Origin of the sequence: Faecalibacterium sp. OM04-11BH (assembly GCF_003482185.1) — a bacterium.
Taxonomy (GTDB): domain Bacteria; phylum Bacillota; class Clostridia; order Oscillospirales; family Ruminococcaceae; genus Faecalibacterium; species Faecalibacterium tardum.
Map to the genome: position 1 here is coordinate 1 of NZ_QULS01000012.1, position 56,938 is coordinate 56,938.

Consider the following 56,938-nt stretch of genomic DNA (forward strand, 5'->3'; position numbering starts at 1 on the left):
GTTTTTTGTCAAGCACTTTTTTGAGAAGCTTTTGAAGTTTTTTGAACTTGGAGCGCTTTGGGTTTCTCGGTATCAGCCGGAACTTTTCAGCGTCTATTGGTTCTTTTCAAGGGCTTCCTGCTGAGCTTCCAGAAGTCATTCTTTTGTCTCAGCGCTTGGCGCCCACATATAGTACCATACCGCAACTACTTTTGCAAGCCTTTTTTACATTTTTTTCGTCTTTTTTTGCACTTTGTATACATCAGCTAGTTTTTTGCTCAGTTTCAGGGAATGTTTTGACCTTTCTTCCACCATTTCTGCGCAAAAACAGCCGCTACACAAAAAGTGCAGCGGCTGTTGCCTTGGGATTCAGTTCTTTTCTTCCTGCTTCATCTCACGCAGGGTCAGCCAGACGGCTGCTGCCAGCATCGGCAGTGCGGCGATCAGTCCAATGGGCATGGGGCCCAGTACATTATAATAAGCATCTGCCGGGGTGACCAGCACCTGCGGCAATGCTGCAATGGCATTGAACGCGCCGTGCGCAATGGCAGGCACCCAGATGCTCTCCGTTTTCTCATAGAGGATATCCAGCAGGGTGTTCAGGGCAAAGCAGACCACGCACCACACCACCAGACCCAGCAGGGGTGCGCCCAGATAGTTGGTGCCGTACTCGTAACCCACCAGCAGCATCAGCGGCCAGTGCCAGACGCCCCATACAACACCGCCCAGCAGACGGCCGTTCAGCAGACCAAACCGCTCTTTCAGGCGAGGCATCATGTAGCCGCGCCAGCCGACCTCCTCGCCCAGCGCGGGGAACATATTGATAGCCGGGGCAAGGAGCACCGCAAACAGCCCGTTTTGCAGCAGATAACTGAGGGTGGAGACCCCCAGCTGGCTGCGCAGGGTCTGCGCGTCCATCTCGCCGCCGTAGGCGGCTACCAGCCAGCTGCCGGAAAAGTCCAGCCGGGAGGGGAAAACGGCAAAATACAGCACTGCGCCCAGCAGGGTGAGCACCGCCGGGCCGAACCATGCCGCCAGCCAGAACCGTCGCTTACCCTGCACCTTCCAGCCGATGCCGGTGGGCTGGCGCAGAAATGCCTTTTGCACCAGCAGTACAGCCAGCAGCGGGCAGAACATGGTAACGATGAGCGCCAGCTGATACAGCACCGCATTATTCTGCTGCAATAGTGCCATGCAGCCGCCGACCTGGCACAGCCACGCCATGCCGAAGGCGAACAGGAAGTACAGGCCGAAGCCCTGTTTTTCTTTTGCTGTCATACGAACTTCACCGCCGTTCCATAAGCTATGACCTCTGCTGCGCCCTGCATGACACTGGCGGAGGCGTACCGCATCCCTACAATGGCATCCGCGCCAAGGCTTTCAGCGTCCTTGACCATGCGCCCGGTGGCGATCTGCCGTGCTTCGGTAAGCATATCTGCGTAGTCGGTCACCTCGCCGCCCACAAGGGTGCGGAAGCCGGCCATCATGTCGTGGCCAAGGTTGCGGCTTTGCACCGTGCTGCCCCGCACCACGCCCAGCGCCTCCAGCTTTTTGCCCGGGATCTCGTTAATAGTTACGATAAGCATCTTCTTCTCCCTTTCCGATCTCTTCGATCCGATCCAGCAGCACCTTCAGGGTGCCTACGATGCAGCCCGCCGGGATGCCGAACATCACCACCAGCAGCGGCAGCGGCGGGGCATCCTGCGGGTCGGTGTAGATTGCCCAGCCCATGATAGCCATTACAAAAGCCATCATGGTCACAAAAAGGGCGGCACCGATGCAGGCACCCCGGATGCGGCGGGTCTTTTGGTCGGTACGTTCAATGTTCACAAAAGTCACTCCCTGTTCTTCCCGTGCGGTCAGACGCGCCAGCGTCTGCTCCACATCCAGTTGTTCCAGAGGGCCGTTCTCCTGTTGAAGCAGCGTGCAGAAGCCGATTGCTTCCTCCAAGTCGGCGCGGCGGCTGCGCAGACGTTCCAGCTGCTGGCTCATGCCCTCGGCCAGCGTGCGCTGCCCTTCCAGCATCTCCCGGATCTCTGCCAGCGGCACGTCCAGCTTGCGCAGCAACTTGATGCGGCGCAGACGTTCCACATCCGCCTGCGAGTAGCTGCGGTAGCCGTTGCCCGGCTCCCGGCTGGGACTGATGAGCCCCTCTTCCTCGTAAAAGCGGATGTTCTTTTTGGTCACGCCGACGGCGGCTTCCACTTCGTTGATCTTCATGGGTCACGACCCCCTCCTTACGGGAGTATTCTACACCTTCCACAAAGGGGAAGGTCAAGCCTTTTTGCAAAAAGAGCCGCCGCACAAGGTCGTACAGCAGCTCCTTCCTTTAAAAATAGCACTTGATTTGGAAACGGTCGGCGTTGTCCTGCTTTTTCTCTACCACGATATGCTCGTGGTTGAAGTCGAAGTGCACCGGGGTGCACAGGTCGGTATTGCGGGTCAGGCGCAGCAACTCCTGCACACGCTTCTTTTCCTCCGGCACATAGAACAGGTAGCTCACGCCCTCTTTTTTGGCGCGGCCGGTGCGGCCGATGCGGTGGGTGTAGTGCTCGTTCTCGCTGGGCACATCATAGTTGATGACAGCATCCACATCCGAGACATCGATGCCACGGGCGGCCACGTCCGTAGCCACCAGAATGGCCAGCTTGCCGTCCCGGAAAGCCTGCATGATCTGGTTGCGCTCCTTCTGGGAGAGGTCGCCGTGCAGGCAGTCCACCGAGAAGCCCAGCCGTGCCAGCTGGTTTGCCAGTGTGGCGGTGTTGAACTTGGTATCGCAGAACACCATCACCCGCTTGTAGCCCTCGCCGATGATGATCTGTGCCAGATCCGACAGCTTGTTGCGGCCGGAGGTCTCCAGCATATACTGGGTGATCTTGGGCTGGCTTTCCTCCCGGGGCTGCACGGTGATCTCCTCGGCGTTGTGCTGGTACAGCCAGCCGATATCCATCACCTCGCGGCTGATGGTGGCGGAGAACATGGACAGCGCCTTGCGTGCCTTCATCATCTCGATGATGTGGCGCACATCCTTATAAAAGCCCATGTTCAACATTTCATCGGCTTCGTCCAGCACGATCTGGGTCACATGGGAGATATCAATGCTGTGGTGCTTATAGTGGTCCATCAGCCGTCCCGGGGTGGCTACCACAATCTGGCAGCCCTCGGCCAGACGCTTTGCCTGCTTTTCCATGTTGGCACCGCCATACACACAGGCCACCTGCACCTCGGGCATAAAGTAGGTGAGGTTGGTCAGTTCCTCAGCGATCTGCTGGGCAAGCTCCCGGGTGGGTGCCATAATGACGGCCTGCGGATATTTGTTTTCCGGCTGGATATGCTCCACCACCGGGATGCCGAAGGCACAGGTCTTGCCGGTGCCGGTGGGTGCCTTGGCAATAACATCATGCCCTGCCAGCATGAGGGGGATGGTCTTTTCCTGAATCTCGGTCATTTCAGCAAAGCCCATGCGTTCCACTGCCTTGTGGATGGCTTCGCTGCACTGCAACTCGCTGTAAAGCATTTGGACAACTCCGTTCTTTGTGGCGTTTTTTCTCGTTGCAACAAGTATAGCATGAAATGCCGCGCTTGTCAGCAGAGAAACAAAAAGAACCGCACCCGGGGTCACGGGTACGGTTCTCAGTGTGCAGGATCAGGCGGTCTCTTCCACGCTCTTCTTGCCGGCCTCCAGCTTCTGCTTGAAGCGGCCGCTGGCCTTGAAGCCGGGGATGGAGGTAGACTCCAGCTGGCTGGAGACCTTGGTCTTGGGGTTGGTGTAAGCCTTCGGCTTGCGGGGACGCATCTCAAAGCGGCCAAAGCCGGCGATGGTCACCTTTTCGTCAGCGCGCAGGCAGTCCGCGATCTGGTCAAACATTGCATCCATCGTGGTCTCGACCTGAGCTTCAGTAAAGCCGGTCTTACGTGCCACGGTTTCGATCATCTGGGAACGGGTCATGTATCGATATCCTCCTGGAATGTCCAAAAGTAACGTCTTTTGGCAAATTTTGCGTTGTTGAGTATAACATATTTCTCGTACTGTTTTCGATGGATTGCGCACGAAATGTATCTTATTGCACACGAACTATATTCAGTTCCGTGCACCCCGCACAAATACAGCGCCCACCGTTTCGGCAGGCGCTGTACAGAACTATTTTATGCGGGTCTCAGGGCTTATTTGCCGCGGTACAGAGTGGCGATATCCACCAGCGGGATGTTTGCCAGACTGTGCTCGCTGCGCAGGCAGTCCACCAGAGAAGCGGCTGTATCCACTGCGGTGATGCAGGGGATGCTCAGCTCCACGGCTTTACGGCGCAGGCGGACGGAATCGCGCCGGGGGTCACGACCCTTGGCGCTGGTGGAGAACACATAGTCCACCAGACCGCTCTGCAGCAGATCCACGATGTTGGGTGCCTCGCCGGAGATGTTGCGCACCTCGTTGCAGGGAACCATGTGCTTGTTGAGCCATGCACAGGTGCCGGAGGTACCGTAGAGCTTATAGCCCATATCCTTCAGCTTCCATGCAATATCCACGAACTCGGGCTTGTCGCTGTCCTTCACGGTGAAGATGCAGCAGCTGCCCGGGCCGGGGGTCTTGAAGGTATAGCCTGCACCGATCAGACCCTTGAGCAGGGCATCGTGGTAGTTGGGCGCAATACCCAGCACCTCGCCGGTAGACTTCATCTCGGGGCCGAACTGGGTATCCACGGCGTGCAGCTTTTCAAAGCTGAACACGGGCACCTTTACCGCCACATAGGGGGCGTTGGGGTGCAGACCGGTGCCGTAGCCCATATCCGTCAGCTTCTCGCCCAGGCAGCAGCGCACGGCCATATCCACCATGGGCACGCCGGTGACCTTGGAGATGTAAGGCACGGTACGGGAGGAGCGGGGGTTCACCTCGATGACATACACACGGCCATGGGAGACGGCGTACTGCACATTGACCAGACCGGTGACGTGCAACTCGCGGGCAAAGCGGCCGGTATAGTCCACCATGGTGTCGATCTCGTCCTGCGTCAGGTGCTGTGCCGGGTAGACACAGATGGAGTCGCCGGAGTGCACACCGGTGCGCTCCACCTGCTCCATGATGCCGGGGATCAGGAAGTTTTCGCCGTCGCAGATAGCGTCCACCTCGCACTCGGTGCCCATGATGTACTTATCCAGCAGCACCGGGTGATCCATGTCGACGTGCTCGGTGATAACGCCCATGTACTCGATGATATCCGCCTTGTTGTAGGCCACGATCATGTTCTGACCGCCCAGCACATAGGAGGGACGCATCAGCACCGGCAGACCGATCTCCTCGGCAGCGGCCAGCGCCTCGTCCAGATTGAACACGGTACGGCCCGGAGCGCGGGGGATGTTGCAGCGCTCCAGCAGTTCGTCAAAGCGCTCGCGGTCCTCGGCCTCGTCAATGGCGTCCGCCGGGGTGCCCAGAATGGGCAGACCGATCTCGTCCATGTGCTTGGCCAGCTTGATGGCGGTCTGTCCGCCGAACTGCACCACGCAGGCATCCGGCTTTTCGGTGGCAATGATGTTGTCCACGCTCTCCGGGTTCAGCGGGTCGAAGTACAGGCGGTCGCCGGTATCAAAGTCGGTGGAGACGGTCTCGGGGTTGTTATTGACCAGAATGGCCTCGCAGCCGTTCTTTTTCAGCGTCCATACGCAGTGCACAGAGCAGTAGTCGAACTCGATGCCCTGACCGATGCGGATGGGGCCGGAGCCAAAGACCAGTACCTTCTTCTTTTTAGGCTCACCCTTGGCAGCGGTCTCGGCTTCCTTCTCGGCGATGAAGCTTGCAGCCTCGTTGTCGCCGTCGTAGGTGGAGTAGAAGTAGGGGGTGTTGGCCGAGAACTCGGCAGCGCAGGTATCCACCATCTTGAAGCCGGCGCGGTAGTTCTCCACAGGCAGGGTATCCACCTGTGCCAGACGGCGGATGGTCTTATCTTGGAAGCCGTACTTCTTGGCAGTCTTGTACTGCTCCAGAGACAGCACACCGTTGCACTGTGCCAGACCCTTTTCCAGATCTGCCAGATGCTGCATCTTATCCAGGAACCACCAGTCGATCTTGGTGATATCGTAGATGACCTTGTGGTCGATGCCGCGCTTCAGCGCTTCGTACACGCAGAACACGCGCTCGGCGTCCTGAACGTGCATGTGCTCCACCACTTCCTCGTCGGTCAGCTCCTCAAAGGGCTTGTGGGTCAGGGTGTCCATGCCCAGCTCAATGGAGGAAACAGCCTTCATCATGGCGGCTTCAAAGCTATTGCCGATGCTCATCACCTCGCCGGTAGCCATCATCTGGGTACCCAGAGACTTGTCGGCGTAGACGAACTTATCAAACGGCCACTTCGGGTACTTGACCACGATGTAGTCCAGTGCAGGCTCGAAGCAGGCGCAGGTCTTGCCGGTAACGTCGTTGGTGATCTCGTCCAGCGTGTAGCCGATGGCGATCTTGGTCGCCACCTTGGCAATGGGGTAGCCGGTAGCCTTGGAAGCCAGTGCGGAGGAGCGGGACACACGGGGGTTGACCTCGATGACCGCGTAGTCGAAGCTGTCCGGCTTCAGGGCAAACTGGCAGTTGCAGCCGCCCTCGATGCCCAGCTCGGTAATGATATCCAGTGCGGCGGTACGCAGCATCTGGTACTCGTGGTCGGTCAGGGTCTGGGAGGGAGCCACGACCACCGAGTCACCGGTGTGGATGCCCACGGGGTCGAGGTTCTCCATGTTACATACGGTGATCACGTTGCCCTTGTGGTCGCGCATCACCTCGTACTCGATCTCTTTCCAGCCGGCGATGCACTTTTCCACCAAAATCTGATGGATGGGAGAAAGGCGCAGGCCGTTGGTGCCGATCTCGATCAGCTTTTCGCGGGTCTCGCAGATGCCGCCGCCGGTGCCGCCCATGGTAAAGGCCGGGCGCACAATGACCGGGTAGCCGATGCGGTCGGCACAGTCCAGTGCGTCCTGCAGGTTCTCCACCACCTCAGAGGGGATGATGGGCTGGTGCAGCTTTTCCATGGTCTCCTTGAACAGCTCGCGGTCCTCGGCACGGTCGATGGTCTCGGGCTTGCAGGCCAGCAGACGGATACCGGTGCGGTCCAGATAGCCGGAGCGTGCCAGCTCCATGGACAGGTTCAGACCCATCTGACCGCCGAGGTTGGGCAGCACGGAGTCCGGCTTTTCGATGTCCAGAATGCGCTCCACGACTTCCAGCGTCATGGGCTCGATATACACATGGTCGGCCACATCCGGGTCGGTCATGATGGTAGCGGGGTTGGAGTTCAGCAGAACGGTCTCGATGCCCTCTGCTTTCAGGGCGCGGCAGGCCTGCGTACCGGAGTAGTCAAACTCCGCAGCCTGACCAATGATGATAGGGCCGGAGCCAATGACCAGCACCTTTTTGATTCTGGGGTCCTTCGGCATTTCAGCGTGCCTCCTTTGCTGCTTTGACGTTGTTCAGGAAGCGGTCGAACAGGAATTCGGTGTCCTTGGGGCCGCCGTTTGCTTCCGGGTGGAACTGCACGGTAAAGCAGTTCCACTTTTTGTACTTGATGCCCTCGCAGGTGCCGTCGTTGGCGTTCACCTGTGCCACCTCGCCCATCTCGGCGGGCAGCTCCTCGCCCACGACCGCGTAGCCGTGGTTCTGGCTGGTGATAAAGGTGCGGCCGGACTCAAAGTCGGTCACAGGCTGGTTGGCACCGCGGTGGCCGTACTTCAACTTCATGGTCTTGGCACCGGCTGCCAGTGCGGACAGCTGGTGACCCAGACAGATGCCGAAGGTGGGGATGTTCAACTCAAAGATGTGCTTGAGGTTTTCGATAATCTCCACCGGCTCGGCGGGGTCGCCGGGGCCGTTGGACAGCATAATGCCGTCCGGGGCAAGGGCCTTGATCTGCTCTGCCGTTGCAAAGGCGGGCATCACGGTCACTTTGCAGCCGCGCTTGACAAGGCAGCGCACGATATTGCGCTTGCAGCCGTAGTGCATCAGCACGATATGGGTCTCGCCTTCCGGGTTGAACACCTCGGGGGCGGCGCAGGTCACGTTCTTCACGGCATCGGTCACGGCGTAGGCGCGGATCTCAGCCAGCAGTGCCTCGGTCTCGGCCTTGTTGGCCGGGTCGGCGGGGTCAAAGGTGGTCAGGATGGCGCCGTTCATCACGCCGCTCTCCCGGATGATGCGGGTCAGGTGACGGGTGTCGATGCCCTCGATGCCGATGGTATTGTTCTTTTTCAAAAAACTGTCCAGCGTCTCCTCACAGCGCCAGTTGGAGGGGGTGGTGCAGGCTTCGCGCACGATGTAGCCCTTTGCCCAGATACGGTCGGACTCCATGTCATCGTGGTTCATGCCGTAGTTGCCGATGAGGGGGTAGGTCTGGGTGATGATCTGGCCGTAGTAGCTGGGGTCTGTCAGGGTCTCCTGAAAGCCCACCATGCCGGTGGAGAACACCACCTCGCCCACGGTCACGCCCTGCGCGCCCACGGACTGTCCGGCAAAGACCATGCCGTTTGCCAAAAGAAGATATGCGTTCATAGTTTTCCTCGTTTCAACAAAAGCTTTCAGTTTACAGGGTCTGCTTTGCTTCCTGCTTCATCTTGCGGCTGCCCAGATGCACCAGCGGCAGCTTGCCCTCCTTGCAGATGGGGCACTCCTCCGGGGTATAGTTGGGCAGGTCCAGCTTCAGGGCGCTGGCCAGAATGGGAATGGGAGACGGAGCCTCGGGCTTGGTGCGGTCCACCACGCAGGTGATGCCAAGGCAGATGCCGCCGGCCTCTTCGATGACGCGCTTGGTCTCCAGAGAGGAGATGCCGGTGGTCACCACGTCCTCGGCGATGATGCACTTTTCACCCGGATGGATGGCAAAGCGCTTCAGGCACATCACGTTGTCCACGCGCTCGGTAAAGATGGCGCGCTTGCCGGTCTGGCGGGCCAGCTCGTAGGCGTACACGATGCCGCCCATGGCAGGGCCGACGATGACGTCCACATCCAGTTCCTTGACCTTATCGGCCACAGCCTTCATCACCTCGGCGCAGCGGTCCGGGTACTGCTGCAGATAAGCCATCTGGCAGTATGCGCCGGAGTGCCGGCCGGAGGACAGCAGGAAGTGACCCTCCAGAAATGCGTCACAGCTCTTCAGAATTTCAAGTGCTTCACTCATTGTACTTCTCCCTCTCTTTTCAGTGGTGTATATTCCTTTGGGTGGTATTGTACCACGCTTTTACACTATTTGCAAATTTATGCGCTAAGTTTTATTTTATGCGCATAATTGTAGATATTTTATGGATATATCCGTTTTTATTCTGCATGACGGGCGCAGCCGCGGATCTCATCCAGCGTTTTCACGCCGTTCTTGTCCATCCATGCTGCCATCTCGTCGGCAATGGTTTCCATAGCGCGGGGGTTTGCAAAGTTTGCGGCACCCACCTGCACTGCGGTGGCGCCTGCCATGATGAATTCCAGTGCGTCACGGCCGGTGGCAATGCCGCCCAGACCCACCACCGGGATGTTTACAGCCCCCACGGCCTGCCATACCATGCGCAGGGCAATGGGGCGCACCGCCGGGCCGGACAGACCGGCAAAGATGTTGTTGAACACCGGGCGGCGCTTTTCCAAGTCAATGGCGCAGGCCTGAAAGGTGTTGGTCAGGCTGATGGCGTCCGCACCGGCGGCTTCCACAGCCTTGCACATCTCGGGGATATTCTCGGCCTGCGGGCTCAGCTTGACCATCAGGGGCTTTTTGCAGGCAGCGCGCACCATGCGCACCACCTCACCGGCAGCTTCGGCCTTTACGCCGTAGGCCATGCCGCCCACCTTGACGTTGGGGCAGGAGATGTTCAGCTCCACGATGTCCACTGCGCTCTCGCTCAGCATCGCTGCGCCTTCCACATACTCCTCCTCGCTGTGGCCGCCAAGGTTTGCAATGGCCACCGTGCCGTACTTCTGCTTCAGTTCCAGCATCTCGGGCAGCTCCACGTCAATAAAGTGCTGCACGCCGGGGTTCTGCAGGCCGATGCTGTTGATGAGGCCGGAGGGGGTCTCCCACAGGCGCTCGCCCTTGTTGCCGTACTGGCCGTGCAGGGTAAGCCCCTTGCCGGAGATGCCGCCGATTTTAGCAAAATCGGCCAGCTCCTCGTACTCAACACCGTAGCCCACGGTGCCGGATGCGCCGATGACCGGGCTGTTCATCACAAAGCCCAGCAGGTTGGTTTTCAGGTCTGCCATCAGAAGAACACCTCCGTTGCGTCAAATACAGGGCCGTTCTTGCACACGCTCTTGCCCTCGCCGCCCTTGGTCTCGCAGGTGCAGCCAAGGCAGGCACCAATGCCGCAGGCCATCTTCTTTTCCATGCTCACAAAGCAGGGGGTGCCTTTTTCGGCACACAGGCGGGCGGCGTTCTTCATCATCACGGTGGGGCCGCACACCAGCACCACGTCGTAATCGGCGGGGTCGTACAGCTGGGTGACAAAGCCGTGGAAGCCCACCGCACCGGTGTCGGTGGATACTTTTACAAGGTTTGCGATGCTGCGGTACTCCTCCATGCAGTAGGGGGTGTCGCGGAAGCCGAAGAACACGTCCGGCTTTACTCCGGCAGCGGCCAGCTCGCGGGTGAGCTGGAACATGGGCGCAGTGCCGATGCCGCCGCCCACCACGGCGATCTTCTGATACTTGCTCAGGATATCCGGCACATCAAAGCCGTTGCCCATGGGGCCGGTGAGCTGGAAGGTATCCTGCTGCTTGAGCTGCGCCAGCTTCTCGGTTCCCTCGCCCACCACCTGATACAAAAACTCGATGGTGCTGCTGTCCGGGTTCCAGCGGTGCACGCTGATAGGGCGGGACAGGAAGGGGGCTTCGTCTGCGCCCCAGGAGCGTAGGGTGAAGAACTGGCCTGCGTGGGGGGCGTGGTCGCGGTCCGGCCACACCACGGTCAGCAGGCGGATGTCCGGGGCAATGACCTCATTGCGCAGGACGGTGGCTTCACAGCAGGCTGCACGCATGAGCAATGGCCTCCTTCATGTTCACACACTCGTTGTAAGCGGCCTCGTCAAAGGCAGTGCCCGGCTGCTTCTTGTAAGCCAGCAGGATGCCGCGGCTGGAGTTGACCACGCCGCCGTTGCCCTTGGTGAGGTACTGGGCGATATCCTCGGCCTTGCCGCCCTGTGCGCCGTAGCCGGGGATCAGGAAGAAGCTGTCCTGATACTTTGCGCGGATCTCGGTAGCCTCCTCGATGTGGGTACCGCCGATGACCAGACCGATGGAGGAGTAGCCGTGCTCGCCCATGTAGTCCTTGCCCAGTGCGTTCAGCTTGTCGCCCACCAGATCGTAGACGTGACGGCCGTCGGCCAGCTTCTCGTACTCAAAGTCCTTGGCGCCGCCGTTGGAGGTGCGGCAGAGCACGAACATACCCTTGCCCTGCTTTTCGGCGTAGGGCAGATAGGGGCTGATGGAGTCCAGACCCATGTAGGGTGCCAGCGTGACGAAATCGCTCTCAAAATCGCCGGTAAAGTGACCCATGGCGTACATCTCGGCGGTCTTGGCAATGTCACCGCGCTTGATGTCCGCGATCACCGGCACACCGGCCTCGCGCACAGCCTTCAGGGTGTCGGCGTAGGCCTTCATGCCCTCCAGACCCAGAGACTCATAATAAGCGATCTGCACCTTGTAGCAGCCCGCCACAGCCTTGGTGGCATCAATGAGCTTTTTGTTGAAGCGCACGATGTTCTCGCCCTTGGTCAGGGTGCTGTCCACAAAATCGGCGGGCAGGTAGCTGAAGTCGGTGTCCAGACCCACGCACACCGGGCCGCGGGCTTCCACAGCTTCGTACAGTTTGTCCATGTTCGTCATTTGGGTGTCCTCCTGTAAGTCGTATTGTAGAACCCTCTCAGGCGCTTGCGCGCCAGCTCCCCCGAAGGGGGAGCTTTTTCTCTTGAGGGCAACTGTTTCTTTTCGTGATATGCAAACTGCTTTCCGTGCTCTCTGAAGCTCCTCCTCGGGGGAACTTCAGAGAGGGTTTTGTTTTTTACTCCTCGGCCTGATAGGTGATCTTACCGGCCTTGATGGTGGCAAACACCTTGCCGTAGAGCTGTGCACCGTCAAAGGGGGTGTTGTGGCTCTTGGAGTGCAGCTTTTCCTTTTCCACCGTGTAGGGGGTGTCCAGATCCACCAGCACAAAATCGGCATCGAAGCCCGGCTCCAGCTGACCCTTGGCAAGGCCTAGGATCTCGGCGGGGCGGGTGCTCATCAGATGCACCAGCAGCTCCAGCGGCAGTCCCTCCTGCTTGCACAGCTTTGTGTAGCACACGCCGAAGGCGGTCTCGCTGCCCACCATACCGGCCATGCCCTTCAGCTTATCCTCTTCGGAGTGGGGTGCATGGTCTGTGGCAATGGCGTCCACGATGCCGGTGCGGATGCCCTCCACCAGTGCCTCCACGTCATCGGCGGTGCGGATGGGCGGGTTGACCCGGTAGTCGCAGGTGTCGTTGGTGAACCACAGGTGGTGGGGGGTCACCTCACAGGTGACGGGTGCGCCCCGCAGCTTTGCCATACGGATGGCGTCCAGCGCACCCCGGGTGGACACATGGCACATGTGCAGCCGGGTCTGGTAGTACTCGCTCAGCCAGCAGTTGCGCACTGTCTCGATATCCTCGGCCAGACGGTAGTCCCACGGGCTGATCTCCATATCCTCGGCGTGGCTCATGACCGTGATGTCCTTTTGGGTGCAGATGGCAAATGCCCGCGCCATGGTGGCGTTATCCTGCACGCCGTGGCCATCCTCGGTGATGAACTTCACGCTGGCGGGCAGGGTCTTGAGGTGGTCGATGCTCACACCGTCAAAGTTCTCGGTGATGGAGACGGTCTGGTTTGCATCGCACAGCCCCACCTCGGCAGCTTTCTGCTCCACCATCACAGCCTGTGCGGCGGAAGAGCAGACGGGCTTTGTGTTGGGCATCAGGTTTACAAAGGTGTAGCCACCGGCGGCAGCAGCGCGGCTGCCGGTCTCGATGTCCTCCTTGTACTCAAAGCCCGGGGTGCGCCAGTGGCAGTGCAGGTCCACAAATGCGGGCAGCACCGTCAGCCCACCGGCATCCACCACCGTCTCGTTCTCGGCGGCAAGGGCGGAAAGATCCTGCCCTACGGCAGCGATCTTTCCATCCTTTACAAAGATCTCGAGCGGCCGTCCCTCGGTGTTCACAGCGTTTGTCAGCAGCATCGCGATTCCCTCCTGTAATGGTATTTTTAGGTATCAAACGCCCGAAAACGGGCAAAAAAAAACTTTTCCCCGCAAAGGGAAAAGCTCATTGCGCAAAAAAAGGAAACAACGAAGCCACGGCAAAACCGGACGCGAACTGCTTGTTCAGTTTCGGGTTCTGGGCGCTGCACAGCATGGTGTTTCTCCTTTTCTTGATGGTTGCGTTTTCATTCGTATTATTTTATCATAGAACCGCAAAATATGTCAATGGCTGCGCGCAAAAACAGGTGCTAAAAGGTTTCTGGTATCTCTCGCCGAATTTTGGATACTCTACCCAAAACCCGGGCCATGCGGCAAAATAAATGCCATTTTGTTCCACAATCCCTAGCGCGGCACTGTACTTTCGTCTCCTGCTGTGCTATTATAATACGGTAAAAGGGAGAGCCCCGCCGCGTGGGCGGGTGTTTATGGGAAAGAGAGGTTTTCCGCATGGGTTTACTTGAGGACGCGCGGAACATCCAGCGCAAGGACCCCGCCGCACGCAGCGTGCTGGAGGTAATGCTGCTGTACCCGGGATTCCACATTCTGGTGTACCACCGCATTGCGCACTGGCTGTACGAGCACAAGCACTTTTTTCTGGCACGATGGGTCAGCCAACATGGCCGCCACCGCACCGGCATCGAGATCCACCCGGGTGCCACCATCGGCAAGTGTCTGTTCATCGACCATGGCATGGGCATCGTGTTCGGCGAGACCTGCGAAATCGGGGATAACTGCACCATCTACCACGGGGTAACGCTGGGCGGCACCGGCAAAGATACCGGCAAACGCCACCCCACCTTGGGCAACAATGTGCTTATCGGCGCGGGCACCAAGGTGCTGGGCCCAGTGTTCATCGGGGATAACGCCCGCATCGGCGCAGGCAGCGTGGTGCTGCGCAACCTGCCCGCCAACTGCACCGCCGTGGGCGTGCCCGCCGAGGTGGTGCGCATCAACAACAAGGCGGTGAACCCTGCCGACGATCTGGACCAGCAGGATCTGCCGGACATCGTCTCGCAGCGGCTCACCGATCTGGATCGCCGCCTGAGCCAGCTGGAAAAAGCGGCGCAGGGCGATATCCCACCCACTGCCGCGCAGATCGCCGCCCGGCAGCGGAAATAAAAGATTTCTTTGATAAAAAGAGGAGACAGGCTTCCCGGAAAGGGTCGCCTGTCTCTTTTTTGTCGTCAGCTGCGGTTATAACACCTGCTCACCGTTTTCTTTATTGCAGTACATCCGGGCATCAGCCTGCCGGATAGCCTCGGTCAGGGGCTGCACATTGCACACGCCGCCAATGCTTACCGAAAGCCGGAGCTCCGGGTGGCTGGGCACCCGTGCCGCCTGCACAGCGTTCTGCACCCGCCGGATGACGCTTTCTACGCCGTCAGGGCAGTTCTGGGGCATCAGCAGCAAAAATTCATCGCCGCCGTAGCGGATCAGGATATCGGTCTGGCGCAGGCAGCTTTGCATGGCTGCGGCCACGGTTTGCAGCGCCTCGTCCCCCACCAGATGCCCAAAGCTGTCGTTGACCGACTTGAACTGGTTCACATCGATCATCGCCACGCCGCCGTGCATCTCACCCCCGGCAAGGAACTTATCAAAATAGCGGCGGGTGTAGGCCCCGGTCAGGGGGTCTACGAAGGCGCTGCGCTCCATTCCGTCGCAGCGGTCCAGCAGCAGCCGGTGGCCGCCCATATCCAGCCAGCGGCCATCCGTCAGCCGGGTGACCATTTCCAGCATACAGCCCCTGCCGCCTACCTCGATGTACTTGGAGATGACAAAGTAGGCCTCCTCGTCCTTGAACTCGATCTTATTCAGAATGGTCTTGCGGGCGTAGGCTTTGGCCGAGATGCAGTTTTCGCACCGGTTATCCCGGTTCCATACCATGTGGCAGTTGCCGGGCTTTTCGGTCAGGATGCCGTCGCTATCCAGCGCAAGCACCTTGCGGTGCTCCGGGTCTACCAGACGCACCACATCAAAGATGCCCTGCAGCCGCCGTAGGAACCGGGCGGGATCTTCCTCCGGGTCGGTCGCAGTCAGCAGCTCTGCCTGATGCTCCACGCGGTGCTGTTCATCGGTGAGCTGCCCCAGCACGTTCACGCAGCGGCGCACCCCAGCACCGCTCCAGATGGTGTGCAGCGCCATCCGGTGCAGGTGCGGCTTCCCATCTCGCTCCACCATGACCGGCAACACCACGTCCGGTGCTTCCGGCGTGGCGCGGCTGATGGCCTTGGAAAGCTTGCGCTGATCCTGCTCGTTCAAAAAGCCAAGTCCCCTGCCCTGTGCAAAATCGGTCACCGTTTTTTGCTGCAAGGGCTCGGCATGGTAGTCATACACGGTCACGCTGCCTGCCAGCAGGTCGTAGTCGAACCGGATGCCGCCGCACTGGGCGGCGTAGAAATCCGTGCGTTCCTTTTCCTGTTCCAGCAGCAACTGGGAGTGGTTCTCCCGGGGCAGCGCCTCCCGGTGCAAAATCTCCTCGGAAAGGCGGTGGGTCTCCTGCCGAAAGCCGCGGTCCCACTCCGAGCGGGTCAGCTCGGTGCGCAGCTGCTCCGAGGACTTTTGCAGGCAGTCCAGCAGCAGCGGGTTAAAAGCGCCGCACTCGCCGTTTAGGATCATGCGCAGTGCGGTGTCGTGGTCGTAGGCGTGCTTATAGCAGCGCTCGCTGGTCAGGGCGTCGTACACGTCCGCCAGCGCCACCACCTGCGCCGCAATGGGGATCTCGTCCCCTTTCAGCCGGTCAGGGTAGCCATTGCCGTCCCAGCGCTCATGGTGCCAGCGACAGATGGCGTGCGCCACCTGCAACAGCGGCTCGTCCCGGGCAATAACCTGTCCCAGATCCTGCAGCATCTGCGCGCCCGCCACGGTATGGTTCTTGATAATGGCAAACTCTTCGGCGGTCAGGCGTCCGGGCTTGTTCAGGATCTCCTCCGGGATGACGATCTTGCCGATATCGTGCAGCGCCGAGGCGGTGCTGATGCGGGCGATATCGCTTTCGTCCAGCTGATAACGGTCAGTCTTTTGCACCAGCCGGTGCAAAAGCAGGTCGGTCAGGGTGCGGATGTGCAGAACATGCAGCCCGCTCTCGCTGTTGCGGAACTCCACCACATGGCTCAGGATGCTGATCATCAGCACGCTGTTGTGTTCTTTTTCGTACACCTGATCAGTGACAAGGCGGGTGAGCCGCTTTTGCTTGGCGTACAGCATGAGGACATTCTTCACCCGGCGCAGCACCATGATCCGCTCGAAGGGACGGCGGATATAGTCCGTTACCCCCAGATCGTAGGCGCGCTCGATGTTGGCGGTGTCCTCTGTCGCCGAAATGACGATGACCGGGATCTCGTCCAGCCATGCGTGGTACTTCATCACCCGCAGCACATCAAAGCCGTCCATGCCGGGCATCATCAGGTCCAGCAGCAACAGAGAGATATCCGTGCGCTGCCGCATCAGCTCCACTGCCGCTGCGCCGTCCTCTGCTTCCAGATAGTCATAGCCATCGCCCAGTATCTCCTTGAGCAGGGCACGGTTGATCTCGGAATCATCCGCGATCAGGATCTTCGGTTTCTCGTTCATGGCCATGTTTCTCCTTTTGCGGCGCATCCTTCTGCCCCGGCTTTGTTCCGGGCACACCGTCCGCACTGACTGGATGTAATAGGTTTTCCCTAACATCCGCTTTATTGCATTCATTTATACTTTACTGGATTTTACAGCAAAATGCAAGGCTGCGTGCAACATTTCTGCCATTTTCCGGTATTTTCTGCAAGCGTTCTCATTCCCGGTTGTATAAATGCAATCCAATCCGTACTGAAACCTATTTCTGGTGAAAGGGCAATTCTGGAAAATCCGCAGATTTTCCAGAATTGCAAATTAAAAACAGTCTTTCCTCTGATGATGCGCAAAGCAAAGCGGAGCGCATTTTAAATCGTTCCACTCTGAAAGAAAAAGGACCGCTGCGCAAAACACGCAACAGTCCTTTTAAGGTTCATTCTTGGGGCATCATGGCATCGAACCAGCCCATCAGCTCCGCAGCCATCTGCTCCAGCCGGGTCTCCGGCTGCCATGCAGGCTGTGCGGGCTCCGGGGGCAGCGCCTGTTCCGGGGCACAGAGAGTCTCCTCCGTTTCCGGTACAGGCTGTTCCGGGGCAGCCTCGCATTGCGGCACGGCCTCGGGGGCTGTATCCGGCTGCACGGGTGCTTCCGGGGCAGTCTGCTGCATGGCAGCAAGAGCAGCTTCCGCTCTGCGGCAGGCGGCCTCAGCCTGTTCTGCCCGGGCATTGGCCTGTTCCAGCTGCTCCCGCGCCTGCTCACAGGCGGCTTCCAGCTCTGCATTCTCGTGCTTGAGAGCAAGCAGGGTGCGCTCAAAGGCGAACATCCGGGTCTGGTACCGGCGCACCTCGGCGCGTGCCGCAGCCAGCTTACGGCTCAGCTGCTCTGCCTGCGCCCGGGCGCTTTCCGCCTGTGCTGCGGCAGATGCCTGTACAGCGGCCTGCCGGGCAAATTGTCCGCGCAGGGCACCGGTCTCCCGCTCTGTCTGCACCATGATGCCCTCCCATGCACACCTTGCACGGGGCTTGCGCTGACCGCATGGGCGCAGCTGCCAGCCCCATTGTAGCCTGTAATTACTTCCGCTTGTTCAGGATGGCCAGCAGCTCGTCGTAGTAACGGTTATCGCTGCTTTCCTCTTCCACAGCCTTCTTTTCAGCCGGAGCAGCAGCCGGTGCGGCATTGGATGCCGGGGCTGCGGCTGCGCCAGTATCGCTGCTGAACACCGCAGACGGCACAGACTGTGCACCGCCCATGGCGTTGTTGATGCTGTTGCGCAGATCGCTGGCGCTCTTGTTGTCGAAGCCGGTGGCCACAACGGTTACGCGCATCTCATCGGACAGATTCTCATCAAAGGCAGTACCCCAGATAATGTTTGCATCGGGATGTGCGCTCTGGGTGATGAGACCTGCGGCGGTCTCCACGTCCTCCAGACCGATGTCGGGGCTGGAAGTGATGTTGATGATAACGCCGTGCGCACCGGCAATGCTGGTCTCCAGCAGCGGGCTGGAGATTGCAGCCTTGGCGGCGTTCTCGGCCTTGCCTGCACCCTTGGCGCTGCCCACGCCCATGTGGGCGTAGCCGGCATCCTTCATGATGGAGCGCACATCGGCGAAGTCCAGATTGATGAAGGCGGGCACATTGATCAGGGCAGAGATGGACTCCACGCCCTGACGCAGCACGTTATCGGCGGCCTGGAAGGCGTTCATCAGGGTGATCTTTTCCTGACTGATCATCTTCAGGCGCTCGTTGGGGATGACGATCAGGCTGTCAACGTGCATCAGCAGGTTGGCAATGCCCTGCTCGGCCAGGCCCATCTTGCGCTTGCCCTCAAAGGAGAAAGGCTTGGTAACGATGCCGACGGTCAGGATGCCCAAATCGTGTGCCACCTCGGCCACAACGGGTGCTGCACCGGTGCCGGTGCCGCCGCCCATACCGGCGGTGATAAAGACCATCTGGGAGCCCTTGAGGGCGTTGGCGATCTCGTCCTTGCTTTCTTCCGCGGCGCGCTGGCCGATTTCCGGGTCTGCACCCGCACCGCGACCCTTGGTCAGCTTGGAACCCAGCTGCACCTTGACCGAGGCATGGTTCTTGGCCAGTGCCTGCTGGTCAGTATTCATTGCGATGAACTCCACGCCCTGCAGGCCGTCGCTCACCATGCGGTTCACAGCGTTGCCGCCGCCGCCGCCCACACCGATCACCTTGATCGTCGTAACGTTCTCGTCCAGTTCTTCATCGAGCATCAATGCCATAACTTTGTCCTCCATCGGATTTTTATGTGGAACTGCGCAAAAGCCGCACAGATATTATCATACGATACTTATATAACAGTATCGTATCATTTTTTCATTCCGATTGCAAGACAAAATTGCTTTTTCGTGGGTGTTTTTTTCATAACCCCACTCCGGGCGGGTATTTCCTGCCAAATCTGTGCGCCCAGCCCCGCCAAAAGCCGGTCAAGGTCTGCATAGCCGCGCCGGACAAACTCCACCCCGCCAAGGCGGCTGCTGCCCCGGGCAGCCAGTGCCGCAATCACCAGCGCTGCCCCGCCCCGCAGGTCCGGTGCGGTCAGCTTTGCCCCGTGCAGCACCCCGGCGGACTGCACATACAGGGTGCGCTCTGCCACCCGGACGTTTGCCCCCAGCGCCGCAAAGCCCTCGGCGCAGGCAAAACGGTGTTCAAACACCCTGTCCTGCAAGCTGCTTTCGCCCTGTGCGCAGAGCATCACCGCCGCCAGCAGCGGGGCGGCGTCCGTGGCAAGACCGGGATAAGGTGCGGTGTGCACATTTCCCGCGCCGCGCAACGCCCCGAACCGTGAAATGGCGGCAGCATCGCGCGCACGCTCTACGGTGCAGCCCATTTGTTCCAGAATTTCCAGCAACGGCGCATACAGCCCGGGTGCGCAGCCCGCCAGTTCTACCCTGCCGCCCGCCGCTGCCGCCGCACAGGCCAGCGTAGAGGCGATGATACGGTCTGCCACCGGTGCAAAGGTGCAGCCTGCAAGGCAGCGCTTTCCCTGCACCCGGATGGTGTCGGTGCCCGCGCCCTCCACGCAGCCGCCGCAGACGTTGAGGAAGGCGGCAAGATCCACGATCTCCGGTTCCTTTGCGGCACCATGCAGCACGGTCTGCCCCTGCGCCGTAGCAGCGGCCAGCAACAGCGTCTCGGTAGCGCCCACGCTGGGAAAGCTAAGACAGATCTCCGCGCCCCGCAGCCCCGCCGGGGCGTACAGTGTAAGCTGTCCGGGCGCTGCGGGCAGCTGCCGCACGCCCATCTGCGCCAGCCCCTGCAAATGCAGGTCGATGGGTCTTGCCCCGATGCGGCAGCCCCCGGGCAGTACGGTGTTCACCCGCCCCAGCCGCGCCAGCATCGGCGCGCAGAACAGGATGGACGCCCGCATCCGGCCTGCGGCCTCCGGTGCAAGGTCGGTGCGCATGGGCTGCCCCTGCACCACCAGCTCTGCGCCCTGCCAGCCCGCCGTGCAGCCCACGCCCCGCAGCAGGGCAAGACAGTCCTCTACGTCGGTCAGGCGCGGCACATTTTGCAGCCGCACCGGCCCGCTGCACAGCAGTGCTGCTGCCAGCAACGGCAGCACACTGTTTTTGGCCGCAGGCAGTTCCACCCTGCCCTGCAAAGGCCGTCCGCCCGTAATGATCCAATCCCCAGCCATGCCAAGACCCCCGTTCTGCAAAAGTTACCCCATGGTATGCAAAACGAGGGTCTTTGGTTAAAGAAATGCGCCGGAAACGGCCTTCCCGCTGTCTGCTGGGTTTGTCCGGTCATTTGTCCGTGTTTTTCCGCTATTTCTGCGCCGTTGCTGCCCCATTGCGGCAGGAAATGCAGCCTTTTATCAGCTTTCGCCCCGAGAGACGGAAAGCACGATGCCCATCTCGCCCAGAAGCATCATCAGGCTGGTGCCGCCGGAGGAGAAAAAGGGCAGGCTGATGCCGGTGTTGGGGATGGTGTTGGTGACTACCGCAATGTTCAGCACCGCCTGCAATGCTACCTGCACCACAAAGCCCACCACCAGCAGTGCGCCAAAGCGGTCCGGCGCGTGCGCCGCCAGCGTGATGCCCCGCCACAGCAGCGCGCTGAACAGCAATATCACCGCACACGCGCCCAGAAAGCCCAATTCCTCGCAGAGGATGGAAAAGATGAAGTCATTCTGCGGCTCGGGCACGAACAGATGCTTCTGGCGGCTGTTGCCCAGCCCCAGCCCCGCAGCCCCACCGCTGCCGATGGCGTACAGGCTTTGGATGGTCTGGTGGCCGTCACCCAGCGGGTCGGCAAAGGGGTCGAGCCATGAATTGAGCCGGTCGGCGGCGTAGGGCACCAGCTCCGGCATCAGCACAATGGCCGTGCCGATGGCGGCAGCGCCGCCTGCTCCTGCCAGCATGAACCACCGCAGCCCGGTGCCGCCCACGAACATGAGCACCGCGCCGATGCTTAAAATCAGCACCGTGCCGGAAAGGTGGGGCTCCAGCAGCATGAGTACCGCCACCACCCCCAGCACCAGCGCAAAGGGCACTACCCCCACCGCAAAGCTGCCCATGCGGTCGTGGTTCAAAGCGATGATGTGGGCAAACACCAGCACCACTGCAAACTTGGCGATCTCGCTGGGCTGTAATGTGCCCAGCCCCGGCAGCACCAGCCAGCGCTTGCAGCCGTTATATTCCGGCATGAACAGCACCGCCGTCAGCAGCACCAGCGAGAGCGCCAACAGCGGCCACGCCAGCTTGTGATAGATGTGGTAGTCCACCCGGCTGGCCATCCACATGGCTACCAGCCCCATGGCGGCGTACAGCAGCTGCGGCCGCACATAGGCAAAGGCGTCCTGCCGACGGTACAGCGCCACCGCGCTGCTGGCGCTGCACAGCATCACCAGCCCAAAGGCTACCAGCGTGAGCACCAGCACCAGAAAGGGCAGGTCCATGGGCGGCAGCGGCCGCAGCAGCCCTTTGCGGGCAGCAGTTCTGTGCAATCCCGGTCACCTCCGTTTCTGTTATTGTACGCGGGTGCGGGGGCGGTTAGTCATACACGCTGCCGCCGGGCGCATAAACTGCCCGCAAAGGGGGTGCTGCCATGCGCGGCTCAAAACCCACGGACGCCCTGCGCACTTTGCCGGAGCGGGCGTTCCGTCTGCGGGCACGGCTCATTGCGGTGGGCCTGTGCGCCGTCTGCTTTGCAGGGCTCATCGGGCGGTTGTTCTGGCTGCAATTATGCACCGGCGGCTGGTACACCCAGCGGGCGCTGGGACAGCAGCTGCGGGACACTGTCGTGCCCGCCGACCGGGGCAAGATATACAGCGCTGACGGCGCGCTGCTTGCCGCCAACAGCAGCTGCTGGACCCTGCGCGCCAGCCCCCGGGAGATGCCCGAGGATAAGCTTACCCTTGCCGCCAAGGGGCTTGCGGAGATTTTAGAGCTGGACGAGGCAAGGCTGCTGGAAAAGTTCAGCGACCGGCGCTCCAACGACTGCCTTTTGCGTTACCGGGTGGAGCGGGAAACCGCCGATGCCGTGCGGGATTTCTGCGCGGCGAACGGCATTACCGGCGTGCGCATCAATCAGGATTCCAAACGCTGGTACCCACAGGGGGAGCTGCTGGCCTCGGTGCTGGGGTTCACCAACGTAGACAACGCCGGGGTCAGCGGGCTGGAACTGAAATACAACGACACCCTTACCGGGCAGAACGGAGTAGTGCTGACCGCCGTGAACGCTTGGGGCTACACGCTGGCGCAGAGTTACGAGACCGAGCTTGCCCCCGTGGAGGGCTGCGGGCTGCGGCTGACCATTGATGCAAATATTCAACATTATCTTGAAAATGCGTTGAATTATGCGGTGCAGGAGCACCATGTAGCCGCCCGCAGCGTGGGCATCGTGATGGAGGTGAACACCGGAGCAGTGCTGGCCATGGCCACCACCCCGGCCTATGACCCCAACCAGCCCCGGGTCATCGCCGACAAGGCCGCACGCGCCGCCGTGGATGCCCTTTCCGGCAAAGAGCGCACCGCTGCCTTGCAGCTGGCACAGCAGACCCAGTGGCGCAACAAGGCGGTGAGCGACTTATACGAGCCCGGCAGCGTGTTTAAGCTGATTACCTGCGCGGCGGCGATGGACGCCGGAGCCATCACCCGGCGCTCCACCTTTTACTGCGGAGACTCCATCTCGGTGGCGGGCACGCGGTTCCACTGTGCCAACCACAAGCGCCACGGCAGCCAGACCGTGACCCAAGCACTGGAAAACTCCTGCAACCAGAGCTTTATCCAGATCGGGGCGCGGCTGGGCAAACAGGCTTTCTGCGATTATTTTGCCGCCTTTGGCCTGCGGGAGCCCACCGGCATCGACCTGCCCGCCGAGCCGAAAAAGAGCCTGTACTACACCGCCGACCGTATGGGGCCGGTGGAGCTGGCCTCCTGTGCCTTCGGACAGAGCAGCAAGATCTCGTATCTGGAAATGGCTGCCGCCGTCTGCGCGGTGGTGAACGGCGGCAAGCTGATGCAGCCGTATCTGGTCTCGGATATTCTTGCGCCGGACGGCAGCATTTTGCAGCACAACGCCCCGGTGTGCAAACGGCAGGTGATCCAGCCCGCCACCTCTGCCACCATGCGGGAGATGATGGAGGCAGTGGTGCTGTACGGCGGCGGGCGCAACGCGCAGATCGCGGGCTACCGGGTGGGCGGCAAAAGCGGCACCAGCCAAAAGCTGGACAGCGCCGACGAGAAGGCCCGCATTGCCAGCTTTGTGGCAGTGGCACCCATCGATGACCCGCAGTTCTTGTGTCTGGTCTGTCTGGATGAGCCCCACAGCTGGACCACCGCCGGCGGCAGTCTCTCGGCACCGGTCTGTGCCGAGGTGCTGGAGCAGACGCTGGTATACAAAGGCGTCCCCCGGGCAGCAGACAGCGGCAGCGCAGACGCGCAAGCCGCTGCCCTGCCCGCCGATGGGGACAGCTTTGACGGGGCGTGACGATTTGGAATGGCCTCCGCTTGCGCTCTGGCCATAGTCAGCGGAAAAATTATTTTAAATAGAGCAATGCCGGAGCGTCTGCGGACGCTCCGGCATTGCATTTTCACAGGAGGGGTCGTGGAGGGAAACAGCATTTGCAGCGCCGCTTTCTGCGAAAGCGTGGCGCTGCGGGCAGGCGCTTGCTCCCCCTCGGGGGAGCTGTCGCGCAGCGACTGAAGGGCTATAAATGGAGAAGCGAAAAAAGCGTTAAAGCGATAGCGCCGACTGGCGCAGCGCTAGCTTTTTTGTGCTTCGACTTCTTCTTTAGGATTGTCAAGGGCGAGCAGCCCTTGGCCCGTTGCGGGGTGGGTGGAGTCCAGAGGTAGGGAGGGGGGACTCGGAACACCCCTCCCTGCCTCTGGCCCAGCGGAGCGTCTTTGCACGCTTGCGGCAAGCAGATACCTTTACCCGCAGCGCCGCTGCAAATGCTGCTATTCACCCACAAAAAAAATAACGGAACGTCCGCAGCCATTCCGTTACGCTGAAATGTATCATAATTTTTAGTTCTGGTTCGGCTGGGGGCGGAAGGTGATCTCGCCGGTGGTGCTGTCCATTGCGTCCACGATGGCAAGGCTCTCCAGCTGGATGCCCTTGCTGCGGATCAGCTCGCCGCCCTGCTGGAAGCCCTTTTCCACGGCGATGCCGATACCCTCTACGGTGGCACCGGCTTCCTCGGCCAGTTCCAGCAGACCCATCAGGGCGCAGCCGTTGGCCAGAAAATCGTCGATGATCAGCACATGATCCTCAGGGGTGAGGAACTTTTTGGACACGATGACGTTGTAGATCTTTTTGTGGGTGAAGGACTGGATCTGGGTCTTGTAGTTGTCGTAATCCAGATTGATGCTCATAGATTTTTTGGCAAACACCACCGGCACGTTCAGCTCGCTGGCTACCACAGCCGCAATGCCGATGCCGCTGGCCTCGATGGTCAGCACCTTATTGATAGGCTTGCCCGCAAACAGGCGCTTCCACTCCCGCGCCATCTCGCGGAACAACGGGATGTCCATCTGGTGGTTGATAAAGCTGTCCACCTTGAGCACGTTGCCCTCGCGCACAATGCCGTCCTTGCGGATACGATCTTCCAGCATCTTCATAAAATATATCCTCCAGCCCTTGCAGGCGCGTTTTCTGCCTCCGGCTCGCCCGCCGCGAAAAGTGCCCGCCTGTTTTCCATTCCCGGGCGCGCGCCACACACACCCATGATATAATGTTTCACCTAGTATACCGGAAGCATCCCGCTTTGACAAGGGGTTTTCATGCCAAAATTCGTAAAAAAACGGCACCAAACCTCTTCGTTTTTTCTAAAAGTATGACCTTGTCCAAAAATACCGAAACTTCGTGAGGTTGTCGGGTCATTTTTGGTTTATCCTCCCTTGTTCTTTCGCGGTTTTCGAGTATACTATTCTTAATAGGAGAAGGGTAATATCCGGGATTTTTGACCGGACGAGGAGGAAAATGGTATGAAAACAGGACTTGTGCTGGAAGGCGGCGCTATGCGCGGAATGTTCACCGCTGGCGTACTGGATGTGCTGATGGAGCATAACATCCAGCTGGACGGTGCCATTGGCGTGTCGGCGGGGGCAGTGTTCGGCTGCAACTACAAGTCGCACCAAATCGGGCGCACCATCCGCTACAACACGGAATACTGCACCGACAAGCGCTACGCCAGCTTTGGCAACCTGCTGCGCACCGGCAACCTGTACAGCGAGCAGTTCTGCTACCATACCGTGCCGGAAAAGCTGGACCCTTTTGACACCAAGGCTTTCCGGGAGAACCCCATGGACTTTTTTGTGGTGTGCACCGATGTGCGCACCGGTGAGCCTATCTACCACAAGTGCCGCACCGGCGACGCCGAGGATATCCAGTGGATGCAGGCTTCGGCATCCATGCCGCTGGCGGCCAAGATTGTGAAGATCGGCCACTATCAGCTGCTGGACGGCGGTGTGGCAGATTCCATTCCTGTGCGCTTTTTCGAGTCTATCGGCTACAAGCGCAACCTGATCATCCTGACCCAGCCCAAGGGTTTTGTAAAGCAGAAAAACAAGATGCTGCCCCTTATCCGGGCAAGGTATGTGCGCTATCCCGCTTTTGTGGAGGCCGTGGCAGACCGGCACCAGCGCTACAATGAGACGCTGGCCTATATTTCCATGCTGGAACAGTCCGGGCGGGCCTTCGTCATCCGCCCGCCCATCCCGCTGGAAATTCCCTCTATGGAGCGTGATCCCGCCCAGCTGCGCCGCGTATACGAGACCGGCCGTGCCGTGGCACAGATCCAGATCGACAAGATTGCAGCCTATGTGGAGGAGTGCAAGGCTGCACCGGAAGAATAACACGAAAGGCTGCTGCACAGGTTTGTGCGGCAGCCTTTTTTGATAAGAGAACGATCGGGAATGTCCTCCGCTTGTGCTTTGGGCATCTTCAGCGGAATTTGATTTTAGGCTTCAGAAACGCCTGCGGGCGTTTCTGAAGCCTTTTTTCACGGGAGGGGATAAACAAAAAAGAGGCCTGCACCTTGCGGTGCAGACCTCTTGATGTTCAAGAAAGAACGGTAAGAGAAGGGGTTAAATTACTTAACCTCAACCTTAGCGCCAGCCTCTTCCAGCTTCTTCTTGATGTCGTCAGCCTCAGCCTGGGAGACCTTCTCCTTGACAGCCTTGGGAGCGCCATCAACGATAGCCTTAGCTTCCTTCAGGCCCAGACCGGTGATCTCCTTAACAGCCTTGATGACCTGCATCTTGGTAGCGCCAGCCTCAGCCAGGATGACGTCGAACTCGGTCTTCTCTTCCTCAGCGGCAGCAGCAGCGCCAGCAGCAGCGGGAGCAGCAGCAGCAACAGCAGAAACACCGAACTCCTCGCAGTAGGTGTCGATCAGTTCCTTCAGCTCCAGAACGGTCAGGCCCTTGACGGACTCGATGATGGCAGTAATCTTCTCAGAAGCCATGGTAATAACCCTCCAATATCAATGGTTTTTGTTTGTTTCAGTTTTTTGTTAAGCGGCGGTCACGCAGCCATTAGGCAGCGGGCTCCTCCTGCTTGTCGGCATAAGCCTGCATTGCAACGGCCAGACCAGACAGAGTGCTGGTGAGGGCGCCTGCAAACATGGACAGCATACCTTCGCGGTTGGGCAGCTTTGCGATAGCGTTGGTCTCGGCGGCGTTCATAGCCTTGCCTTCCATGAAGCCAGCCTTCACGACGAACTTCTTGGACTTATCGCCATCCTGATACTTGCACAGGATGCGGGCAGCAGCCATGGGGTCAGCCTCGTGAGCAAAAGCGACAGCGGTGTCGCCCTTGAAGTTCTCAGCCAGACCCTCCAGAGCGGTACCCTTAACTGCCAGACGCAGCATGGTGTTCTTCACGACCATGTAATCAACGCCTGCCTCACGCAGCTCCTTACGGAGCTTGGTGTCGTTCTCGACGTTAATGCCGCCGTAAGCGACGACGCAGCCGGAAACCGCACTCTCAAACTTTGCCTTCAGATCAGCGACGTAAGCCTGCTTTTCAGAAAGAATCTTTGCACTGGGCATTCGGTTTCACCTCGTTTCAAAAACTTGTATCGAAAGCCGGAGCAATGAAAAAAGCCTCTCTCCCGCGCACTGCGCCGAGAGAAAGGCATAAAGCAACTTTACGCACGTTTCTCGGCAGGCGGTCAAACTTTACACTGGACTCCAGCGCCTGCTGTCTTAAAAACAGCATGATTATAATACCGCAAACGTGCGGCGTTGTCAAGTGCTTTTTTGAATTTTCTGACAAAATTTTTCTGCCACCCGCAAACAGGCAGCAGAAAAATATCAGAAATTCAAATTAGACACCGTACTTCAGGGTGTTCAGACGGATGCCAGGGCCCATGGTGGTGGCGATGGTAGCGCTCTTGAAGTAGGTACCCTTTGCTGCAGCGGGCTTTGCCTTGGCAATAGCCTCCATCACAGTGTCCAGGTTGGTGTACAGCTTCTCTGCACCGAAAGAAGCCTTGCCCACGGGCACATGGATGATGTTCTGCTTGTCCAGACGGTACTCGATCTTACCAGCCTTAGCCTCGCTGACAGCCTTGCCCAGATCGGGAGCCACAGTGCCGGCCTTGGGGTTGGGCATCAGGCCACGGGGGCCCAGAACCTTACCCAGACGGCCAACGCGGCCCATCATATCGGGGGTGGTCACGACGACGTCAAAATCCATGAAGCCGCCGGCGATCTTTGCGATCAGCTCGTCATCGCCAACGATATCAGCGCCAGCAGCCTCGGCAGCAGCTGCTGCGGGGCCCTTAGCAATAGCGCAGACGCGGACGGTCTTGCCGGTGCCGTTGGGCAGAACGACAGCGCCGCGGACCTGCTGGTCAGCGTGACGGCCATCAACGCCCAGACGGACGTGCAGCTCGACGGTCTCGTCGAACTTGGCGGAAGCGGTCTTGCAAGCCAGCTCCAGAGCCTCGTTCACATCGTATGCCTTAGTAGAATCGACCAGCTTTGCAGCGTCGACATAGTGCTTGCCATGTTTCATTGTATATCCTCCTGTGTGGTCATGCGGGCAGTGTTATGCCCTCCCACTGTTTATGTCTCAGCCCTCGACGGTGACGCCCATGGAACGGCAGGTGCCGCGAACCATGCTGCAGGCAGCTTCCAGAGAAGCAGCGTTCAGGTCGGGCATCTTGGTCTTGGCGATCTCCTCCACCTGAGCGGCGGTCAGAGAAGCAACCTTTTCCTTGTTGGGCTTGCCGGAAGCGGTGTTGATGCCAGCGGCCTTCTTGATCAGAACAGCTGCCGGAGGAGTCTTGGTGATGAAGCTGAAGGAGCGGTCAGCGTACACGGTGATGACGACGGGGATCACATAACCCATCTGGTTCTTGGTACGCTCGTTGAACTCCTTGGTGAACGCCATGATGTTGACGCCCTTCTGACCCAGAGCAGGGCCAACAGGGGGAGCCGGAGTCGCCTTGCCGGCCTCGATCTGCAGCTTAATGTAGCCAGTAACTTTCTGTGCCATGATAAATGCACCTCCAAAAATCTGTGGTGAGTTGCGGCGCAGTGTCTCTGCGCCTCCCACGAGCGCGTGCACGCTGCACACGCTCTATAAGAACCGCACTGCGGTCTTACCTTGGTAAACGGAACTTGCCGGTTGGTTACGGCAGCTCGACCTGACCGATCTCCACCTCTGCGGGGGTCTCGCGGCCGAACATATTGACCTTGAGCTTCACCTTGAAGTTCTCGGTATCAATGGCCTCCACAAGGCCCATAAAGCCTTCCAGAGGACCGGCGGTGATCTGCACGGTATCGCCGACAGCAAAATCGACGCTGAGCGGTGCAGCCTTCTCCACGCCCATCTTCTCCACTTCCTCAGCGGTCAGCGGAACGGGCTTGGAGGCGGGGCCGACAAAGCCGGTGCAGCCGCGCGTATTGCGCACGACATACCAGGTATCGTCGTTCATCACCATTTTGACCAGAACGTAGCCGGGGAACAGCTTGTGTTCCACCATCTTCTGCTTGCCGTTCTTGTCGATCTCAGGAACCATCTCGACGGGAACCTTGATGTCGCAGATCAGTTCCTGCAGGTGACGGTTCTCCACCATGGTCTGCAGGTCGTTGGCGACCTTGTTCTCGTAACCGGAATAGGTATGCACAACATACCAAAGAGCCTCAGTGGACTCATCTACCAGCTTGGTTGATTCTTCCATTTTGGTTGACCCTCCGTTTCAAGATGATTCTCAGGCGCCGATGATCAGGCCCAGAATACCACCAAAGATGGCATCCAGCAGGATCATCACAACCGCTGCAATAGCGACGGTCACGAGCACGACGATGGTGTTGGTCTTGACGTCCTGCTTGGACGGCCAGACCACCTTCTTCAGCTCGCTCTTGGTATCGCGGAAGAACTTTGCGACCCGTGCGCAGAAGCCCTTGACAGCGGCTTTAGCTTTGGCCACAAAGCCCGGCTTTTTCTCGGTTTTGTCTGCCATTATGCTCCGCCTTTCTTACTTGGTTTCGCGATGAACGGTGTGCTTCTTGCAGAAACGGCAATACTTCTTCATCTCGAGACGATCGGGGTTGTTCTTCTTGTTCTTCGTGGTGTTGTAGTTGCGCTGCTTGCACTCGGTGCAGGCCAGAGTGATTTTAACGGTCATTTGTTGACACCTCCATTATAACGGTTGTTTTGAACCTCCCTCGGGTGCGGGTGGCAGCTGTAAAAACAGGCGCACTTAATAACCCCGCAAAAGAGGTGATATCATTGTACCACGCGTTTTTCAATCCGTCAAGCAGAAAAAAGCGATTTTGAGAAACTTTTTTCGCAGCCGGCGTCTTTTTGTCCCAAGGCAGCTTTTTTGCATTCTGCTTGCATCGCGGGCGTAGATATTGTATAATGAATCGAAACGGCATTTTACCGGTTTGAAGCCGCCCCTTTACCGGGGCTTTATAAATAGGAGTGAGATATCATGCAGTCTGCAAATAAAATGTGCGTGGCTCTGTTGTTTGGCGGTATGTCCAGCGAACATGAGGTCAGCTGTGTCTCTGTGGGCAACTTTGTCCGCAACATCGACCGCAGCAAATACGAGGTGCTCACCGTGGGCATCACCAAGGAGGGCCGCTGGCTCTACACCGAGGCCACGGCGGAGCAGATGGCCGATGGCAGCTGGGAAGAGCTGCCCGGCAATATGCCCTGCGTGATCAGCCCGGACCGCGCCGACCACGGCATGATCCTGTTTACCCCGGACGGCCGGGTGGAAAAGATGCACCTTGACGTGGTGATCCCGGTGCTGCACGGCCTGTGGGGCGAGGACGGCACGGTGCAGGGTCTGCTGGAGCTGGCAGGCATCGCCTATGTGGGCTGCGGCGTGCTGGCAAGCTCTGTGTGTATGGATAAGGCTGTAGCCAACGCCCTGTTTGAGGCCAACGGCGTGCCCCATACCAAATGGGTAGCTGCCAACCGCTGGGAGATCGAGAAGGATCTGGAGGGCGTTTGCGCCGGTGTAGAGCAAAAACTGGGCTGGCCGGTGTTCGTCAAGCCTGCCAACGCAGGCTCCAGTGTGGGCATCTCCAAGGTGTCCAGTCAGGAGGAGCTGAAGGCCGCCATCGCCCTTGCGCTGGAAAACGACCGCAAGGTGGTGTTTGAGGCCTTTGTGGACGGACAGGAAGTGGAGTGCGCCGTCATCGGCTCCGACCCCGCCGTTGCCACCCGTCCCGGTGAGATCCTTGCCGGTGCAGAGTTCTACACCTATGATGACAAGTACAAGAACGGCGTGAGCCAGACCGTCATCCCGGCACATCTGCCGGAAGCCAAGCTGGACGAGGTAAAGACCTACGCCGCCATGGCCTACACCGCACTGAACTGCGAGGGTCTGGCACGGTGCGATTTCTTTGTGGAAAAGAACACCGGCCGGGTGCTCATCAACGAGATCAACACCTTCCCCGGCTTTACCGCCATCAGCATGTACCCCAAGCTCATGGAGCACGAGGGTCTGCCGGTGCCGCAGCTCATCGACCGCCTGATCGCACTGGCGGTGGAAAGGACGGAAAAGCAGCATGGATAATCGCCCCATCGGTGTGTTCGACAGCGGTCTGGGCGGCCTGACCGGTGTGCGGGAGCTGCGCAAGCGCCTGCCCCATGAGGATATCATCTACTTCGGCGATACCGGCCGGGTGCCCTACGGCAGCCGCAGCCCGGAGACCATTCTGCAGTACGCCCGGCAGGATGTGGCCTTTCTGCTTTCCAAAAACGTCAAGTGCATCATGGCGGCCTGCGGCACGGTGAGCAGCACCTACCCGGCTGCGGAGGCAGCCCAGCTGCCGGTGCCCTACCTTGGCGTAGTGGATGCCGCCGCCCGGGAAGCAGCCTTTGTCACCCGCAACCGCCGCATCGGCGTCATTGGCACAGCCGCCACCATCCGCTCCCGCAGCTACGAAAAGCTGCTGCGGCAGCTGGTGCCCGGGGTGGAGATCACTGCCCGCCCCTGCCCGCTGTTCGTACCGCTGGTGGAGGCCGGGTATGTGGATCACAGCGAAGCCGGAAAGCAGCAGATCACAAAGCTGGTCATTGCCCAGTACCTGACCGAGGTGCGCGAAGCCGGGGTGGATACCCTGATTTTGGGCTGCACCCACTACCCGCTGCTGAAAAGCATGATTGGGGAGTTTATGGGCCCGGGCGTCACGCTGGTGGACCCCGCCATGACCGCCGCCCACCATCTGGAGCGGATGCTTGCCGAGCGCGGACTGCGCGCCAGCCACGAGAACGGGCAGGCACATTTTTACGTCAGCGATGTGCCGGACAGCTTTGTGCAGACGGCAGACCTGTTTCTGGGCGAGTACAAGGGCGGCCCGGTGGAGCAGATCGCCATTGATAAATATTGATAAGGAAATACAACGTGAGCAAGCCACTGAAGGAAGACTATATCATCCGCATTAAAAGCCGCATTGAGCAGCGGCTGGACGAACCGGCTGCGGAGGAAGAAAAAGAAGAATTTGTGGAGTTGATGACCCGGGGCAGCTTTGTGCTGAAGGGCGGCAGCTACTATGTGACCTACCGCGAGACCGAGACCACCGGCTACGAGGGCTGCACCACCACCCTGAAGATTGCTGCAGACGGCAGCCGGGTGGCAATGCTGCGGTTCGGCAAGGGCGGCGGGGCAGGCACCCAGCTGCTGATTGAAAAAGGCCGCCGCAACCTGTGCCACTACGAGACCGGCTTCGGCTCCATGACCTTGGGCGTGACCGCGGACGAGATCGACTGTCAGCTGACCGAAAAGGGCGGCACCGCCCGGTTTGCCTACCTGCTGGATGCCGACAGCGCCGAGCTGGTGAGCCGCAACCGGCTGGAAGTTACCGTGACCCATGTGAATTGATGAAGTTCCCTGAGACTGTGAAAGGAATCCGACCCATGACTGATTTTGAAAAGACCTACCAGAACTACAACCCCCGGCAGGCTGCACTGGACGAGGCACGCGCTCTGCTGACCGCAGCCGCCAAGGCTGCTATGGCAGACGGCACCCTGCCCGAGGCAGAACTGCCTGGCTTTATTGTGGAGATCCCCGCCGACGTGAAGAACGGCGATATCGCCTCCAACCTCGCCATGGCCGGTGCACGCACTTGGCGCAAGGCTCCCAAGATGATCGCAGACGCCCTGCTGGCACATCTGCCTTCCATCGAAAACAGTGTGTTCTCCAAAGTGGAGGTTGCCGGTCCCGGCTTCATCAACCTGTTCCTTTCCCAGAGCTTCTGGGCAGGTGTGGTGCTGGGTGCCTGCGCCAACAAGGAGTATGGCCGCACCGACCACGGCAAGGGCGCAAAGTACAACGTAGAGTTTGTTTCCGCCAACCCCACCGGCCCCATGCACATGGGCAACGCCCGCGGCGGCGCACTGGGCGACTGTCTGGCTGCTGTGCTGGACTGGTCCGGCTACGATGTGACCCGCGAGTTCTATATCAACGACGCCGGCAACCAGATCCAGAAGTTCGGCAAAAGTCTGGCGGTGCGCTACCTGCAGCAGTTCTGCGGCGAGGAGGCCTATCCCCTGCCCAAGGAGTGCTATCAGGGCGGCGATATCAAGGTACTGGCCGGTGAGTTTGCCGAGTTGAACGGTGACAAGTACGTTGCCGCCTGCAAGGGTATGGACGAGGAAGCTCTGTTTGAGAGCGAGGCCTTTGCCGCCCTGAAGGACGCACTGGTGGCCTATGCCCTGCCCAAGAACATCGCCGCGCTGAAGCGCGACCTGGGCAAGTACCGCATCGACTACGACGTGTGGTTCCACGAGAGCACCCTGCACGAGTCCGGCGCAGTGCTGGCTGTGGTGGACAAGCTGCTGGAGCTGGGTGCCTGCTATAAGGCCGAGGACGGTGCCATCATGTACCGCAGCGCCCAGTACGCTGCCAAGTACGGCACCGTGAACAAGAAAAAGACCGAGGACGGCACCGAGGAAGAGGCCAAGGACGAGGTGCTCGTCCGCGCCAACGGCATTCCCACCTACTTTGCCGCAGATATCGCCTACCACTACAACAAGCTGGCTACCCGCGGCTTTGCCAAGGCCATTGACGTGTGGGGTGCAGACCACCACGGCCATGTGGCCCGCATGAAGGGTGCCATGGATGCCATCGGTCTGAACGGCGAGGATCTGGATGTTGTGCTGATGCAGATGGTCAACCTGATGCGGGACGGCCAGCCTGTCCGTATGTCCAAGCGCACCGGCAACGCCATCACCCTGACCGACCTGCTGGAAGAGGTGCCCATCGACAGCGCACGCTTCCTGTTCAATATGCACGACGCAGGCAGCGGCATCGACTTTGATCTGGATCAGGCCGTCAAGACCGACAACGACAACCCCGTGTACTATGTGCAGTACGCCCACGCCCGCATCTGCTCCATCCTGAAAAAGATGGAGAGCGAGGGTGTGCAGTTTGCCGGTGCAGAGCACATCGACGCCACTCTGCTCACCGAGCCCTCCGAGATGGATCTGATCCGGATGCTGGCCGCCTTCCCGCAGGAGATCGTGATGGCTGCTGAGAAATACGACCCCAGCCGCATCAACCGCTTTGTCATCGACCTTGCAAGCGCCTTCCACCGCTTCTACGGCAACTGCCGCATTCAGGGCGCAGACCCCGCCGTGCAGCAGGCACGCCTTGCCCTGTGCATCGGCGTGAAGAACGCCATCTTCAACGTGCTTACCATGTTCAAGATCAACGTGCCCGAGAAGATGTAACATAAAACCACAGGGGCTGTTGCACCAAACAATGTGCAGCAGCCCCTTTTTGATAGAACAGATACAAGGAGAATCCATGGAACCTTTGAAGATCGGCAATATCACCCTGCCCCACCGGGCGGTGTTCGGCCCTATGGCGGGCTTTACGGATGCCCCCTGCCGCCGCCTGATGGCACAGCACGGCGCGGGCTTTACGGTCAGCGAGATGGTGTCCAGCCGGGCGCTGGTGTACGGCGACCATAAGACCGTCAGCCTGCTGAAGGCAGAGCCTAACGGCGCACCCTACGGGGTGCAGATCTTTGGCGAGGTGCCGGAGATCATGGGCGAAGCCACCGCCGCTATCGAGCAGTACGAATTTGACTTTGTGGATATCAACATGGGCTGCCCTGCCCCCAAGATCGTTTCCGGCGGGGCGGGCAGCAAGCTGATGCTGGACCCCGACCGCTGCGGGCGCATCGTGGAGCAGGTGGTGGCGCACACAAAGCGCCCCGTCACCGTAAAAATGCGCAAGGGCTGGGATGCCGACCACATCACCGCCGTGGAGTGCGCCAAGGCCTGCGAACAGGCGGGCGCGGCGCTGGTGGCGGTGCACGCCCGCACCCGGGAGCAGATGTACACCCCGGGCATCGACCCGGAGATCATCGCCCGGGTAAAGGACGCGGTAAAGGTGCCTGTGCTGGGCAACGGCGATATCCGCTGCGCCGAGGACGCGCTGCGCATGGTGCGGCAGACGCACTGCGACGGCGTGATGATCGCCCGGGGCGCGCTGGGCGACCCGTGGCTGTTTGAGCGGGTGAACGCCGCGCTGGAGGGGCTGCCCGCCCCCAAGGAGCCGAACCTGCAAGCGCGGATGAACGCGCTGCGCCGTCAGGTGGAGGAGATGGTAGAGCAGAAGGGCGAGTTTGTGGCCATGCCGCAGGCGCGTGCCCAGACCATGCACTACATGAAGGGGCTGAAGGGCGCTGCCGCCCTGCGCCGCTACTGCTGCACTCTGACCCATTTAGAGGACTTGGACGAGCTGATCGCTGCCGTGTTTGAAGAGCAACGCAAGGCCGGACTGGACCCCGACGATGTGCGGGAAGTGCCGTTCCCGTAATTTGAACCGAAGCAGAGCAATGCCGGACGGCCTGTGGGCTGCCCGGCATTGCATTTTCACGCCTTCGTCAGCTCGTCCAGATTCTGGGTGTAGCAGGGCAGGCAGTGCTCCAGAAACCAGTCGGCCTCCGGGCATTGCATGGCTTGCAGCGCGGCGCGCTGCTGCGTGAGTGCGGCGTCAAATTCGTGGTTGCCGCTGCGCTGCTCCTCGGTGCATTTGATGAGGGCGCTCAGCCGGTCGGCAGCCTTGAGCAGACGATGCTCCTCTGCGGTGAGTGCCGTGCCATCCATGCAGGGGGTCAGCTCTGCAGCCAGCTCTGCGGGCAGAAGCGCCGCCATGGAGCGCACGCTCTCGGTCTCCAGCGCCTTGTAGGCGTCCCGCAGCGCTGGGGAGTGGTACTTGACCGGCGTGGGCATATCCCCGGTGATGATTTCCGGCGCGTCGTGGTACAGCGCCGCCACTGCCACCACCTCGGGGCGGCAGGGCGTGCCGGTGTAGTGCTTGGCGATGAGGCACAGCAGGTGCGCCAGCAGTGCGGTGTCACAGGTGTGCTCGCTGAGGGATTCCGCCCGGGTGGAGTGCATCAGGCTCCATCGGGTAATATACTTCATGCGCGCCAGTAAGGCGCTGAAGGGATACAGCATGGCAATACGCCTCCTTTTCTTCACCATACCCGCCGGGCGCTTGGTTGTCAAGCCCTTTTTTCTTGCGCGCCGCCGTGCTATACTACAAGGTGACATCAAATCCACTTCCGCGCCGGTGCGCGGAGAAAGAGGAACACTATGGAAAAGTTTATAAAACCACGGCTGCTCACGCCAAGGGAGCAGAGCCATAAAAAATTCTGGCAGGCGGTGGGGCTGTGCGCCCTGACGGCGGCGGTATTTTTTCTGCCGTTCTACATCCTTGACGGCGGCTTTTTCCACTATGCAGGCGATTTTAACAGCCAGCAGATCAGCTTTTACCGGTATATGAACGGCTTCGTCAAAGGCGCAGGTTACCCGGACAGCGCCTTTGCCGGTGCGCCGCACAATACCTTTTCGTGGGCGACCGACCTTGGCAGCGGAGTGATGAACGCCTACTCCTTCTACCTGTACGGCTCGCCGTTTTTCTGGCTGTCGGTGCTGCTGCCGCAAAGCTGGCTGCCCTATATGATGGTGCCGCTGCTGGTGCTCAAGTTCGGCGTGGCGGGCGGCGGCGCGTTCCTGTATCTGCGCCGCTACGTTAAAAACGCAAATTACGCCGTGCTGGGTGCCTGCCTGTACGCCCTTTCCGGCTTTGCAGTGTACAACGTGTTCTTTAACCACTTTGTGGATGTGGTGGCGCTGTTCCCCTACCTGCTCTGGGCGCTGGACGAGGCCATTTATGAGGATCGTCACGGCCTGTTCGCCTTCTGGGTGGCGGTAAACCTGCTCAACAACTATTTCTTCTTTGTGGGACAGGTCATTTTCCTGTGTATCTACTTTGTGTGCAAACTGACCGCCAAGGACTTCCGGCTGACCGGGCGCAAGTTCGGGCATCTTTTGTGGGAGAGCGTGCTGGGCGTTGCCATGGGCTGTCTGCTGCTGTTCCCGGCGGTGCTCAGCCTGCTGCAGAACCCGCGCACCATCGATCTTTCCTCCGGCTGGGGCTTTCTGACCTACGCCAAGGTGCAGCAGTATCTGGCCATCCTGCTCAGCTGGATCTTGCCGCCAGACTCCCCCTACCTCACCTCGGTCTGGTCGGAGGGCGTCATCAAGTGGACGAGCATGACGGCCTATCTGCCGCTGTGCAGTCTGGCCGGTGCCATGGCCTACTGGCGCAGCCGGAAGGCCGACAGTAAAAAGCGCATCGTGGCGGTGTGCGCCGTGTGCGCGCTGGTGCCGGTGCTGAACAGCGCCTTCTACGCGCTCAATTCCAGCTACTACGCCCGCTGGTACTATATGCCCACCCTCATCCTTGCCGCCATGACCGTGAACGCGCTGGAGGACCCGGACATTGATCTGGATGCGCCTGCCCGGGGCATCGGCTGGATCATGCTGGCTACGCTGGTCTTTGCCGTAGTGCCCGTGCGGGACGATACCACCGAGACATGGTCTTTCGGCGTGCTGAAGAACCCGGGGCAGTTCTTTGCCGTGCTGGGCTTTGGTCTGCTGGGGCTTATGCTGTACCGCGTTCTTTGCAGCAAGTGGCGGCAGGACAGCCGCTTTGCCCAGCGCATGACGGCGGCGGTGCTGGTGTTTGGCTGCGCATTCACCATGGTGCACATCGGCATTGGCAAGTTTGGCCAGTGGCACACCGACAGCGACCTTGTGGAGCAGGACACGAACGCCCTGCTGCTGAAAAATGACCTGCCGGAGGGCGACTATCGCATCGACACCTACAAGATCCACGACAATATCGGGATGTGGCTGGATAAGAGCTGCCTGCAATACTTCGGCAGCACGGCGGCTCCCAGCATCCTCAGCTTCTACCCGGGGCTGGGGGTCAAGCGGGACGTGCGCAGCGAGCCTGAGATCACAAACTACGCCCTGCGCGGTCTGTTGAGCGTGGAGTACCTCATTACCACCCCGGAAAAGCGCGAAAGCTTTGAGGATGAGGCAGACGAGGGCTGGACCTATCTTGCCGATGTGGACGGCTACACGCTGTACCACAACGACAACTATGTGCCTATGGGCTTTACCTACGACTACTATGTGACCGAGGCCACCTACCAGACTTCGATCAAGACCCTGCGTTCCAACCTTCTGATGCGGGCACTGGTGCTGACGGACGAAGATGTGGCGCAGTATGGCAAGTACCTGACCGAGCTTTCGGAGAACATGCTAAATGACCTGCACTACGACAGCTACACGCAGGACTGCGCCGACCGCCGCGCCCACAGCTGCTCTGTGTTCCAGATGAACAATGCAGGCTTCCATGCCGAGATCACGCTGGACAAGCCAAACCTCGTCTTTTTCTCTGTGCCCTACGATGACGGCTTTACCGCCTATGTCAACGGCGAAAAGACCGATATCCTGCAAGTGGACGAGGGATTGATGGCGGTGCTCTGCCCGGCGGGCGCAAGCAGCATCGACTTTGTGTATCAGGCCGCCGGGCTTTCTGCCAGCCGGGTGGTGACCGCAGTGGCCATCCCGGTGTGGGTGGTGTACGTTGCTTACTTTGTGCGCCGCAAGCGCCGCAGCACCGGTACCCCGGCAGAAGAATGACTTTGACCGGGCCAAAAAATAAAAATTTAAAAATCCCTCTTGACTTTACGAAGATAAAGTGTATAATGCAATCAAACCGATGAGGCGGAAGAGAACCTGCACAGCGCATCTGCAGTGAGCCCGGACAGTGCAAACGGGCGAAAGCGGGGCAGAGTTTCGTGGGCCGCCGAGGGCCGGGCAAACGGGTAGAAGCCTTAGTAGCTTTGGACGGAAGTCTCCGTTACAGGACAGGGGAGTGTTGGCTCTCCGTGAGTGGCTCTGCTGTATTGGATGCAGAGCAAGCAAGGTGGCACCGCAGAATCGTATTTACCGATCCTGTCCTTGTGGATAACACACAGGGACAGGGTCGTTTTGTTTTAAGACCCGTCCCGCAAAGGGAGCGGGTCTTTTGATTTGCCGCCCGCTCCGGGAAAGGAGTTACCACTATGAAAAACCTGAACATGATCTCCCGCCGCAGCTTCCTGAAGGCCGCTCTGGCCGCTTCTGCTGTTTCTGCCATGGCACTGACCGGCTGCGGCGGCGCTGCTTCCGGCTCTGCCTCCAGTGCAGCGGTCTCCTCCTCCGCAGCTGCTTCCGGCAGCACCGCTGCCGCTGGCGAGACCTTCAAGGTGGGCATCGTCAACTATGTGGACCACGCTTCCCTCAACCAGATCGTGGAATCTGTGGAGAGCCGTCTGGACGCCATCGGCAAGGAGAAGGGCGTCACCTTTGACTACGCCGATTACTACGCTAATGCACAGGCCGACCAGTCCAACCTGAACCAGATCGGCGCAGACCTTGTGGCTGACGGCGTGGACGTGATCGTGGCAGTGGCCACCCCCACCGCCGCTACCATGCTGGCCGCTGTAGAGGACACCGACATCCCGGTGGTCTACTCCGCTGTGACCGACCCCGCCGCCGCTGGCTTTGACGGCGAGGAGAACATCACCGGCACCTCCGATGCCCTGAACACCGACGCCATCATGAACCTGATCGTGGCGGCAAACCCCGGCATCGATACCATCGGTCTGTTGTATGACCTGAGTCAGGATGCCTCCACCCAGGCCATTGCGGACGCCAAGGCCTTCTGCGAGAAGAACGGCATCAAGGTGGTGGAAAAGAACGGCACCACCACCGCCGAAGTGCAGATGGCTGCCGAGGCACTGGTCGCCGCCGGGGTCAAGGCCGTGTTCACCCCCACCGATAACACCATCATGACCGCTGAGCTGTCCATCTACGAGAGCTTCATCGAGGCGGGTGTGCAGCACTACACCGGTGCCGACAGCTTTGCGCTGAACGGTGCGCTGGTGGGCTACGGTGTGGACTACGTCCAGCTGGGCGAAGCCACCGCCGATATGGTCAGCCAGCTGCTGTGCGACGGCAAGACCCCCGCAGACCTGCCCTACCAGACCTTTGATAACGGCATCGTTACCATCAACACCGAGACCGCCGAAGCGCTGGGGCTGGATCTGGCAGCCCTGAAGGAAGCCTTCAAGCCCTACTGCACCGAAATTACCGAGGTGACCACCGCCGAGAACTTCTCCTGAACCCCGCTCAGCCAGAACCTGACGGTTTTGCCGGCTCTCCCGCAAGGGAGAGCCTTTGGCGGTTCTGGGAAAAGTGGTTTCCCTCTCCCGTGAAAATACGTTTGTCGCACTCCGCAGAGCAATGCGGTGCGCATTCAAAATAACATAAAAGGAGCATACACCATGCTGGCGAGTATCTTTTCCCTCAACGTTTTGCAGACAGCGCTGGAGCTGGGCTGCATCTACGGACTGGTGGCGTTGGCACTGTTTTTGAGCTACTCCATCCTGAATATTGCCGACCTTTCCACCGACGGCTGCTTTACGCTGGGCTGCGCGGTAGCCTGTCAAGTGGCGTTGACCGGCCACCCCATCCTTGCGCTGGCGGCTGCTATGGCTGCGGGGGTGTGCTCCGGCTTTGTCACCGCCTTTTTGCAGACAAGGCTCGGGGTGGAAAGCATCATGGCTGGTATCATCGTCAATACCGGCCTATACACCATCAATCTGGCGGTGATGGGCTTTTCCTCCACCATGTCACTGGTCAAGACCCCTACCATCTTCTCCATGGCAAAAACTTCGCTGGGCTTTCTGGGCAGCTGGTACAAGCTGGCACTGGCGGCAGTTATCATTGCCATCGCCTGCGCGGCGATGCTGGGTTTTCTTGGCACGCGGCTGGGGCTTTCCATCCGCGCCACCGGCGATAATGCCGCCATGGTGCGGGCTTCCAGCATCAACCCCGCCTTTACCATCACGGTGGGTCTGTGCGTGTCCGGTGCGTTGTGTGCGCTGTCCGGCGGGCTGCTGGCACAGTACCAGAAAAGCTGCGATATCAACGTGGGCACCGGCATGGTGACCATTGCGCTGGCTTCCCTCATCATCGGCGAGACGCTGGTGGGCAAGCGCACCATGCTGCGCCGCATCCTTGGCGTGGTGTTCGGCAGCTGCCTGTACCGCTTTATCGTAGCGGTGGCGCTGCGGTTCAATGTGCCCGCTGCCGCCATGAAGCTGGTATCTGCCATCATCGTGGCAGTGGCCATCTCCATGCCCGCCATCCGGGAGCACTTTGCCTTTGAAAAGCGCCGTCACGCCGCACGCCGCACAGTGACCAACAGGGAGGGACAGTAACATGGAAATGCTGCAGCTGAACGACCTGCACAAGACCTTTAACCCCGGCACCGTCAACGAAAAGGTGGCGCTAAATGGGGTGAGCCTGCAAATGGAGGCCGGAGACTTTGCCACCATCGTGGGCTCCAACGGCGCGGGCAAATCCACCCTGTTCAACGCCATCACCGGCGGCTTTATCGCCGACGAGGGCAGCATTCTGCTGGGCGGACAGGACATCACCTTTGCGCCGGAGCACCAGCGCAGCAAGGTCATCGGGCATCTGTTCCAGGACCCGCTCAAGGGTACCGCACCCAACATGACCATTGAGGAAAATCTGGCGCTGGCCTACCTGCGGGCAGGCACTGCGCCCAACGCCATCTTCTCCCGCATCTCCCGCAAGGATAAGGCGCTCTTCCGCGAAAAGCTGGCTTTGCTGGACATGGGGCTGGAGGATCGCATGAAGCAGCCGGTGGGGCTGCTTTCCGGCGGGCAGCGGCAGGCGCTTACCCTGCTCATGGCTACCCTTGTCACCCCCAAGCTGCTGCTGCTGGACGAGCACACCGCCGCGCTGGACCCCGCCACCGCCGAAAAGGTGCTGGCACTGACCAAGAGCATCGTGGCCGAGAAAAAGATCACCTGCCTGATGGTGACCCACAATATGCATCAGGCGCTGGAGCTGGGCAACCGCACCCTGATGATGGACGCCGGGCGCATCGTGTTTGACGTAAAGGGCGCAGCGCGCAGCAAGATGACTGTGGACGATTTGCTGGAAAAGTTCCGCGAGAACGCAGGCAAAAATCTGGATAATGACCGCATCCTGCTGAGCAAGGTGGAGAAATAAAACTGTTCCCCTTCTTGTAAAAAGCAAAAGGTCTGCTGCACCGTGCCGGTGCAGCAGACCTTTTCACTTTTATTCTTTTACCACAGGCGGATGACCTTGATGACGCCCTCGGCCTTATCGCGGGCCAGCTCCAGATGGTGCTGCAGCGCCATGGCTGCGCCGTCCCAGTCCCCTGCCAGAGCAGCATCCAGAATCTGCAGATGCTCCTCACAGGTCTGCTCCTGATTGATCATGCTCACCTTGCCGGTCATGATGCGGAAGCGGGTGTTCAGGCCGGTGATGCGGTCGTAGGCAGAGCGCAGATACTTGTTGGGCAGGGTGCTCATCAGCAGCTCGTGGAAGTCATCGTCCGACTTGCAGAAGTCCTCAATGCGCTCGCTGTGGTGCATCAGCTCGGCATAGGCCTCCAGCTGCTCCCGGGGGATGGCATTGCCGTAAGTACGCAGGGCGTAGGGCTCCACCAGCAGACGCATTTCAAACATGCTGTGCACGTCCTCTTCGGTGATGCCGGAGACCATCAGTCCCTTTTTGGGCAGAATGGTGATCAGCCCCTCCTGTTCCAGACGCCCCAGTGCATCCCGCATGGGGGTGCGGCTGATGTTGCCCATCTCGGCGCAGAGCTTCTGCTCGTTCAGAAACTCGTTGGGGCGGTACTCGCAGTTCAGGATCTTGGTCTTGAGGTACTGGTACGCCTGCAGCTTCAGGCTGAGCTTTGCCTGTGCTTCCTGTTCTTTCATAAGCACACTCTCCTATTCTTCTTTGTCTTCTTCTCCAAACGTTCCAAAACGTCCGAACCGGCAGCGCAAACCCACCGCTGCCGGTTTCTTCTTCTTCATGTTCAGCCAGCTTGTATCCCGACTGCAATCCAACCACTTTATCTAGTATATTATTTCACATTAGGGCATTTTTTACAAGACTTTTTACTTAACTTTGGCGTGTTTTCCGTTTTATACAAAGATTACACCTCGATTTTGCTACTTTTTACAATGTTTTTTGTGCTTGTCGCCAAACAGACCCACTTTCCGCCCGCTTCTTTTGCATCCAAGGGCAAACTGTGCTACAATAGAACCAAAAAACAACACATCTACACCGGAAAGGACCGAATTTCTCATGGCACGAAGCGATGGCTACAACACCCGCACCCGGCAACTCATCTTAGATTACCTCATCAACAACCGCCAGCACGCGGTAAGCGCCTCCAACATTCTGGAGCACCTGGAAGCGCAGGGCGCAAGCCCCAACCCCACCACCGTGTACCGCTATCTGGATAAGCTGGCGGGCGAGCAGCGCATTATGAAATATGTAGCTGACAAGGGCGAGCGTGCGGTGTTCCAGTATGTGGACGAGGGACGCCACTGCCGGGAGCATCTGCACCTCAAGTGCGTGCAGTGCGGGCGCATTTATCACTTGGACTGCCATTTTATGGATGAGGTGCGCGCCCACCTGATGGCGGAGCACGGCTTTACCCTGCAATGTGAGGGCAGTGTGCTGTACGGGCTGTGCCGTCATTGCGCGCAGAACGCGGCACCGTCCGCAGCGGAAGAACAGCCTGCAAAAAAATGCGCCTGCTGTGTTGACACGGACAAAAACCCGTGATACAATGCAGACAATAAAAGCGTTGACCGGGAAAAGTAAGGCCTCAGGTTTTTCTTACAGAGAGTGCGGGATGCTGGAAGCCGCGCAGAAAACGAAGCCCGAAGAACACCCGTGAGCCGCTCCCTGAACCTGCGCGTGCAGCAGTAGGGGCAGACGTGCGCCGCTCGTTATCGCGGCAGTGCTTTCAACGGGGAGAGCGCACAAAAGTGACCGGCGTATTGCGTATGCCGGTAATTTAGGTGGCACCACGGATACGGCAGCATATTCGTCCTAGGACTATGGGATGAATGGCTGCCGTATTTTTATTTTTATCGTTTTTACAAGAGGGGTAAGAAGTATGTGTTGTGTTATGGGTTATACGGGGCACGACCTGAGTGCCGAAAAGTTCAAAGAGTACCTGCTGCGCACCGTGGACCGCGGGCCGGACGACCAGCGGGTGGTGGAGGGTCCCTACGGCCTGATGGGCTTTGGGCGGCTTGCCATCATGGGACTGACCCCGGAAGGGATGCAGCCCTTCTACCGGGGCGCTGACTGCGTGGTGTGCAACGGCGAGCTGTACGGCTTCCGGTTCGAAAAAGAGATCTTAAAGCGCCGGGGCTATAAGTTCTGCTCCGACTGCGACTGCGAGATTCTGCTGCCGCTGTACTACGAGTACGGGCTGGATATGTTCCGCCACATGGACGCGGAGTTTGCACTTATTATGTATGATTCCCGCAAGGACAGGCTCATCGCCGCCCGCGACCCCATCGGCATCCGTCCGCTGTTCTACGGCTACTCCAAGTCCAGCCACAAGATTGCCTTTTCCTCCGAGATGCGCAACCTCATCGGCTGGTGCGATGATATCCGTCCCTTCCCCATTGGCAGCTACTACTGCGACGGCCGCTTTGTGCGCTACGAGGACATTGCGGATGTGCCCGCCCCCATGCAGGACGATATGCCCACCATCCTGAAGAACATCCGCGAGAAGCTGATCGCCGGTGTGGAAAAGCGGCTGGATGCCGATGCACCCGTGGGCTTTCTGCTCTCCGGCGGGCTCGACTCCTCCTTGGTGTGCTCCATTGCCGCCAAAAAGCTGGGCAAACCCATCCGCACCTTTGCCATCGGCATGGACACCGATGCCATCGACCTGAAATACGCCCGGCAGACTGCGGACTATCTTGGCAGCGAGCATCACGAAATCATCATCAACCGCGAAATGGTGCTCAGCAGCTTGGAAGAGGTCATCCGTCTGCTGGGCACATGGGATATCACCACCATCCGCGCCAGCATGGGCATGTACCTGCTGTGCAAGGCCATCCACGAGCAGACCGATGTGCGTGTGCTGCTGACCGGCGAGATCTCGGACGAGCTGTTCGGTTACAAATACACCGACTACGCCCCCACCGCCGATGCTTTCCAGCAGGAGAGCCAGAAGCGCATCCGGGAGCTGTATATGTACGATGTGCTGCGGGCAGACCGCTGCATCTCCTCCAACAGCATCGAGGCGCGGGTGCCCTTTGGCGACTTGGACTTTGTGCGCTACGTCATGGCCATCGACCCGGAAAAGAAGCTGAACCGTTACGGCAAGGGCAAGTACCTGCTGCGCAAGGCCTTTGAGGGCGACTGGCTGCCGCCGGAGATCCTGTGGCGCGAAAAGGCCGCTTTCTCGGACGCCGTAGGCCACAGCATGGTGGACGACATCAAGGAGTACGCCGAGGGCCTGTACACCGACGAGGAGTTCCAGATGCGCCGGGCAAACTACTCGGCACACTGCATGCCCTTTACCAAGGAGAGCCTGTTCTACCGCGAAATTTTTGAGAAGTACTACCACGACCAGAGCCGCACCATCGTGGGCTTCTGGATGCCCAACAAAGCATGGCCGGGCTGCAACGTCAACGACCCCTCCGCCCGCGTGCTGGCAAACTATGGTGCTTCCGGCGTGTAACGTCAGAGCATTTTAAATGCGCTTCGCTGTGCTTTGCGCATAAGCAGCGGAAAACATATTTTATTAGAACAACGTCGGACAGCCCGCGGGCTGTCCGACGTTGCGTTTTTATAAAAAAGCCCCCGCCGACAGAGGGAAAAAAGTGTCGGCGGGGGCTCAGGAAAATGTCAAATCAGGGGTTCAGAGCTCAGTCATCTGCGGCTTCGTCCAGATTACCCAGCTTCTTGGCCTGCTCCACAACGGCAGGCACCAGCATCTCGGGCAGGGTCTCGTAGCGGGCGAACTCGGTGGTGAACCAGCCGCGGCCCTGCGTGGTCTGACGGATAAAGGTGGTAAAGTTTGCAAGCTCTGCCAGCGGCACCTCGGCGATGATGGTCTGCAAGCCGTCCTCGTCCGGCTCCATGCCCAGCACACGGCCGCGGCGCTTGGTCACATCGCCCATGATATCGCCGGTGTTGTCGTTCGGCACATGGGCTTTCAGGGTGTGGATGGGCTCCAGAATGACGGGGCCGGCCTCCGGCATAGCGGCCTTGTAGGCCAGCTTTGCAGCCATAATAAAGGCCATTTCAGAGCTGTCTACCGGGTGGTAGCTGCCGTCCAGCAGGGTAGCCTTCAGGCCGACCACGGGGTAACCGGCCAGCACGCCCTTTTCGGCAGCCAGACGCACGCCCTTTTCCACGGCGGGGAAGAAGTTCTTGGGCACGCTGCCGCCGAACACCTTCTCCTCAAACACCACCTGCTCGCTGTCGCAGGGCTCGAAGTTGATGATAACATCACCGAACTGGCCGTGGCCGCCGGTCTGCTTCTTATGGCGTCCCTGCTTCTGGCAGGCCTTGCGGATGGACTCGCGGTAGGCGATGCGGGGAGCTTCCAGACCGATCTCCACGCCGAACTTGTTCTTCAGCTTGGCCTTGACCACATCCAGATGCTGCTCGCCCAAGCCGCCGATGACCTGCTGATGGGTCTCGGCGTTGTTGATGTAGCACAGGGTGGGATCTTCTTCCATCAGGCGTGCCAGTGCGCTGGAGATCTTGCCCTCGTCGCCCTTCTTGGCCACGGTAACAGCCATGAACAGGCTGGGCTTGGGGAACACAGGTGCGGGCAGCTTGACCACGCGGTCTGCATCGCACAGGGTATCGCCGGTCTTTGCACTCACCAGCTTTGCCACTGCGCCGATATCGCCGGCACCGATGCCGTCGTTCTCCATCTGCTTCTTGCCAATGATGGTCAGGGGTTTAGTGATCTTTTCCACCTCGCCGGTGCGGGCGTTGGTCAGCGGTTCGCCTGCGGTCACCTTGCCGCTGATAACACGCAGATAGCTCAGCTTGCCCACGAACGGGTCGGCCACGGTCTTAAAGACGTAGGCGGCAGTGGGCTCATCCTCGGTGCAGTGCAGTTCCACCGGCTCGCCGTTGGCATCCTCGGCCAGCGTGCTGGCCTCGTGCTCCGGGCTGGGCAGCAGCTTGTGCATATTGAACAGCAGCATATCCAGTGCCTGCATATTCACGGCGCTGCCGCAGAACACGGGGGTGATCAGACCGTCCTTAACGCCCTTGCGCATACCCTCCACGATCTCCTCGGTGGTGAAGGGCTCGCCGCCGAAGAACTTTTCCATCAGCTCATCGTCGGTTTCCGCAATGGCCTCGCTCATGGCCTCGATCAGACCCTGGAAACGGTGACCGATGTCCGGCAGGTCCACCTGAATCTGCTTGCCGCTCTCGTACTTGAAGGCCTTCTGGCTGAACAGGTTGATGTACACGGGGGTGCCGTCGTCCAGCTTTGCGGGCACGACACAGGGGCAGACGGTGGAGCCGAAGCGGATCTTCATATCCTCAAGGATCTTGAAATAGTTGGCGTTTTCCAGATCGCACTTGGAGACGAACACCATGGTGGCCTTGCCGTTCTTGCGGGCCAGCTGGAACGCCTTTTCTGCGCCCACGGTAACACCGCTACGGCCGGACACGCACACCAGCACGCTCTCGGCGGCGCGGATGCCCTCGTACTCGCCTGCTTCAAAGTCGAACAGACCCGGTGCATCGATCAGGTTGTACTTGATGCCCTCGTACTCCACCGGCACAACGGACGCCGACAGGCTGGCCTTGCGCTTTGCTTCCTCGGGATCAAAGTCCGAAATCGTGGTACCATCCTCAACCCGGCCCATACGCTCGGCAGCGCCCGAAAAATAGACCAGTGCTTCGGTCAGCGTGGTCTTGCCGCTGCCGGCATGGCCGGCAATCAGAATATTGCGGATGTTGTTGCTTGCGTATTTCATATCGGTTTTTCCCTCATTTCCGCCGCACGGAGCATTCTCTCCGTTTTTGTGGCATATTTTACAAAGATAATACCACACTTAAAACGAATTTTAAATATATCGTTTCAAAATTTAGCAAAAACGCCTGCCAAACTTCCGGGCACTGTTTTGTGCAAGTTGACATTGGGGTGTAAAACAGACGGACTGAAAAAGCAGAACTCCCGGCAGCGCGTACAGGCGCGGAACCGGGAGTTTTCGTTGCAAATATGCGGGTTTTGTGATATGCTGTAAGTGCCGCTTCGGCGGTAAGGGCGCTGATTGCATAATCGGTGGTCTAGCTCCTTCCGGCTGCGCGCCAGAGGGGACGAAAAACTTTTTGCTTCCCCTGACGCGAAAGCGGAAAGGGGGGATGCCTCATGACGTTTGAACAGGTCGTGCTGCTGCTCACGCTGCTTGGCGGAGCAATCTACATTGCCTTCGAGATCACATGGACGATTTCCAACGGCAAAAAGAAATGACCGCTCATGCCCTCAGAAAGCAAGCGGTCATTCTTTACGACTGATTAGCCAGATGAGGAGCTGACCATTGCAGTCAGCGCTCTTTCTATTCGTAGTATAGTCTATTTTTCCGGGTTTGTCAAGCCGCAGACCCGCATAAAGGGGCAGGAGGTTTTACGCGATGAAACGCGAGGATTATATCAACTGGGACGAATATTTTATGGGTATTGCGCTGCTTACCGCCATGCGCTCCAAGGACCCCAACAGTCAGGTGGGTGCGTGCATCGTAAGCCCGGAAAACAAGATCCTTTCCCTAGGCTACAACGGGATGCCCATGGGCTGCAGCGATGACGAGATGCCATGGGAGCGGGAGGGCGCCCCCCTGCAGACCAAGTATATGTACGTCTGCCACGCCGAGCTGAACGCCATCCTCAACAGCGCCCACAACAACCTGAAGGGTGCCCGGGTTTATGTGACCCTGTTCCCCTGCAACGAGTGCACCAAGGCCATCATCCAGTCCGGCATTGCCGAGGTGGTGTACTACGGCGACAAGTACCACGACAGCGATTCCAGCATTGCAGCGCGGTTCATGTTCGAGCACGCCGGTGTCCGGCTGACCCCCTATAAGCCCACCGGACGCCGGGCAGAGCTGGAGCTGTAAGCATAACCTTTTTATTGCAATTCGCAATAAATTATGTTATTCTACCCATAAGACGCTGATTGCATCATTGGTGGTCATGCTTTCTGTCCCGTATCGCTGATTCTTCCTGTACATGGAACGAAGCAGAGGTTCAGGGAGGGAAACTTTTTTGAAGAAAACTTCCCTGCGCCTTGAAGGCGAAGGGAGGGATATCGTTTGAATCTGACAGAAGTTTTGAATCTTCTCATGGTCATTCTCACCCTGTTGGGACTGATTTTGGAAGTAGTCCGTCTGACCGTCGAGGTCATGGATAAGAACTCGCAGAAGAAAAATGACAACAAAAAAGATTGACCGCCTCCAGAGTTCCAGCCTGAGCGGTCAATCTTTTGACTAATACGGGACGGAAAGCTGACCTGTGCAGTCAGCGTCCTTCTGTTTATAGTATAGCCTTCTGTGCGTTCTTTGTCAAGACAAGCACGAATGTTCCCTCTTGACCTTCCCGATACAACGTATTATAATAGAATCACAGCTTGAATAAATATTCAACGGTTCTTGCATAGAGAGGGAAATATACAATGGAACTGAAAAATCGCAGCTTTTTGAAGCTATTGGACTACACCCCCGCCGAGATCGGGCAGCTGCTGGAGCTGGCCGCTGACCTGAAAGCCAAAAAGAAGGCCGGTATCCGTCACGACCAGCTGCGGGGCAAAAATATTGCCCTGATCTTTGAAAAGACCTCCACCCGCACCCGCTGCAGCTTTGAGGTAGCCGCCCACGATCTGGGCATGGAAGTGACCTATCTGGACCCCTCCGGCAGCCAGATCGGCAAAAAGGAGTCCATCGCCGATACCGCCCGGGTGCTGGGACGGATGTTTGACGGCATCGAGTACCGCGGCTACGGTCAGCAAATCGTGGAAGAGCTGGCGCACTTCGCCGGTGTTCCGGTGTGGAACGGCCTGACCAACGAGTTCCACCCCACCCAGATCTTAGCCGATTTCCTTACCATTCAGGAGCATTTCGGTCATTTGAAGGGCATCCACTTTGTTTACTTTGGGGACGCCCGCTACAACATGGGCAACAGCCTGATGGTGGGCTGCGCCAAGATGGGCCTGCACTTTACCGCCTGCGCCCCCAAAAAGTACCAGCCCGACCCCGCGCTGGTGGAACAGTGTCAGGCCATTGCTGCCCAGACCGGGGCTACTCTCTCCTTTGAGGAGGACCCCGTCAAGGCAGCAAAGGGCGCGGACGTGCTGTACACCGATGTGTGGGTGTCCATGGGCGAGCCGGTTGAGGTGTGGGCAGAGCGCATCCACGATCTGGCCCCCTATCAGATCAATCAGGATCTTATGAATATTGCAGGCCCGGATGCAGTATTTATGCACTGTCTGCCCGCCTACCACGACCACAAGACCACCGTGGGCAAGGAGATGGGCGAGCGCTTTGGCCGCGACGCCATGGAGGTGACCGACGAGGTGTTCGAAGGCCCCCAGAGCATCGTGTTTGACGAAGCCGAGAACCGGATGCACACTATCAAGGCGGTCATGGCAGCCACCTTGGGATATCAGGAATAAAGAGATAAGCCCGGAAGGTTCGCAGACCTTCCGGGCTTATTCTATCTAAAAATAATTTTCCACTCAGCGATCATTCCGAAACTGCATTCTGCAGTTTCAGCACGCCTGCCTGCGTCAGGCGCTTACGCAACAGCGCACCCACGATGCAGGACACCACGATCTTGCCCAGATCCAGCGCAATAAAGGGGTAGACGCAGACGGTCAGCGCATAACCCAGCTCGCACTGCATCTGGAACACGAACCATGCCGTGCCCAGCACATAGCAGGCAGCATCGCCCAGCACCAGACCCACAGCGGAAACCACCGGGTTGCCCTTGCTCTTTTCAATGAACATACCGCCGATGAAGGCCAGCAGCAGATAGCCCACCAGATAGCCGCCGGTAGGGCCTGCCAGCTTGGCAAGGCCGGCACCATAGCCGGAGAACACCGGAATGCCGATGGCGCCCAGCGCCAGATAGATGACCACGCTCAGGGTACCGAACTTCGGCCCCAGCAGCCATGCGGTCAGGCAGATAACAAAGTTTGCCAGCGAGATGGGCACGGCTCCGATGGGCACGGTCAGCGGGCCCAGCACGCACAGCACGGCAGCCATCACAGCGGTGACAGCCATCTGATAGGTAGTAAGTTTTTTGTCTTTCATAGTCGGTTTTCCCCTCTGTTTTTTCGTTTTGCAAGGCATCTGTGCCCGAGTATACCGCACCGGTGCGCCGCAGGTCAACGGAAAAGTTTGCAAAGGGTTTACAATCAGAATTTTGATTGTATTACTGTGGAAAGTATGTTAAAATAAAAATGCCGCCGGAAACGGCGGCGGGTGCTGTCTGCATAAAAAGGTGGTCTAACGTCCTCCGGCAAGTGTCCGGGGGCTGTGAAACCTTATTGCTCGGTTCCCCCGGACGCAAATGCGAAAGGGGGGATGCGTCATGGTATTGAACGATGTTCTGCAACTGCTTGTCGTCATCGGCGGTACAGTGGGAATCACGTTTAAAATCTCATGGGCGATCTTTCAGGAGATCCATAACAATAAGAAATGACCGCCCACAGTCTCGCAAACACTGAGCGGTCATTCTTATTGACTACTTAGCCGAAGGAAACTGACCCTTGCAGCCAGCACCCTTTCTATTTGCAGTATAGCCCATTTTGCACGAAATGTCAAGAAAAACACGGAGGTTCCCATGGGTGGAGGTCATGTATCGCGGCCAGATTTCGGGATGCCGCAGCCGGACGCGGCGTACCCGCTGACCGAGTTCTATCTGCTGGCACAGCAGGCGCTGGAAAAAAGCGGCAGCTTTATGCTGCCCGCCCTGTACGCAGGGCTGCACGCCCCCGCCCGGCGCATCTACCGGGAGGAGGCCGCCGGGTATCTGCAGCTTGCGGCAGCTCCGGCAGATGGCCTGACCCGGCTGCTCTCCCCTGCCCGGATGCAGCTTTTATACAGCAGCTTGCAGGTGCAGCCGGACGGCACCCCTGCCGCCCTTTTGCTGACCGAGGAGTGCACCCGCCTGACCGTGGCGGTGCAGCTGCTGCCGCCCTTTGTGTGGGAGGACCCGCTGCCGCCGCTGCCGGATGTTCCGGCGGCGCTCACCCTGCAACTGACCATGCAGGACGTAATGGCCATCGACACTGCCCCCGCCGCACTGGCGCAGAAACTGGTGCACAGCGCTGACGGTAAATGCTGGCTGCATCACCCCAAGGCAGAGACCTTTCTCTCCGAGCGGCTGGCGCTGCTGCAAAGGGTCTATAAATAATGAAGGAACCGCCGTACATTCCCGTGTGCAGTAATTCCTTGTCCATGAGACGATTTAAATGGCCTCCGCGTTGCTCTGGCCATATTCAGCGGAAAGACTATTATTTATATTCGTGTTTGTCGCACTCTGCGGAGTGCGACAAACACATTCTTAGTTTTTTACTCAGGGTCTCCTCTTTTACTTTTTTGCGATTTCGTGGTATACTGACCGGTAAACCGGCAGGATATCCAACCTCTGTCGGAGAACGTGGACGTGCCTTGCGGTCCGGTGCGTCCGGCACACAAAAAATGGAAGGAACCGGGTTTTGTTCTGCAATAATCGGGGATGCTGAGCCGTATATCAAGTGAACGTCCCCGTGAGAACCACAAACATTCCATCGAGAAGCCCGCTTCCGGGCATCCAAGGAGAGTTTATAACAATGGGACAGCTGACCAGAAACGAAGTATTTACCTTGGCGGTGCAGCGTTACAGCGACACCGTCTACCGCACTGCGGTGCATAATTGCCGCTGCACAGCCGATGCTGAGGATGTGGTGCAGGATGTGTTTGAAAAACTGCTGCACTACAACGGCATCTTTGAGAGTGAGGAGCATCTCAAAGCATGGCTGCTGCGGGTGGCCATCAACCGCTGCCGGGACCTGACCCGCGCCGCCCATCAAAAGGACACCGAACTGGACGAGAACCTGCCCGCCCCTGATGTCCTTGCGGAGGACGGCAGCGTGCTGGATGCCATCCGCACCCTGCCGGAAAACTACCGCAACGTCATCTATCTGCACTACTACGAAGGATACACTGCGGCAGAGATCGGGCGGATGATGGCGGTGCCCACAAACACGGTACTAAGCTGGCTGCGGCGCGCACGGGCACAGTTACATACGATGCTGAAGGAGGAGATCGAAGATGAGGTGGTATGAATATAAGATGGAGGTCGATGACCTGACTGCCCCAGACGATCTGAAGGCAAAACTGCTGGCCATGACCGACACCCTGACTGCGGAGGAAAAGGCTGAGCCCATGATGGCCGCCCCCGCCCCGCAGACCGCAGCACCCCTGAATACCGAAACCAAAAAGAAAAAGCCCATCCACTTCCCGGTAAAGCAGCTGGGCACGCTGGCTGCCTGTCTGGCCGTGTGCGTGCTGGGTTATAGCACCCTGCATCTGGGCATCGGGATGGGCAGCGCCAAAAGCAGCGCGCCCGCCCTGTACGCAGCCGAAGGCGCTGCCGACAGCTCCGCTGCTTCTGTGGCAGCGGGCGGGTTTGATCTCCAGCATGCCGCGCTGGACAGCACCCCCGAGGCGGTGAATTACAGTCTGGAGGCAGACGACCGCTCTCTGGAAACGGAATACAGCGGCACCGGCAGCGCCGAGGCTGCTGCCCCTGCGGTGGACAGTGCCAAGATCATCTACACCGCCAACCTGACACTGGAAAGCAAGGACTACGAGGCTGCCCGCAGTGCGCTGGACAGCGCTCTTGCCGAGGCGGGCGGCTATCTGGAATCCAGCAGCGAGTACACGCGCACCGGTTCCAGCCGCTCTGTAAGCCTGACCTACCGGGTACCGCAGGCCAACTACCAGAGTTTTTTGGACGCTGTTGCCGCTGCCGGCAATGTGACCTATCGCAGCCAGCAGGCCGATGATGTGACTACACAGTATATGGACGTGTCCGCGCGGCTTTCTAACCTGCAGGCACAGCGCACCCGCTTACAGCAATTGCAGGACCAAGCCAAAACTCTTTCGGATCTGTTGCAGATCGAGGACTCCCTCACCGAGGTGCAGTCCCAGATCGAAAGCTGGCAGAGCCAGCTGGACTGGTACAGCGATCAGGTGCAGCAATGCACCGTGTATATCGACCTGAACGAGGTGCAGACCTACACACCCGCCAACGAAAGCTTTTTCTCCCGCATCGGCTCCGCCTTTACCGCTGGCTGGGGCAATTTTGTGAACGGCTTGCAGCAGCTGGTAGTAGCGCTGGCTTCCGTCTGGCCGCTGGCAGTGCTGGCGTGCGCCGCAGTCGCCCTTGCACTTGCATGGCGTAAAAAGCACCCGAAGAAGTAACTCCCGTAGAAATCCATTTTCCGCATAAAGGCTTCCCCCCGGCTGGGGGAAGCCTTTTGTTCAACCCCGTTGAAAAAACCACCCCTGTCCCGCCGGGCTGCTGCACCGGGAGGCAGGGGTGGTTTTGTATATTTTACGGCACTTATTACACACCGGAATAAGCCGAGAAGCCGCCGTCCACCGGCAGGCAGATGCCGGTAATGAAACCGGCTGCATCATTGTTCAACAGGAACAGCAGTGCGCCCACAAGGTCTTTTTCGCTGTCGCCGAAATGTCCCATGGGGGTGGCGGCAAGGATCTTTTTGGTGCGCTCGGTAGGGGTGCCGTCCTCGTTGAAGAGCAGCTTTGCGTTCTGCTCGCTGGCAAAGAAGCCCGGGGCGATGGCGTTGACCCGGATGCCCACCTTGCTGAAGTGCACCGCCAGCCACTGGGTAAAGTTGGTCACAGCAGCCTTGGAGCCGGAGTAGGCAGGGATCTTGGTCAGGGGCAGGTAGGCGTTCATGCTGGAAATGTTCAGGATGTTGCAGCCCTCGCGGCCTACCATCTGACGGGCAAAGGCCTGCGTGGGCAGCAACGTGCCAATGAAGTTCAGGTTGAACACCATCTCCACGCCGCTCTCGTCCAGATCAAAAAAGGTAACGGTGTCACTTTCCAGATCGCCCATCTCAAAATATTCCTTGTCCGTGTTGGCGCGGGCGTTGTTGCCGCCTGCACCGTTCACAAGAATATCGCAGGGGCCAAGGTCTGCCAGCACATCCTCTGCTACCTGCAGGCAGTTGGCCTTGTTCATCACATTGCAGGTGTAGCCCTTGGCAATGCCGCCCTCGGCTTCGATCTCGTCCGCAAGCTCCTTGAGCTTATCCATGTTGCGGCCCAGCAGCGCCACCTTTGCGCCCGCCCGTGCCAGCGCCTTGGCAAAAATGGAGCACAGCGTGCCGCTTGCGCCGGTGACAACGGCTACCTTGCCGGTGAGATCGGTGTTCAGTACGTTCTTTTCCATAACATCCTCCTGTTACAGCTGTATTCATTGGCTAGAGTATAACAGAAAAAGACGGTCTTTGCCAGAACGTTCTTATTATAAAATGGGAAAGTTTTACGCTTTTTGCCGGACAACAAGCACGATATCTTCTGGATGCAGTGCAGACGGAATCGCGCAAAATCGCAAAAATGACCGTTTTTACCTTGAAGATCTTCTAACTCTTCCAAAGCAAAACCAGTATGATAAACGCATGACAAACACATCCTACTTCGGCTCCGCTGCCCGCAGCGGGCTACACTGTTCAAGCGCAGCGGCCTGCGCCTATGACCCACAGAGTTTTGAACAATGTGGGCATTCAGACCCGGAAACGCCGCATTCCGTACCCACAATGTTCAACCCGCACGATGTGAACATTTGACGTAGAATAGTTTCTTTTTACACACTGATCAAATATAAAAAGTTATAATAATATTCTACACTGTTCACGCTGCACAATGTGCAACAGCGGCGGTGCTTCCCACTTTGATGTGAACACAAAAAAGCAGGTTGAATTTAAAAAATTCAACCTGCTTGGTGGTTGCGGGGGCCGGATTTGAACCAACGACCTTCGGGTTATGAGCCCGACGAGCTACCAGACTGCTCCACCCCGCGATATTTACTTTTCTGCTTTTCAGCGGTTCTCGCTGACTGCTCAAGTATAATACCATAGGCCGGGCAGAATGTCAACCCTTTTTGCGAAAAAATTTTCGTATCCTCTTGCCACAGCTTTTAATGCGTCATCGTCCGGTGCTGTGCACGGTATTCGGCGGGGGTAATGCCGTACAGGCGGCGGAAGGTTTTCAGAAAGCTGCTGTAATCCGGAAAGCCGCTCTCGGTGCAGGCGTTCAGGACGGAAACGCCCTCCTCCAGCGCCTTGCGGCAGTGCTGCATCCGCAGATAGGTCAGGTAGTTGTGGATGCTCTCCATGGTGCACTCCTTGAACGCGCGGGAAAGGTGCTCCCGGCTGGCGTAAAGTTCCTGCGCCAGCTGCGCGGTGGTAAGGGTCGGGTCCTGATAATGCGCCTGCAGGTAGGCCACCGCGCGCGCGACCAGTACACTGGTGCTGCTGGGGGCAGCGGTCTGTCCGCTGCCGGTGGCCTGCGTGATGAGCAGCATCATTTCAGAGACCTGCGCCTCAAAAACGGTGTCCCGGATAGAGCCCGGCAGCTCCAGACTTTGCCCCATACGGACGAAAAGCCCCGCAAAATCCCACTTACGGCAGGCTTCGCTGTCCAGCACGGTGAGCTGCTGCAGCCAGCCTGTGTTTTTCAGGTTCACGCGCCGGCGGGTGGCCTGCCAGAGGGCGTCATCGATCTGGACGACCAGACGATCCGACTGGTCGTCATCAATGTTGAAGTTGCCGGAGTGGTAGACCTGAGAGGGAAAGTAGATCAGCTCCCCCACATGGACCAGATACACGCTACCGTCCACCGAGTAGCGTACCGTGCTGCCGCCGATGGGGAGCACCAGCTCGTGGTACGGGTGGGAGTGCA

At 59.0% G+C, this 56,938-nt stretch carries 52 protein-coding genes, 1 tRNA gene and 1 other annotated feature (1 of these 54 cut by a window edge); of the genes, 21 read left to right on the forward strand and 32 right to left on the reverse strand.

Annotated features, from left to right (window positions below; genetic code table 11):
- Positions 1-348: 348 nt before the first annotated feature.
- The 12 genes from DXB44_RS10430 to DXB44_RS10485 all read right to left on the reverse strand — a co-directional run bounded on the left by DXB44_RS10430 (position 349) and on the right by DXB44_RS10485 (position 13,178).
- On the reverse strand, positions 349-1,257 hold the full coding sequence (locus DXB44_RS10430) for a CPBP family intramembrane glutamic endopeptidase (RefSeq protein ID WP_118658684.1): 909 nt from the start codon (positions 1,255-1,257) through the stop codon (positions 349-351).
- Positions 1,254-1,565, reverse strand: a complete 312-nt coding sequence (locus DXB44_RS10435; protein WP_005920073.1) for a heavy metal-binding domain-containing protein — start codon at positions 1,563-1,565, stop codon at positions 1,254-1,256. Before DXB44_RS10435 ends, DXB44_RS10430 begins: the two co-directional genes overlap by 4 nt.
- Positions 1,546-2,199: a MerR family transcriptional regulator gene (locus DXB44_RS10440; RefSeq protein ID WP_005920447.1), complete on the reverse strand. Its 654-nt coding sequence runs from the start codon at positions 2,197-2,199 to the stop codon at positions 1,546-1,548. The genes DXB44_RS10435 and DXB44_RS10440 overlap by 20 nt, the downstream gene beginning before the upstream one ends.
- 109 nt (positions 2,200-2,308) lie before the next feature.
- Entirely contained in the window at positions 2,309-3,496 is a 1,188-nt protein-coding gene (locus tag DXB44_RS10445; protein WP_015537546.1) for a DEAD/DEAH box helicase, read from the reverse strand.
- Positions 3,497-3,625: 129 nt separating this feature from the next.
- Positions 3,626-3,928, reverse strand: coding sequence for an HU family DNA-binding protein (locus DXB44_RS10450; RefSeq protein WP_005920451.1), 303 nt, complete (start codon positions 3,926-3,928; stop codon positions 3,626-3,628).
- A gap of 215 nt (positions 3,929-4,143) precedes the next feature.
- Positions 4,144-7,395 carry a carbamoyl-phosphate synthase large subunit gene (gene carB / locus DXB44_RS10455; protein WP_118658685.1) on the reverse strand — a complete coding sequence of 1,084 codons (3,252 nt, stop codon included), beginning with the start codon at positions 7,393-7,395 and terminating at the stop codon, positions 4,144-4,146.
- A gap of 1 nt (position 7,396) precedes the next feature.
- Positions 7,397-8,503 carry a carbamoyl phosphate synthase small subunit gene (locus DXB44_RS10460; protein ID WP_118658686.1) on the reverse strand — a complete coding sequence of 369 codons (1,107 nt, stop codon included), beginning with the start codon at positions 8,501-8,503 and terminating at the stop codon, positions 7,397-7,399.
- Between the two features lie 31 nt (positions 8,504-8,534).
- On the reverse strand, positions 8,535-9,128 hold the full coding sequence (gene pyrE / locus DXB44_RS10465) for an orotate phosphoribosyltransferase (RefSeq protein WP_055186835.1): 594 nt from the start codon (positions 9,126-9,128) through the stop codon (positions 8,535-8,537).
- A gap of 137 nt (positions 9,129-9,265) precedes the next feature.
- A complete protein-coding gene (locus DXB44_RS10470; RefSeq protein WP_055186834.1) occupies positions 9,266-10,192 on the reverse strand; it encodes a dihydroorotate dehydrogenase in 927 nt (308 codons plus the stop codon).
- Positions 10,192-10,965, reverse strand: a complete 774-nt coding sequence (locus DXB44_RS10475) for a dihydroorotate dehydrogenase electron transfer subunit (protein ID WP_118658687.1) — start codon at positions 10,963-10,965, stop codon at positions 10,192-10,194. The genes DXB44_RS10470 and DXB44_RS10475 overlap by 1 nt, the downstream gene beginning before the upstream one ends.
- The gene (pyrF, locus tag DXB44_RS10480) at positions 10,946-11,812 is read right to left on the reverse strand and encodes an orotidine-5'-phosphate decarboxylase (RefSeq protein WP_097779313.1); all 867 of its coding nucleotides are present in this window, start codon (positions 11,810-11,812) and stop codon (positions 10,946-10,948) included. Before pyrF ends, DXB44_RS10475 begins: the two co-directional genes overlap by 20 nt.
- A 175-nt stretch (positions 11,813-11,987) precedes the next feature.
- Positions 11,988-13,178 (reverse strand): dihydroorotase, encoded by a 1,191-nt coding sequence (locus DXB44_RS10485; RefSeq protein WP_118658688.1) that lies wholly within the window; start codon positions 13,176-13,178, stop codon positions 11,988-11,990.
- Between DXB44_RS10485 and DXB44_RS14450 the strand changes: the two genes are divergently transcribed.
- Positions 13,166-13,519, forward strand: coding sequence for a hypothetical protein (locus DXB44_RS14450; protein ID WP_147366443.1), 354 nt, complete (start codon positions 13,166-13,168; stop codon positions 13,517-13,519). The genes DXB44_RS10485 and DXB44_RS14450 overlap by 13 nt on opposite strands.
- A gap of 127 nt (positions 13,520-13,646) precedes the next feature.
- The gene (epsC, locus tag DXB44_RS10490) at positions 13,647-14,318 is read left to right on the forward strand and encodes a serine O-acetyltransferase EpsC (RefSeq protein WP_097779311.1); all 672 of its coding nucleotides are present in this window, start codon (positions 13,647-13,649) and stop codon (positions 14,316-14,318) included.
- Positions 14,319-14,393: 75 nt separating this feature from the next.
- On the opposite strand, the gene DXB44_RS10495 is transcribed toward epsC, so the two are convergent.
- The 5 genes from DXB44_RS10495 to DXB44_RS10515 form a co-directional block, all read right to left on the reverse strand.
- Positions 14,394-16,769 (reverse strand): diguanylate cyclase, encoded by a 2,376-nt coding sequence (locus tag DXB44_RS10495; protein WP_118658689.1) that lies wholly within the window; start codon positions 16,767-16,769, stop codon positions 14,394-14,396.
- 409 nt (positions 16,770-17,178) lie between these two features.
- The gene (locus DXB44_RS10500) at positions 17,179-17,736 is read right to left on the reverse strand and encodes a hypothetical protein (protein WP_118658690.1); all 558 of its coding nucleotides are present in this window, start codon (positions 17,734-17,736) and stop codon (positions 17,179-17,181) included.
- 79 nt (positions 17,737-17,815) lie between these two features.
- Positions 17,816-18,991: a cell division protein FtsZ gene (ftsZ, locus tag DXB44_RS10505; RefSeq protein ID WP_055186827.1), complete on the reverse strand. Its 1,176-nt coding sequence runs from the start codon at positions 18,989-18,991 to the stop codon at positions 17,816-17,818.
- Positions 18,992-19,077: 86 nt separating this feature from the next.
- On the reverse strand, positions 19,078-20,409 hold the full coding sequence (locus DXB44_RS10510) for a UDP-N-acetylglucosamine 1-carboxyvinyltransferase (protein ID WP_118658691.1): 1,332 nt from the start codon (positions 20,407-20,409) through the stop codon (positions 19,078-19,080).
- Positions 20,410-20,589: 180 nt separating this feature from the next.
- Positions 20,590-21,672: a putative peptidoglycan glycosyltransferase FtsW gene (locus tag DXB44_RS10515; RefSeq protein ID WP_118658728.1), complete on the reverse strand. Its 1,083-nt coding sequence runs from the start codon at positions 21,670-21,672 to the stop codon at positions 20,590-20,592.
- A 149-nt stretch (positions 21,673-21,821) separates the two neighbouring features.
- Here DXB44_RS10515 and DXB44_RS10520 point away from each other — a divergent pair, with 149 nt between their 5' ends.
- Positions 21,822-23,705, forward strand: coding sequence for a penicillin-binding transpeptidase domain-containing protein (locus DXB44_RS10520; protein ID WP_118658692.1), 1,884 nt, complete (start codon positions 21,822-21,824; stop codon positions 23,703-23,705).
- A 539-nt stretch (positions 23,706-24,244) separates the two neighbouring features.
- On the opposite strand, the gene DXB44_RS10535 is transcribed toward DXB44_RS10520, so the two are convergent.
- Positions 24,245-24,838 (reverse strand): xanthine phosphoribosyltransferase, encoded by a 594-nt coding sequence (locus DXB44_RS10535; protein ID WP_005920489.1) that lies wholly within the window; start codon positions 24,836-24,838, stop codon positions 24,245-24,247.
- A gap of 366 nt (positions 24,839-25,204) precedes the next feature.
- On the opposite strand from DXB44_RS10535, the gene DXB44_RS10540 reads away from it, so the two are divergent.
- Positions 25,205-26,074: a patatin family protein gene (locus tag DXB44_RS10540; RefSeq protein WP_118658695.1), complete on the forward strand. Its 870-nt coding sequence runs from the start codon at positions 25,205-25,207 to the stop codon at positions 26,072-26,074.
- Positions 26,075-26,310: 236 nt separating this feature from the next.
- On the opposite strand, the gene rplL is transcribed toward DXB44_RS10540, so the two are convergent.
- From rplL to rpmG, 7 genes are all read right to left on the reverse strand, one after another.
- Positions 26,311-26,685, reverse strand: coding sequence for a 50S ribosomal protein L7/L12 (gene rplL / locus DXB44_RS10545; protein WP_055187009.1), 375 nt, complete (start codon positions 26,683-26,685; stop codon positions 26,311-26,313).
- A gap of 70 nt (positions 26,686-26,755) precedes the next feature.
- Entirely contained in the window at positions 26,756-27,271 is a 516-nt protein-coding gene (gene rplJ, locus DXB44_RS10550; RefSeq protein ID WP_055187010.1) for a 50S ribosomal protein L10, read from the reverse strand.
- Between the two features lie 277 nt (positions 27,272-27,548).
- Entirely contained in the window at positions 27,549-28,241 is a 693-nt protein-coding gene (rplA, locus tag DXB44_RS10555) for a 50S ribosomal protein L1 (protein ID WP_005920494.1), read from the reverse strand.
- A 57-nt stretch (positions 28,242-28,298) separates the two neighbouring features.
- The gene (rplK, locus tag DXB44_RS10560) at positions 28,299-28,724 is read right to left on the reverse strand and encodes a 50S ribosomal protein L11 (RefSeq protein WP_005920496.1); all 426 of its coding nucleotides are present in this window, start codon (positions 28,722-28,724) and stop codon (positions 28,299-28,301) included.
- A 136-nt stretch (positions 28,725-28,860) separates the two neighbouring features.
- Positions 28,861-29,412, reverse strand: coding sequence for a transcription termination/antitermination protein NusG (gene nusG, locus DXB44_RS10565; protein ID WP_005920497.1), 552 nt, complete (start codon positions 29,410-29,412; stop codon positions 28,861-28,863).
- Positions 29,413-29,442: 30 nt separating this feature from the next.
- Positions 29,443-29,694: a preprotein translocase subunit SecE gene (secE, locus tag DXB44_RS10570; protein ID WP_005920499.1), complete on the reverse strand. Its 252-nt coding sequence runs from the start codon at positions 29,692-29,694 to the stop codon at positions 29,443-29,445.
- Positions 29,695-29,709: 15 nt separating this feature from the next.
- Positions 29,710-29,859, reverse strand: coding sequence for a 50S ribosomal protein L33 (rpmG, locus tag DXB44_RS10575; RefSeq protein ID WP_005920501.1), 150 nt, complete (start codon positions 29,857-29,859; stop codon positions 29,710-29,712).
- Between the two features lie 309 nt (positions 29,860-30,168).
- On the opposite strand from rpmG, the gene DXB44_RS10580 reads away from it, so the two are divergent.
- The 5 genes from DXB44_RS10580 (at position 30,169) to dusB (ending at position 35,517) form a co-directional block, all read left to right on the forward strand.
- The gene (locus DXB44_RS10580; protein WP_055187012.1) at positions 30,169-31,263 is read left to right on the forward strand and encodes a D-alanine--D-alanine ligase family protein; all 1,095 of its coding nucleotides are present in this window, start codon (positions 30,169-30,171) and stop codon (positions 31,261-31,263) included.
- Complete coding sequence (gene murI / locus DXB44_RS10585) at positions 31,256-32,080, forward strand: glutamate racemase (RefSeq protein ID WP_055187013.1); 825 nt, start codon at positions 31,256-31,258, stop codon at positions 32,078-32,080. Before DXB44_RS10580 ends, murI begins: the two co-directional genes overlap by 8 nt.
- A gap of 14 nt (positions 32,081-32,094) precedes the next feature.
- Positions 32,095-32,571, forward strand: a complete 477-nt coding sequence (locus DXB44_RS10590; protein ID WP_236131825.1) for a DUF1934 domain-containing protein — start codon at positions 32,095-32,097, stop codon at positions 32,569-32,571.
- Between the two features lie 35 nt (positions 32,572-32,606).
- Positions 32,607-34,421, forward strand: a complete 1,815-nt coding sequence (gene argS / locus DXB44_RS10595; protein ID WP_118658696.1) for an arginine--tRNA ligase — start codon at positions 32,607-32,609, stop codon at positions 34,419-34,421.
- Positions 34,422-34,497: 76 nt separating this feature from the next.
- Positions 34,498-35,517: a tRNA dihydrouridine synthase DusB gene (gene dusB / locus DXB44_RS10600; RefSeq protein ID WP_118658697.1), complete on the forward strand. Its 1,020-nt coding sequence runs from the start codon at positions 34,498-34,500 to the stop codon at positions 35,515-35,517.
- 56 nt (positions 35,518-35,573) lie between these two features.
- On the opposite strand, the gene yfbR is transcribed toward dusB, so the two are convergent.
- Positions 35,574-36,161, reverse strand: coding sequence for a 5'-deoxynucleotidase (gene yfbR, locus DXB44_RS10605; protein ID WP_118658698.1), 588 nt, complete (start codon positions 36,159-36,161; stop codon positions 35,574-35,576).
- Between the two features lie 138 nt (positions 36,162-36,299).
- On the opposite strand from yfbR, the gene DXB44_RS10610 reads away from it, so the two are divergent.
- The 4 genes from DXB44_RS10610 to DXB44_RS10625 all read left to right on the forward strand — a co-directional run bounded on the left by DXB44_RS10610 (position 36,300) and on the right by DXB44_RS10625 (position 42,149).
- Positions 36,300-38,702, forward strand: coding sequence for a YfhO family protein (locus tag DXB44_RS10610; RefSeq protein WP_118658699.1), 2,403 nt, complete (start codon positions 36,300-36,302; stop codon positions 38,700-38,702).
- Positions 38,703-39,127: 425 nt separating this feature from the next.
- The gene (locus DXB44_RS10615) at positions 39,128-40,228 is read left to right on the forward strand and encodes an ABC transporter substrate-binding protein (RefSeq protein ID WP_118658700.1); all 1,101 of its coding nucleotides are present in this window, start codon (positions 39,128-39,130) and stop codon (positions 40,226-40,228) included.
- A 162-nt stretch (positions 40,229-40,390) separates the two neighbouring features.
- Entirely contained in the window at positions 40,391-41,329 is a 939-nt protein-coding gene (locus DXB44_RS10620; protein WP_118658701.1) for an ABC transporter permease, read from the forward strand.
- A gap of 7 nt (positions 41,330-41,336) precedes the next feature.
- Positions 41,337-42,149: an ATP-binding cassette domain-containing protein gene (locus DXB44_RS10625; protein WP_055186389.1), complete on the forward strand. Its 813-nt coding sequence runs from the start codon at positions 41,337-41,339 to the stop codon at positions 42,147-42,149.
- 77 nt (positions 42,150-42,226) lie between these two features.
- Here DXB44_RS10625 and DXB44_RS10630 read toward each other — a convergent pair whose 3' ends face one another.
- Positions 42,227-42,886, reverse strand: a complete 660-nt coding sequence (locus DXB44_RS10630) for a GntR family transcriptional regulator (RefSeq protein ID WP_055186383.1) — start codon at positions 42,884-42,886, stop codon at positions 42,227-42,229.
- Between the two features lie 373 nt (positions 42,887-43,259).
- On the opposite strand from DXB44_RS10630, the gene DXB44_RS10635 reads away from it, so the two are divergent.
- Both DXB44_RS10635 and asnB read left to right on the forward strand, forming a co-directional pair.
- Complete coding sequence (locus tag DXB44_RS10635; protein WP_055186382.1) at positions 43,260-43,745, forward strand: transcriptional repressor; 486 nt, start codon at positions 43,260-43,262, stop codon at positions 43,743-43,745.
- Positions 43,746-43,758: 13 nt separating this feature from the next.
- Positions 43,759-44,021: a binding site (T-box leader), on the forward strand.
- A gap of 73 nt (positions 44,022-44,094) precedes the next feature.
- On the forward strand, positions 44,095-45,669 hold the full coding sequence (gene asnB, locus DXB44_RS10640) for an asparagine synthase B (protein WP_118658702.1): 1,575 nt from the start codon (positions 44,095-44,097) through the stop codon (positions 45,667-45,669).
- Positions 45,670-45,856: 187 nt separating this feature from the next.
- Here the strand turns inward: asnB and DXB44_RS10645 are convergent, their stop codons facing one another.
- Positions 45,857-47,941: an elongation factor G gene (locus DXB44_RS10645; protein WP_118658703.1), complete on the reverse strand. Its 2,085-nt coding sequence runs from the start codon at positions 47,939-47,941 to the stop codon at positions 45,857-45,859.
- A gap of 657 nt (positions 47,942-48,598) precedes the next feature.
- Between DXB44_RS10645 and DXB44_RS10650 the strand changes: the two genes are divergently transcribed.
- From DXB44_RS10650 to argF, 3 genes are all read left to right on the forward strand, one after another.
- Positions 48,599-49,078 (forward strand): dCMP deaminase family protein, encoded by a 480-nt coding sequence (locus tag DXB44_RS10650; RefSeq protein WP_112091154.1) that lies wholly within the window; start codon positions 48,599-48,601, stop codon positions 49,076-49,078.
- A gap of 195 nt (positions 49,079-49,273) precedes the next feature.
- The gene (locus DXB44_RS15005; protein ID WP_279220772.1) at positions 49,274-49,408 is read left to right on the forward strand and encodes a hypothetical protein; all 135 of its coding nucleotides are present in this window, start codon (positions 49,274-49,276) and stop codon (positions 49,406-49,408) included.
- A gap of 224 nt (positions 49,409-49,632) precedes the next feature.
- A complete protein-coding gene (gene argF, locus DXB44_RS10655) occupies positions 49,633-50,628 on the forward strand; it encodes an ornithine carbamoyltransferase (RefSeq protein ID WP_118658704.1) in 996 nt (331 codons plus the stop codon).
- 70 nt (positions 50,629-50,698) lie between these two features.
- Here the strand turns inward: argF and DXB44_RS10660 are convergent, their stop codons facing one another.
- The gene (locus DXB44_RS10660) at positions 50,699-51,268 is read right to left on the reverse strand and encodes a biotin transporter BioY (protein WP_055186378.1); all 570 of its coding nucleotides are present in this window, start codon (positions 51,266-51,268) and stop codon (positions 50,699-50,701) included.
- A gap of 532 nt (positions 51,269-51,800) precedes the next feature.
- On the opposite strand from DXB44_RS10660, the gene DXB44_RS10665 reads away from it, so the two are divergent.
- The 3 genes from DXB44_RS10665 to DXB44_RS10675 all read left to right on the forward strand — a co-directional run bounded on the left by DXB44_RS10665 (position 51,801) and on the right by DXB44_RS10675 (position 54,427).
- Positions 51,801-52,373 carry a hypothetical protein gene (locus DXB44_RS10665; RefSeq protein ID WP_118658705.1) on the forward strand — a complete coding sequence of 191 codons (573 nt, stop codon included), beginning with the start codon at positions 51,801-51,803 and terminating at the stop codon, positions 52,371-52,373.
- 418 nt (positions 52,374-52,791) lie between these two features.
- Positions 52,792-53,286 (forward strand): RNA polymerase sigma factor, encoded by a 495-nt coding sequence (locus DXB44_RS10670; protein WP_118658706.1) that lies wholly within the window; start codon positions 52,792-52,794, stop codon positions 53,284-53,286.
- Positions 53,273-54,427, forward strand: a complete 1,155-nt coding sequence (locus DXB44_RS10675; RefSeq protein WP_118658707.1) for a DUF4349 domain-containing protein — start codon at positions 53,273-53,275, stop codon at positions 54,425-54,427. The genes DXB44_RS10670 and DXB44_RS10675 overlap by 14 nt, the downstream gene beginning before the upstream one ends.
- A 145-nt stretch (positions 54,428-54,572) precedes the next feature.
- On the opposite strand, the gene DXB44_RS10680 is transcribed toward DXB44_RS10675, so the two are convergent.
- The 3 genes from DXB44_RS10680 to DXB44_RS10690 form a co-directional block, all read right to left on the reverse strand.
- A complete protein-coding gene (locus DXB44_RS10680; protein WP_118658708.1) occupies positions 54,573-55,427 on the reverse strand; it encodes an SDR family oxidoreductase in 855 nt (284 codons plus the stop codon).
- Between the two features lie 553 nt (positions 55,428-55,980).
- A tRNA-Met gene (locus DXB44_RS10685) sits at positions 55,981-56,057 on the reverse strand.
- Positions 56,058-56,174: 117 nt separating this feature from the next.
- Positions 56,175-56,938, reverse strand: partial view of an AraC family transcriptional regulator gene (locus DXB44_RS10690; protein WP_118658709.1) — the 3' portion only. 127 nt of this gene lie beyond the right edge of the window; only the last 764 of its 891 coding nucleotides appear in the window; its start codon lies off the right edge, out of view; its stop codon occupies positions 56,175-56,177.

Coding starts and splice junctions, on each gene's coding strand:
- DXB44_RS10430 (WP_118658684.1), bottom strand. CDS start 1,257: ATGACAGCAAAAGAAAAACAGGGCTTCGGCCTGTACTTCCTGTTCGCC.
- DXB44_RS10435 (WP_005920073.1), bottom strand. CDS start 1,565: ATGCTTATCGTAACTATTAACGAGATCCCGGGCAAAAAGCTGGAGGCG.
- DXB44_RS10440 (WP_005920447.1), bottom strand. CDS start 2,199: ATGAAGATCAACGAAGTGGAAGCCGCCGTCGGCGTGACCAAAAAGAAC.
- DXB44_RS10445 (WP_015537546.1), bottom strand. CDS start 3,496: ATGCTTTACAGCGAGTTGCAGTGCAGCGAAGCCATCCACAAGGCAGTG.
- DXB44_RS10450 (WP_005920451.1), bottom strand. CDS start 3,928: ATGACCCGTTCCCAGATGATCGAAACCGTGGCACGTAAGACCGGCTTT.
- carB (WP_118658685.1), bottom strand. CDS start 7,395: ATGCCGAAGGACCCCAGAATCAAAAAGGTGCTGGTCATTGGCTCCGGC.
- DXB44_RS10460 (WP_118658686.1), bottom strand. CDS start 8,503: ATGAACGCATATCTTCTTTTGGCAAACGGCATGGTCTTTGCCGGACAG.
- pyrE (WP_055186835.1), bottom strand. CDS start 9,128: ATGAGTGAAGCACTTGAAATTCTGAAGAGCTGTGACGCATTTCTGGAG.
- DXB44_RS10470 (WP_055186834.1), bottom strand. CDS start 10,192: ATGGCAGACCTGAAAACCAACCTGCTGGGCTTTGTGATGAACAGCCCG.
- DXB44_RS10475 (WP_118658687.1), bottom strand. CDS start 10,965: ATGCGTGCAGCCTGCTGTGAAGCCACCGTCCTGCGCAATGAGGTCATT.
- pyrF (WP_097779313.1), bottom strand. CDS start 11,812: ATGACGAACATGGACAAACTGTACGAAGCTGTGGAAGCCCGCGGCCCG.
- DXB44_RS10485 (WP_118658688.1), bottom strand. CDS start 13,178: ATGCTGCTGACAAACGCTGTGAACACCGAGGGACGGCCGCTCGAGATC.
- epsC (WP_097779311.1), top strand. CDS start 13,647: ATGGGTTTACTTGAGGACGCGCGGAACATCCAGCGCAAGGACCCCGCC.
- DXB44_RS10495 (WP_118658689.1), bottom strand. CDS start 16,769: ATGAACGAGAAACCGAAGATCCTGATCGCGGATGATTCCGAGATCAAC.
- DXB44_RS10500 (WP_118658690.1), bottom strand. CDS start 17,736: ATGGTGCAGACAGAGCGGGAGACCGGTGCCCTGCGCGGACAATTTGCC.
- ftsZ (WP_055186827.1), bottom strand. CDS start 18,991: ATGGCATTGATGCTCGATGAAGAACTGGACGAGAACGTTACGACGATC.
- DXB44_RS10510 (WP_118658691.1), bottom strand. CDS start 20,409: ATGGCTGGGGATTGGATCATTACGGGCGGACGGCCTTTGCAGGGCAGG.
- DXB44_RS10515 (WP_118658728.1), bottom strand. CDS start 21,672: ATGGACCTGCCCTTTCTGGTGCTGGTGCTCACGCTGGTAGCCTTTGGG.
- DXB44_RS10520 (WP_118658692.1), top strand. CDS start 21,822: ATGCGCGGCTCAAAACCCACGGACGCCCTGCGCACTTTGCCGGAGCGG.
- DXB44_RS10535 (WP_005920489.1), bottom strand. CDS start 24,838: ATGAAGATGCTGGAAGATCGTATCCGCAAGGACGGCATTGTGCGCGAG.
- DXB44_RS10540 (WP_118658695.1), top strand. CDS start 25,205: ATGAAAACAGGACTTGTGCTGGAAGGCGGCGCTATGCGCGGAATGTTC.
- rplL (WP_055187009.1), bottom strand. CDS start 26,685: ATGGCTTCTGAGAAGATTACTGCCATCATCGAGTCCGTCAAGGGCCTG.
- rplJ (WP_055187010.1), bottom strand. CDS start 27,271: ATGCCCAGTGCAAAGATTCTTTCTGAAAAGCAGGCTTACGTCGCTGAT.
- rplA (WP_005920494.1), bottom strand. CDS start 28,241: ATGAAACATGGCAAGCACTATGTCGACGCTGCAAAGCTGGTCGATTCT.
- rplK (WP_005920496.1), bottom strand. CDS start 28,724: ATGGCACAGAAAGTTACTGGCTACATTAAGCTGCAGATCGAGGCCGGC.
- nusG (WP_005920497.1), bottom strand. CDS start 29,412: ATGGAAGAATCAACCAAGCTGGTAGATGAGTCCACTGAGGCTCTTTGG.
- secE (WP_005920499.1), bottom strand. CDS start 29,694: ATGGCAGACAAAACCGAGAAAAAGCCGGGCTTTGTGGCCAAAGCTAAA.
- rpmG (WP_005920501.1), bottom strand. CDS start 29,859: ATGACCGTTAAAATCACTCTGGCCTGCACCGAGTGCAAGCAGCGCAAC.
- DXB44_RS10580 (WP_055187012.1), top strand. CDS start 30,169: ATGCAGTCTGCAAATAAAATGTGCGTGGCTCTGTTGTTTGGCGGTATG.
- murI (WP_055187013.1), top strand. CDS start 31,256: ATGGATAATCGCCCCATCGGTGTGTTCGACAGCGGTCTGGGCGGCCTG.
- argS (WP_118658696.1), top strand. CDS start 32,607: ATGACTGATTTTGAAAAGACCTACCAGAACTACAACCCCCGGCAGGCT.
- dusB (WP_118658697.1), top strand. CDS start 34,498: ATGGAACCTTTGAAGATCGGCAATATCACCCTGCCCCACCGGGCGGTG.
- yfbR (WP_118658698.1), bottom strand. CDS start 36,161: ATGCTGTATCCCTTCAGCGCCTTACTGGCGCGCATGAAGTATATTACC.
- DXB44_RS10610 (WP_118658699.1), top strand. CDS start 36,300: ATGGAAAAGTTTATAAAACCACGGCTGCTCACGCCAAGGGAGCAGAGC.
- DXB44_RS10615 (WP_118658700.1), top strand. CDS start 39,128: ATGAAAAACCTGAACATGATCTCCCGCCGCAGCTTCCTGAAGGCCGCT.
- DXB44_RS10620 (WP_118658701.1), top strand. CDS start 40,391: ATGCTGGCGAGTATCTTTTCCCTCAACGTTTTGCAGACAGCGCTGGAG.
- DXB44_RS10625 (WP_055186389.1), top strand. CDS start 41,337: ATGCTGCAGCTGAACGACCTGCACAAGACCTTTAACCCCGGCACCGTC.
- DXB44_RS10630 (WP_055186383.1), bottom strand. CDS start 42,886: ATGAAAGAACAGGAAGCACAGGCAAAGCTCAGCCTGAAGCTGCAGGCG.
- DXB44_RS10635 (WP_055186382.1), top strand. CDS start 43,260: ATGGCACGAAGCGATGGCTACAACACCCGCACCCGGCAACTCATCTTA.
- asnB (WP_118658702.1), top strand. CDS start 44,095: ATGGGTTATACGGGGCACGACCTGAGTGCCGAAAAGTTCAAAGAGTAC.
- DXB44_RS10645 (WP_118658703.1), bottom strand. CDS start 47,941: ATGAAATACGCAAGCAACAACATCCGCAATATTCTGATTGCCGGCCAT.
- DXB44_RS10650 (WP_112091154.1), top strand. CDS start 48,599: ATGAAACGCGAGGATTATATCAACTGGGACGAATATTTTATGGGTATT.
- argF (WP_118658704.1), top strand. CDS start 49,633: ATGGAACTGAAAAATCGCAGCTTTTTGAAGCTATTGGACTACACCCCC.
- DXB44_RS10660 (WP_055186378.1), bottom strand. CDS start 51,268: ATGAAAGACAAAAAACTTACTACCTATCAGATGGCTGTCACCGCTGTG.
- DXB44_RS10665 (WP_118658705.1), top strand. CDS start 51,801: ATGGGTGGAGGTCATGTATCGCGGCCAGATTTCGGGATGCCGCAGCCG.
- DXB44_RS10670 (WP_118658706.1), top strand. CDS start 52,792: ATGGGACAGCTGACCAGAAACGAAGTATTTACCTTGGCGGTGCAGCGT.
- DXB44_RS10675 (WP_118658707.1), top strand. CDS start 53,273: ATGAGGTGGTATGAATATAAGATGGAGGTCGATGACCTGACTGCCCCA.
- DXB44_RS10680 (WP_118658708.1), bottom strand. CDS start 55,427: ATGGAAAAGAACGTACTGAACACCGATCTCACCGGCAAGGTAGCCGTT.